We start from the raw sequence: 47,807 nt of genomic DNA on the forward strand, positions 1-47,807 counted from the left end.
TGTGTACTCTGTTAAGATCTCTCCGCGCGTATCACGCGTGCGGCGCGTCCGCGCCGCCGCCGAGAGCAGCGCCGCATGTTCCACCGCCGCCTCGTCCGCACCTGCGGCGCGCGCGGCGCCCCGATCCTGCGCCAAGATTCGCTCCGCAAGATGCTTCTCGGGAGCAAATTGCTCCGTTCCCTCTTTCCTGCGGAAGAACCTGCGAAAGAGGAACACGCCGCCCACAATCCCGACGGCGAGCAGTCCTGCCCATGCAAAGGAACTCGGCGCCGTATAGGACTGCGGCGATTCCTGCGCGGCGGTCTGTGTGCTCCCGTCGGCGCCGATGCCAAGCTGCTTTTTAAGGATCGCGTTCTCCTCCGCAGCGCTCAGCCCTGTTGTCACATCCGCGCCCGTCTGCCCCTCGACCTGCGTCCCGCGATCGACGCGCGTACTTGCCGTATTCACGCGGTCGCCGCCCGCAGCATCGCTGCGCGCGCCGGCATCAGCGCGTTCATGCTGCCCCGCATTCGTACGATCCTGCGGCGTCCCCGTCGTCGTCTTTGATAGCGCGCCGTTGCCCTGTGCCACCGAGTCACGCGCCTGCTGCTCCGCCTGTGCATCGCCCGTCGTATGCGTCTGATTCGCCTGTGCGTCACGCGCCGCATCGCCGAGCGTGATCTTCGGCGGCGAGGGGGGGGTCGGCGGCGTCGGCGGTGTAATCGCCATAGCAGCACTCCTTTCTCATCCAGTCTATGCCCTTACTATAGCAGAAAATATCGTTCGGCGAAATAGCAAAAGCGTCCCGCCGATACGGGACGCTTTCTTCATTTGCAAAAGAAAAATCTCACGCCTTGTACGCCCGAACATTGAGGCGATCCGCCTTCAAATCCTCGTCAATCTCCACACGTGCAAAGCCCGCACCCATGAGCAGCGGTTCGAGTTCCTCACCCGTATAGACAGACATATTATCAACGAGTTTCTGCCACTTTTCATGTGCACCCGTCTTGCCGCTCGTCTCGTTCGTTATCATGAATACGCCGCCGGATTTCAGTACGCGGTGCATCTCCGTAAAGCAATGGGCAATCTCTTGCCAAAAGTAGATTGTTTCAAACGCAGTCACAACATCGAACTGCCCATCACCAAATGGCAGTTCCAATACATTCCCCTGCATGACCGTGCACCGTCCCACCTCGATTGCCGCACGGTTCACCTCACGTGCCTTCTCGACGGAAACCGTCGAATAGTCCAGCCCCGTCACATCCCCTGTGGGGAGCATCTGCAAAAATTTCGCGAGGTTCGCCCCGCCGCCGCATCCGCAGTCGAGAACGTGCTCGTCCCCGCGCAGGTCCAGATGCGAGAGCCCCCATGCTGCAATCCCAACATGCCCGCGATTCATCATCGCAACAACGACCCTGCCCATCGTCCCCTGTGGTTTCTCAAAATTACCAAAAAATCGCCGAAGCAAGCCCATGCTGCTCCTCCTTTCTGCAAATGCCACAGCACCAATACAAAAGTGCCCCGTGCAAAAATGCACGAGGCACTGGATTTTACAACAAAGCCGCACGAAGCTCCTCACCGCCCTGCGCCGAGAGATAGGCGGGAGCGATGTCGAGGACGGTCTTGCAGCCCGTCTGCCCCTCAGACGCAAGGCGGTGTGCCGCACGTGCATACGCCGCGAGAACACACGCCGTGAACTCGGGGTTCGAGTCGAGCTTCAGGTTGAACTCGATGACGTGCCTATGCTCGCCATCCTTGCCCGTCGCGCCCGAGCGAACGACAAAACCCGCATGGGGCAGCCCCGCATGGTCACGCTGCAGCTCCTCCTCGCTGATGAAGTGCACCGTCGTATCGTAGTCCGCGAAGTAGTTCGGCATCGTCACGATCGCCTTCTCCACGGCAGCCGCATCCGCGCCCTCCTCAAGCACAACATAGCACTCACGCGTATGCTTCTCGCGTGTGGTGAGCTGAGGATTCGCACCGCTGCGCACGGCATCGAGCGCGGCAGGCACGGGGACGGTATACTGCTTGGCATCGCGCACACCTGGGATGCGTCGGATCGCATCCGAGTGCCCCTGACTCACGCCGCGCCCCCAGAACGTGTAGTCTGCACCGTTCGTGAGCACCGCATCGCCATAGACGCGTGCGAGCGAGAACAGTCCGGGATCCCAACCGACCGAGATCACGCCTACCGTCCCCGCCGCCTTTGCCGCCGCATCCACCGCCGCGAAATGCGCGGGAATCTTTGCGTGCGTGTCGAAGCTGTCCACGACGTTGAACAGATTTGCAAACGCGGGGGTCTGCTCGGGCAGATCGGTCGCAGAGCCGCCGCAGAGGATCAGGACATCGATCTTGTCCTTCCACTCTGCCGCCTTGTCCGCATGGACAACCGGCACGTTCGTGCGCGGCTTCACCGATGCGGGGTCGCGCCGTGTAAAGACGGCGACCAGCTCCATATCCTCATTTGCCTCGACCGCATACTCCACACCGCGGCCGAGATTGCCATAACCAAGAATACCAATACGAATCATAAAAACTCCTCCCACCATCCCCCAAGGACGGCGTCAAACGTAGGAGAAAGCGCTTTCGCGCTCCCTCAGTAATGCGGGTGCGCCTTCACATAGTCAACCGGGCGCGACCAGTCCACCTGCACGCCTGTCTCATTCCACAGGCGCGTGAGAGCCAGTTCGAAGCTGTCCCGATCCGCGAGCGGAGTGACGGACTCCTTCGTAAAGTCCATCAGCGTCTCATGCGGCACCTCGACCTCATGATCTGCTGCGAGGAAAGCCTCCGCAGCCGCGCGCCCCTTCTCATCCGCGAGATTCACCGTCGCGGTACGGGCATCTGCATCATAATCAATCCAGCCGAGAACGTCGCCATAGCTGATGGCGACACTGTACATATCACTCACTCGTATCACCTCTTATTACGGATATATGCCCTCTTTGCGGGCGTCCCTTATTATAGAATGATTCCATGACGGGCGCAACCGTCCGCGGCAAATTATTCTGTATACAGGGTTCACTTTTTCTCCCCTCGCCCGTTGCATAAGAATTTGGCATGCAGTAAAATATAAAAAAGAAATTACCTATACCAAGTCCAAATCATGGAAAAGGAGCTGGAACTCTCATGGAATTTACAAGCACCATCGCCCCCGGCATGACACACGAGGTACAGGACACCGTCACGGAGGAGAAGACCGCGCGCGTCGTCGGCAGCGGATCGCTCGACGTCTACGCGACCCCCTGCATGGCGGCGCTCATGGAACGCGCCGCAGCTGAGCTATGCCAGCGCGAATGCCCCGTCGGATGGACGACCGTCGGCACTGCACTCTCTATCAGCCACCGTGCCGCAACGCCCGTCGGACTGTCCGTCCGCGCCGTCGCCGAGGTCACGGCGGTCGACGGACGCAAGATCAACCTCAAGGTCACGGCATACGATGCCCGCGAGGAGATCGGTTCCGGCACGCATGAGCGCTTTGCCGTCGCATCGGAAAAATTCTTTGCCAAAGCCGAGAGCAAGCGCTAATCCTTCCTCGTGTAAATAAATATCCATCCGCACAGCAGATAGTTTTTCATTTTTGGGCATCCCCCTAATATCACCGGCAGCGTATAACATGTAACATAAAAAGACGCCCCTCCGAACTTTCGGAGAGACGTCTTTTGTATTACGTAAAACTTTCTATGCACAAAATATGCACAAATCGTTTTGCCAAAATGCTAAAACCGTTTATTTACCGGAACGCATGGGGCATCCTTACATCATGCCGCCCATTCCGCCCATGCCCGGTGCGCCGCCCGGCATCGGAGCCTCAGGCTCCGGCTTGTCGGTGACGAGTGTCTCGGTCGTCAGCACCATTGCGGCGATGGATGCCGCGTTCTGGAGCGCCGAGCGCGTGACCTTTGCAGGGTCGACGATGCCCGCGCCGATCATGTCGACGTAGGTGTTCTCGAGTGCGTTGAAGCCGATGCCGTCGCCCGCCTTCTTAACGCTGTCCACAACGACGGAGCCCTCGAGACCTGCGTTCTCGGCGATCTGGCGTACGGGCGCCTCGATGGCGCGGCGCACGATGTCAACGCCAACCTTAACGTCGCCCTCGGCATTGATTTTATCAAGTGCCGGCAGGATATCGATGAAGGTCGTGCCGCCGCCGGCAACGATGCCCTCTTCGACCGCGGCACGCGTTGCGTTGAGCGCGTCCTCGACGCGGTACTTTTTGTCCTTCATCTCGACTTCGGTAGCTGCGCCGATCTCAACGACCGCAACGCCGCCCGCGAGTTTTGCGAGACGCTCCTGCAGCTTCTCGCGATCGAAATCGGAGGTCGTCTCCGCGATCTGCTTCTTGAGCTGATCGACGCGCGAAGCGATCTGATTCTTGTCGCCCGCACCGTCAACGATGGTCGTCTCCTCTTTCGTAGAGCGCACCTGACGCGCACGACCGAGGTCTGTAAGCGTAACGCTGTCGAGCTTGCGCCCAAGCTCTTCGCTGATGACCGTTCCGCCCGTAAGGATTGCGATATCCTCGAGCATTGCCTTGCGGCGGTCGCCGAAACCCGGCGCCTTGACCGCGAGTGCTTTGAACGTGCCGCGGAGCTTATTGACAACGATCGTTGCGAGCGCTTCGCCGTCGAGATCTTCGGAGATGATGACGATCTGCTTGCCCTGCTTGACCACCTGCTCGAGCACTGGCAGGATGTCCGCAACGGACGAGATCTTGCGATCCGTGATGAGCACATACGGATCGTCCATAATAGCTTCCATCTTCTCGGTATCCGTCACCATGTACGGGGAGATGTAGCCGCGGTCAAACTGCATTCCTTCGACGACAGAGAGGTTCGTGTCCATGGACTTGGACTCCTCGACCGTGATAACGCCGTCCTTGCCAACCTTCTCCATCGCCTCTGCGATGAGGTCGCCGACTTCGCTGTCGCCGGAGGAGATCGCCGCAACCTGCGCGATCTTTGCCTTGGTCTCGACCTTCTGTGCCTTGCTCTTGATCTCCTCGACGAGGGTCTTGACTGCGCACTCAATGCCCTTCTTGACGATCATCGGGTTTGCGCCCGCAACGACGTTGCGCATTCCTTCCTGAATCATCGCCTGTGCGAGGAGCGTCGCGGTCGTCGTGCCGTCGCCTGCGATGTCGTTCGTCTTCGTCGCGACTTCCTTCACGAGCTGTGCGCCCATGTTTTCGAACGGATCCTCGAGCTCGATGTCGCGCGCAATCGTTACGCCGTCGTTCGTGATGGTCGGTGCGCCGTACTTCTTATCGAGAACGACGTTGCGGCCTTTGGGACCGAGCGTTACCTTAACCGCATTTGCCAGTGCGTCAACGCCGCGCCCAAGTGCGCGGCGCGCCTCTTCGTCAAACAAAATCTGTTTTGCCATTACTATATGCCTCCTAAAAGCTGCGTAATCTTACAGAATCGCCAAAATGTCGCTCTCGCGGACGATGAGATAGTCCTTGTCGTCGACCTTGATCTCAGAGCCCGAGTACTTCGAGAATACGACACCGTCGCCCACCTTCACCTCAGGTGTGGCGCGCTGTCCGTTATCCAGCAGCTTGCCCGTGCCAACGGCAACGACTTTGCCCTTCTGCGGCTTTTCCTTCGCCGTGTCGGGGAGCACAATGCCGCTCGCCGTCGTGACATCGCTCTCCGCAACCTCAATGACAACACGTTCGCCCAATGGCTTAATCATGGTATCTGCCTCCTAGTTTCATAACAATGATATTCTACGCTGTTAGCACTCTCATTTACTGAGTGCTAACTCACGATTCATATAGTAATCCATTTAAGTCAAAAAGTCAATAGTCTTTTTATAAAAAAGTCAAACTGCTTTTTGAGGCGGCAAAATCAGCCCTCTTTGAATGCTGCAACAAGGTTCTTGAGGCGCGCCGTACCTTCTTTGAAGGTTTGAATCTTTGCCAAAATATCCTCATACTGCTCCGCCATACCGACGACTTTCTCCGCGATCTTCGTATTGCCGACGGCTCCCTCATGGGTTGCATTGCGGATCTCGTCCATCGCCTGGTTCATTTCATTGACAGCGGAGAGCAGTTGCTGCGAATTTGTCGTCGTATCCTCTGCACTCTTGCGGAAATACGCCGTATCCTTCTCATAGGAGAGCGTGGTTTCATCCATCCGCCCATAGTCGGCATGGACGTCCTCGTCGATGAATTGCAGCAGGCTGTATGCTCCGTCTGAGAGCGCTTGTACGGATGCCGTGACCTGCCCCGTGAGGCCTCTGATCTTCTCGGTGGTCTCGCGCGACTGCTCGGCGAGTTTGCCGACCTCACCCGCAACGACGGCAAAGCCGCGCCCCTGTTCACCGGCGCGCGCCGCCTCAATGCTCGCATTGAGCGCGAGCAGGTTGGTCTGCTCCGCAATTTCAGCAATATCTCGTGTGAGCTGTCCAATCTGGTCGACAACCTTTGCGGATTCGATCGCTTCCTCGACAGAGGCCTTCGTCGCCCCGTAGATGCGATCGGCGCTTGCCCGCGATTGCTCCATCGCCGTCTTGAGCTGTGCGACGCGTCCCACAATCTCGCGCGCATACTCCTCGCTGCGCGCGGCGGCATCCGCCGCCCCCTTAATGCCGTCACTGAGATCGCTGCTGAGATGCTGAACGTTGGAGGTGGACGCCGCCGTCTCCTCCATGCCCGCCGACATCTCCTGCGTTACGGCTGACATGTCCTGTGTGTCGCCGCTGAGACTATTCAGCATCTGCTCAAGCTCGCCGACCATGGCGTCCGTCGTCTCAGCTTCCTCATGCACCTGCTTCATAAAGCCCTGCATTTTGCCGAGTGCCTGCACCACGACGCCGATCTCATCGCGGCGCGCCGAGAGTTCCGCCGGGATCTCGCGGCTCAGATCGCCCGCCGCCACGGCGTTGAGGTGTCCGATCGATGCGGCAAGCGGTCCCGAGATATTATCCGCGATGAGACGCGAAACGAACAGCCCGAATCCGAGCGCGATCAGCAGGATCACCGCAAAGGTGTAGACCGTCTCGTCATAGCGGACATTGTTCGCCTCAAAGACCTGTTTTCCCTGAAACACGTTATCCGGAGTGAGCACATCCATATTGCTCGAAATCACCGTGAGCGACGCAAGATTATTAAAGGCCGCAATGCGATCTTCCGGTGCAGTCCCCATATTGTTGATGGCGCCGACCTTATCCGCGGCGACAGTGAGGTTTTTTTCCAGCTCAGCAATGGTCGCCTGCGCGCGCTCGCTCGTGTCAATCTTTTTGAGTTCCTCCATATCGTGCCGGATTCCGTCAAGATTGCCGAGCACATCGTCCACAAGCACCTTGCGGCTGTCCACGGGCATATCCGTCTGCAACAGATACGGCGTGTTCACACTGATTTTGCGCAGCCGATTGTTCGCATCGTTGAGGTACTGCGTCGTCATGAGGTTGTGGTTATACATATCGTCGAGCGACTCTTTCGCACGGTAGTTCGAGTAGATTCCAACTGACGCAACAATGAGAAGAACGACGAGCAGCGTCACGGAGAGGATAAAAATCTTCGTCCGCACGCTGTAATCTTTGAGTGCATCCGCACCAATCATTGGAATATTCATGCCGCCGCCCTCCTCAGTTGCCAACCTGTCCGATATTTTCCTGCGTGATGGATGTAAAAGGAATCGATGTGTCGCTTGACGGCGGATTTCCCTTGATGAATCCCTCCGCGAGCGTCAGCGCGGCTTCGCCCTGTCCCTTTGCATCCTGCTTGACGGTCTGCACCATCTCCCCGGCCGTCACGGCGGCAAGCCCTGCCGGTGTCGCATCAACCCCTGAGATCAGGCAGCCCTCGAGGCGGTTTGCCCCCTTGAGTGCCTGCACTGCGCCGAGCGCCATCTCATCGTTGCCCGCAACGACACCGTTGATCTCCGGAAACATGCTCATCCAAAGAGTCATTGTCTTGAGCGCCTCTGCTTTGCTCCATCCGGCATCGACAAAAGAGAGCAGCTGTATGTCCGGGCGCTTGTCAAGGCAGGCTTCTTTGAACCCTTCCCAACGTCCCACGGCACTGCTCTGCGTACCGTCGCCCTGCAAATAGACGATCTTTGCGCCCTCCGGCAGATGCGTCGCCATGTATTCGCCCTGCATACGACCGGCTTCCTTATCGTCGGAAAACGCGCGCAGCACCTTTCCACCCGCAACGCTGCGGTTGACGATGATCACAGGGATGCCCGCATCGTTTGCCTTTTCGATGCTTTTGACAATGCTCGTCCCGTCCGCCGCGAGCAGAACGATCGCGCCTGCACCGCTGCTGATGGCATCGTTCATCTGGTCGATCTGCATATTGCCGCTGCCCTTGGCGTCCAAATACGTGACCTCGATGCCGTCCGCCTTTGCCTTTTGATCAAATGCCGCTCTGATCTGCGAACAGAACCCGTCCGCATCGTCAAAATTTGCATAGACGACGCGGTTCGAACTCGCCCCCGGCATTCCACAGCCCGCAAGTCCCAAGCAAGCGGCAGGAAGAAGAAACATTGCCCATTTTCTCAGATTCATACCGATCCCTCCATTTTTCTGCATGTGTTTCCTTTTACATATGTTTCACGGGTACGGGACCGCGCGAGAGTGCGATTGCTCCCGTCCGCGCGATCTCGATGATGCCGTAGTCCGACAGCAGCTCGGAAAGCGCGTCGATCTTCTTCGCGTCGCCCGTCAACTCCACAACGACATTCTCCACCCCGACATCCACGATGCGCGCGCGGAAGATGTTCACGACGTCGATGATCTGCGCACGCGATTCCTTCGTCGCGCGCACCTTGATGAGCACAAGTTCACGCGTGATAGAGTCAAATTGCGTAAGATTGACAATTTTCACAACGTCGATCAGCTTCGAAAGCTGCGTCACCACTTGGTTCAGCTCGTTCTCCGAGGCAACGGAGACAACGATGTTGATGCGCGTGACCGCCTTCTCCTCCGTATAGCCGGCAGAGATGCTTTCGATATTGAACGCGCGCCGGCTGATGAGTCCGGCGATGTGGGTGAGGACGCCCGGTTTGTTGTCGACCAGCACCGCGAGTAAATATTTGTCCATATTACCTGCCTCCCAGCACCATCTGATCGAGCCGCTTGCCGCCCGGCACCATCGGCACAACGTCCGCTTCCTCGGGAACGATGACGTCGATGAGCCGCGTCCCGTCCGCCGCGAGGAGCTGCCGCAGTTCCTCTGCAAGCTGCGCCTTCGTCTCAATGCGCGCACCCGCAACCCCCATCGCCGCGGCGAGCTTCACATAGTCGGTCTTGCCCTTCAGCTCCGACGCGGAATAATGCCGGCTGTAGAAAAGCCGCTGCCACTGCCCCACCATGCCGAGGATGGAGTTGTGCACGATGACGACCTTGATGTCGATGTCGTTGTCCGCAATGGTCGCAAACTCTTGACAGTTCATCATGATGCTGCCGTCGCCCGTGATGAGCACGACTTTCTTCTCTGGGCAGGCGAGTTTCGCCCCGAGCGCCGCCGGCAAACCGTACCCCATCGTGCCGAGCCCGCCCGACGTGAGGAATGTCCGCGGCGCATGTGCATGGAAAAACTGCGCCGCCCACATCTGGTGCTGTCCCACATCCGTCACACAGATCGTATCCTCACCCATCAGTTCACGCACCTTGCTGACGAGCGCCTCGGGGCGAATCTCCTCCGCTTCCTTCCATGTCAAGGGATGCGCACGCTCCATCGACAGCACCTCGCCGAGCCACGGGCGGAATCGCGTCGTTAAGTCTCCTTCCAGGGCGCGCACCGCCGCGACGAACGCGGGCAATGTCCCCCGCAGATCGCCGAGCACGGGGAGATCGGCGCGCACATTTTTGTTCAGCTCCGCAGGATCGATGTCAAAATGCACGATGCGTGCCTTTGGCGCAAACGCCGCCGTGTTCCCCGTCACGCGGTCGCTGAACCGCGTGCCGACCGCGAGGAGGAGGTCGCACTCCTGTATTGCCATGTTCGACGCGTAGGAGCCGTGCATCCCCGCCATCCCGGTGAATCCCTCGGTCTCTGCGGCGATGCCGCCGATGCCCATGAGCGTTGCGACCGACGGCATCCCCGTCAGTCTGAGGAGTTCACGAATCTCCTCCGCAGTATCCGAGAGCACAACACCGCCGCCGACGAAGAGCAGCGGCTGCTCCGCCGCGGCAAGAGCCTCCGCTGCCGCCCGCACCGCTGCGGGATCAAAGGAGGCCTCGTCCGTATAGCCGTGCAGCTTTACAGCACTCGGATAGCGATAGTCGATCTGCGCATCGAACACATCCTTTGCCACGTCGATGACGACGACGCCCGGGCGCCCCGTCCGCGCGATATAAAACGCCTCTTTGACGATGCGCGGCAGATCTGCCGCATCCTTCACAAGATAATTATGCTTCGTAATCGGCGTCGTAATACCCACGATGTCCGCCTCTTGAAACGAATCTTTGCCGATATAGGGATTTGCCACCTGCCCCGTAATGCAGACCATCGGCACGGAGTCCATATGCGCCGTCGCAATCCCCGTCACGAGATTCGTCGCGCCGGGTCCCGACGTCGCGAATACGACGCCGACCTTCCCCGACGCGCGAGCGTAGCCGTCCGCCGCATGTGCCGCGCCCTGCTCATGACGCGTCAGCACATGCCGGAAGCCCATTTTATAAACTTCGTCGTACAGTGTCAGCACCGCGCCGCCCGGATATCCAAAGACGACCTCGACGCCCTCCTGTTTCAAACTCTCTAAAAGCGCACGTGCGCCGTTCATCATCAAATCGGATTCCCTCCTAAAATATAGCCATCCCCATTATAATACTCTTCTATTATAGGGGTTTCTCCTTTTTTTTACAAGCATCTCCGACATCTTGAATAATTTTCCGGACATCTTTAATGATATGTGTGAAAGCAGCTGCATGGACTCCATAACAACAAACGGATCCGATATACAATACATATCGAATCCGTTTCAATACAATTTTGTGAATACGCACGCGTAAATTTGGAAGCATCCACACTTTTGTCCCGAACAAAGCAAGACTGCCGGCATGATCCACAAGGCGAATATAGCTTTGCTTTCGTTCTCTCACAGCGCAATCGGTGATCACGACTCAACTCATGATCTATGATCCCTTGATTTCCGATCCACTACACTGTAGAGCATCGTAACGAACCCTTCCTCACCGAGATACCGCGGATCAAACGAGACGCACCCTATCGTCTCCCGGATACGAGTGATTGCCGCATTGACGCTCTTCTTATTTGAGCCAAATACGCGGTACAGTTCTTCTATATGTGTCAGGTCGATGCTGTTGATGTCGGCAAAAAGGAAAATAACCGCCGTCAGGACTTCCGGTTTTTCTGCATGCCTCCCGACAATATGCGCATAGTCACGGAACAGATTCCCCATCAGCTCCTGTGCGTAACGACTGAACCCAAGTTTTTCCGACACGGCACGAAGCACGGTGAGCTCCTCGCTCCAGCGATCCCGTTCAGCGGCAGGACGGTCGATCTGTGGAGGCAATGCACGCTGCGGAAGCACATCGAGCTGTGCCCTTGAAGAGAGTACGTGGATGGTATGCCGCACGAGTGCAGCCTCTCGCAGGAGAAATTCATCTATATCGGCAGACTTTTTCTGCATACAAAAGAGCTCAAATTCGCGTTGAATCGTCTCGCTGATACGCCGCTGAAGCCGCTTGCTCGCAGGAATCGACGTGATGTAGTTGAGCATCATCACCCCCTCGTCACAAATATGCCCGAACAAAATCGTTCGACTGAGCGCCCCCGGGATCCCCGGATGCGGCAGGATGATCTCCTCATTACGAAGCATGTCACGGCAGACAATGTATTCATCGTACTCTTCCGTTACGGCAAGTACTGCAAAGCGCGCGGCAAGAAGATCCTGTATAATCTCACGCTCGTCGTAATCGAGCTTATCCCATTCCTGCTCGCTGTAATGCTCAATAGGCGTCTCATCGGTAGCGATCAAATGGTAGTCGAAGAAGAAAAAATCCCAAAACCGCAGCCAGAAAGTTTCCTTTTCCTCCTCGGAAGCGTGTTCATAAGCGCTCATATCGTAGAGATCGCCCGTATAGATCATGGCGGCGCGTCCGATATCAAGCTGATACGGAGGACGCCTAAAATACTCGCCGATCTTGTGCAGGAGGTCATTGAGCTGGAGATTCAGCTCGTCCATCTCCATACGCTCATCCTCTTCGATATCATCGAGCGTCAGCCCTTCGATCTCCTCCCATTCGACACGCGGCGGCAGGCGAAATCGCCCTGTGATATAGAACTCCTCAAGATCCGCATCCGGCTCCGCCATATCGATCTCATAGTCCCCGTTTTCCTCAAGGTAAGTGAGGAATGCACGCATACGCGCAAAATAATCCTCCACATGGCACTTTAAGGGACGCCGGTCAATATGTTTTTCAGCATAGCGAAAAAAAAGCGCAAGATAGTCAATGCGGATAAACAGACGCGCAAGTTCGTCGCTGCGCCGTGCAATGCATATCAGGAAATCCTCGATGCAGTACCAGTCAATGCACAGCTCTTCGCTGCTCCTCCCTTTCCACGCCGACGCACGCAAATAGCGCTCGACCAGCGGTCTCGGCACAAAGATGTTCACACGCCCATGTTCGCCGTAGAAACGCTTGACCAAAGCGTAGACATTTTCCATGCAGCCCTCCCGCGTCACGCGTTTCCCCAAATACACAAATCCAAATAGAATACGGTTTATCCTAACAAATGTGTGAACACTTGTCAATCATACTCACACAATGGAAACAGATTTGTCGCTCTTGCTTTTTTCTAAAAAAATCTGTAAAATGACAAAATGGAGAGAAAAGCGCGCATGCGCAGAAGATAAACGAAAGCATAGGTGATTCCGAATGAGCATATTCTCACGCTTCCTCCCGAAGCGCAAACCGCCCGAAATTAAGAACAACATCCCGAAGGAAAAGGAAAACATCCGCAAAACCTTCGGCATTTACTGCGGCAAGCATCACGAGAAGAACGGCAGCAAGCTCTGCCCGCGCTGCACGGCGCTGCTCGCAACCGTCTTTACGAAGATCGACCGTTGCCCCTACGGCATTACAAAGCCGATCTGCGACCGCTGCGACCGCCCATGTTTCGGCGCGAAGGCGACGCAGGAATTCCTGACCATCATGCAGGGCACGCAGCGCGGAATGCTCCTGCGCCATCCCATCATGACCATCAAGCACAAGCTCGCGGGCATGGGCGTCGACTATGCCAAGCATCAGCAGCAGAAAAAACTTGACGACAAGGTAAAGGCACGCGAAAAGGCAGCAAAAGAACGCGTCAAAGAGCGCAAGAAAAAATAAGACGAAAAATAATATGCGCAAAAAACCTCCCGTGCGGTACGTCCGCATCGGGAGGTTTTTATATGCACTTTACGCCAGCGTCTTAATGTATGCCTTGAGCTCGTCCGCGGCTTTCGTCACTTGTGAGAGATTTGCCGTAATCTCCTGCGTGGATGCCGCCTGCTCTTCGCTGATGGAGCCGGTCGTCTCGATGGATTTCGAAATGTCCTCAACGGCACGGTTCATCTCGTTCAGCGTAACCTGGATACGCTCGGTCGCTTCGCGCGACTGCTCCGCGAGCTTGCGCACCTCTTCGGCGACGACGGCGAACCCGCGTCCCTGCTCGCCCGCACGCGCTGCCTCAATCGCGGCATTCAGACCGAGGAGGTTCGTTTGTCCGGCGATGTTCGTGATGAAATCAATGACCTTGATCGTATCGGCATTGCGCTCCTGCAGGAACTTTGCCTGCTTCACCGACTCCTGCCCTGCCGTCGCGAGCTCCGTCGCGCTCTTTGCAACCTGCTCGATCGCCTCATAGACGGTCTGTGTCGACGTCGCAATCTGTTCGATCGCCGTCAGCAGCCGCTCATGGTCAATCTTCGTCTCTTCTGCCATATTTTACTTCCTCCCTGATCACCCGGTATGAATGATTCCCTACGGCATTGTTTGCTATGGTTTTAATTCAACGCAAAGTGAAAAAAACCTTCCTGCCTGCGAAATTTTCTCCGCCTATTTTTCCGGCATTAAGATAATGTTGACGGGCAGATTTGACGCGCCCGGCGGCGAGTATTCGAACTGCACGGGGCGGTCGCTCTCGTACGAACCGAGATCGGCAAGCTCCGTGTGCTGCGTCAGAAAGAGCAGCCCCTCCTCGCGGGCGCGCGCCACATTCTCCGGCTCGGGAACGGTTTGATCGCCAAAATACGCACGGTGCGCGGGCGTCTCGATGAGGCGCATTCGCCTGCCGCTCTGTGCGCGCATCGCGCCCGCGTAAACACCGCCGAGCGGGCTGAGGAAATACCGCGTACGTTCCCTGCCCATCGTCGGGATATTGATTTGATAGAGCAGACCATAGTTGCCGTAGTTCACGACAGGCGCGCCGTCCGTCGCGTCGACCCCGGCAAGGTACGTATCGTGCAGATTGTCCCCGATGGGGAAATACACTGCGCCGTCACGTCCGGGGTGATAGATCCGCTGCGAGGTGACGATGCGGTTCATTCCTTGGAACGTTCCGCGCAGCGCCACCTCGTCACGCGGCAGCACACGCGCCGTACGCAGAAAGGCAAAGGGATCGATGTCCGCACCGTACATGATGACAGAGACCCGCACGGGGGCACTCGCGTCGAAATCATATACCCCGTAAACCAATTCTCCGGGATTCAAAATCGTTTCATCCATCGCAGGTGCAAGGAGACGCGGGCGTTCCTTCGTCACATGGATACGCTCGCTCATCTCGTGCGTATCAAAATAGCCGATCTGTGTCGCCTTACCCACGCGCAGATAGTCGATGCTCGGCGCACTCGCTGCACCGCGTGTCACCGAAACGACAGCGAGATCCGCCTCCGTCTCGAGCACGACCGCCACTTTCTTCGGCGTTGCAGTATCGTTCAGATGATAGTAAAGAACGCGCGCCGCTCCCGTCACGGTATCACGGTAGAGAATCCCCGTCTCTTTGACATACTCGGGACTGTCCGAAAAGAGCAGCGTCCCGCCCGTATCGTGCGACTCCACTTCCCACCGGTGCATCATGCGCGACGCCTGCTGCGCAATCCGCTGCGCAGGGATCCCGTTATCGCCGAGGATTGCGGCAACACGGCTGCGAATGCCCCCTTCCGCCGCGCCGCGCTCCCGCACAACCGTTGTCCCTCCGGTTGGATGCGCCTGTGCGCTTCGCGCCGCCGGGAAGAGCAGCGCGGCACAAAGCGCCGAGATCCCTAAGATTCCCTTCCACACAATTCCCTTATTCATACTCTCTTGATTTCCTTCCTCCAATGATTCCGTTTTATGATCTCCTCAGCAAATAGATCGCGTCCTGCACATTCTGCCGAACGCCCTCCGGCAGCTCTGCCATGCGCGTCTCCAATCGTGCCGCGAGCTCCCCCTTAAAGAGCCGCAGGCGGAATTCCCACAGCCCAAAATGCGGCGGTGGAATATTGATGCGGCGCAGACGGTACGGATTCGTCTCCATCGTATTCAGCCCCGCCTCGCCCGTGACCGCCGTCAGATAGTTTTCCTCGGCGAGCATATCGACGATCACATCGTCATACGATCCGTTCGGATAGGAAAAGCTATAGATTGTCTTCATGCCGTTCCACTCGAGCAGGAGCTTTGAGAGGCGTATCTCATCGAGTTGCTGCTCGCGCGTCAGCGTCGTCAGCGGGATATGGTTCGCCGTGTGGCTGCCGATCTCCATGCCGTGCGACTCGAGTGCGCGCAGATTGTCCCACGTCATATAGCCGGGCTGCCCGATGTCGTTCGTCACGATGTAGAACACGCCCTTCATACCGCGCTCGTCGAGCATCGGCAGGATCACGCGGTGATTGTCCTCATAGCCGTCGTCAAAAGAGAGGATGACGGGCTTTTCCGGCAGTACCTGCTTGCCCTTGCGCGCGCGCGCATAGTCCTGCGGGGTGATTGTCGTATATCCCTCGCGGCGGAGATAGTCGAGCTGTGCGGCAAACTCCGCGGGCGGCACGACATACGGCTCTGCGCCGGGACGCACCTCCTCGGTCACCATATGGTACTCGAGGATGGGAAATCCTGCGGGCGGCGGCGCCGTGATGAGCCACGCAAAGAGTCCGAGCAGCGCCCACAGCGGCAGCGTCAGCAGCCGCCGAATTGTCTTTCCCAAATTTTATACCTCCTCTGCCATCGCGCGCAGTTTGCGCAGGCGATGGTTCATCCCCGGTTTACTGATGTGGCAGAGCGCCGCCAGCTCCGCCATGCTGATCTCCGGATGCGCGCGTCGCATCTCGGCGGTCTCGCGCAGCTCCTCGGGCAGTGTTTCGATGCGCCCCGCCGCCGCAAGACGCTCAATCGCCGCGCGCTGTTCGGCAGCGGCGTCCACGGCACGTCGGACATTCGCCATCTCGACGTTGACGAGGCGATTGACCTGCGCGCGCACCTCTTTCACGTTGCGCGCGACCTCGATCTCCTCCGCCGCCTCCTCCGCTCCGATGAGCGAGAGGAAGTCCATCACGGCGTCACCCTCTTTGAGATAGACGACGTAAAGTCCGCGCCGATCCGTCATTCTAACAGGAAAGCCCATGCGGCGCAGCAGCGTATGAAGCGCACGCCCCATTGTCTCGCTCCGCGCCTTGAGTTCGAGATTGCAGCTCGCCTCGGGGCGGTTCACGCTCCCGCCGCCGAGAAACGCACCGCGCAGATAGGCGGCACGGCAACATTTTTTCCGCAAGAGCGCCATGTCCGTCCCCGCACGCAATTCTCCCTCCTCGAGGAAGCCGAGCTGCGTGAGCAGCGGCGTCACGGATGCGCCTGCGGCGATGTTGACGATATAGGTGCGGCGGCGGAGCTGCGGCGTGCGCTCCTGTGCGACCGATGTCTCGATCGCGGCGTCCATATTGTGCAGGAGCCGGATCACGCGTCGCGCTACGGCGGCACTCGCCGCCTCGAACCGCAGACCGCGCCCCTGCCCTCCTCCCTCCGTCCGGGCGGACGCTCCCATACGGAGAAGAGCGGCTATTTCCGCCGTCCGACAGCAGCTGCGCTGCTCATCCGTGCGTGCGAGCGCATTTTTGACATCCGATGCAAACGACGGCATGTCACTGCACCCGGAAGTCGTAGATCATGCGCATGATGTTCCGGCTGAGCTTATCCGGATCGTGCCGCACGGCATCCGACTGGTTCACAATGTCCGCCCCGACAAAACCGATGCCGAGGGCATTGATCGCATCCTCGTCCACACGGACGGGATAGATGCCCTGCGCCGCGTATTTTTCCCGGAGCGCGGGCGAAATGGGCGCATTGTTGACCAGCATAAAGTCGATGGATCCGCGCCCCGCGTGCTTTAATATCGCCTCCGCGTGCATGGACGCGGTATATCCGTCCGTTTCGCCGGGCTGCGTCATAACGTTGCAGATGTAGATTTTGAGCGCGCGACTTTTTCGCAGCTCCTCCGCCACGCCGCGGATGAGCAAATTCGGCATGATGCTCGTGTAGAGACTGCCGGGACCAAGCACGATGGCGTCCGCCGTGCGGATCGCCTCGAGCGCGGATGCCACAGGCGCGGCATCCGCCGGAAAAAGCCGCACGCTGCGAATGCGCCCCGGTACCTCGGGGATGTGCGATTCGCCCTCGACGACCGTCCCGTCCTCGAGGATCGCGTCGAGACGCACGGACTCCTTGGATGCGGGGAGCACACGCCCCTTGACCGCGAGAACCTTCGACGACTCCTTGAGCGCCGTCTCCATGTCGCCCGTAACCTCGGCCATCGCCGCGAGGAAGAGATTGCCGAAACTATGTCCCGCGAGGTCGCTGCGTCCCTCAAAGCGGTGCTGAAAGAGTTTTTCCATCAGCGGCTCGGTGTCCGCGAGCGCGACGAGACAGTTCCTGAGATCGCCGGGCGGGATGATGCCGAGCTCCTCGCGCAGACGCCCCGAGGAACCGCCGTCGTCGGCGACCGTGACAATGGCAGTCACATTGCTCGTCAGCTCCTTGATGCCGCGCAGGAGCACGGAGAGTCCGTGCCCGCCGCCGATGACAGCAACAGTGGGGCCGCGGCTCAGGCGCGTCTTTTCATAGACGAGATCCACGAGCCGTGCGGACGCCCCCTCGGGCATGAGCGCAGTGATGATGGCGCGGATGACGCGCCGCATCGCGACGAGCATGAGGATGCTGCCGACGACAAAAAGCCCGGCACCCGCAATCGCCGTGAACATATAGTCGTAGCTGCCCTGCCATGTGTAGACGAATCGGAAAATCGCCTCTTCAATCGCGTCGAGATACTGATAGTTAAAGACGAGGGCGACGCCGAGACTGACGCAGATCGTGCCGAGCGCGAATGCGAACAGCCAGCGTTTGAACCCGATGCCGGGGTACAGCCATTTCATGAGATGCATGACTTACCCCTCGCTCACGTGTTCCTGCACCTCGTTTTTCATGAGATCGCGGTGCTCCAGACGCACGTCGTACCGGCTCTTGATGCGGTCGTAGAGATGCTTTGCGATAAAGACGCTGCGGTGCATCCCGCCCGTGCAGCCGACAGCAATGACGAGCTGACTTTTGCCCTCCTTCTCATACTGAGGAAGAAGGAAGTCAATCATATCGTCGAGGTGCCGCTCGAATTTCTGCGTCACGTCCCATGACTCGATGTAGGATGCGACCTGCGGCACGGTGCCGCTCTTGCTCCGCAGATTGTCCACATAGAACGGGTTCGGCAGGAAGCGCACGTCAAAGACGAGATCCGCATCGAGCGGCACGCCGTATTTGAACCCGAACGAGAGCACCGTCACCGTCAGCTCCGTATCGCCGCCCGGCGTATCGTAATGCTCTCTGATGATCTCGCGCAGTTCGGTCTTGCGCAGCTTCGACGTATTGACTATCTGTGTGGCACGTTCGCGCACGGGGGCGAGCTGCTGCCGCTCACGCGTGACCCCCTCGGAGATGCGTGCCTCGGGTGCCAAGGGATGCGGGCGGCGCGTCTCCTTATAGCGGCGAATGATCACGTCGTCCGACGCCTCAATGAAGAGGAGCTCATAGGAAATATCCCCTGCGTCGAGTTCGTCGAGGATCTGCACGAACGCATCAAAAAACTCGCGGCTGCGCGTATCCACAACGATAGCGGCACGACTGATCTGCCCGTGCGTTTCGCGGCAGAGATCGATGAATTTCGGAATAAAGACCGGCGGCAGATTATCTACGCAAAAATAGCCGAGATCCTCCATATAGCGCGCTGCGAGCGTTTTCCCCCCGCCCGACATGCCCGTAATGATCACGGGGCGGAACTTCTCTGCGGACTTTGCCTTCTTCTCACGCATCTCGTATCACCTCACATATCAAATTGAACTGCGTTCTTCAAATCGTTCGTACGCCGTTATATATCCCTCTTTGGCAGCGGTATGGGCGCATCCGCCCCCATGCCGAGCACATAGGCGTAGATCGCGGCGGCAAGCCCGTTCTCCGCACAGGTCAGTGTCTCGTAGTCTGTGGCTTCCTTCACCTCGGGGAACGCGTTGCCCATCGCAATGCTCTTGCCCGCCGCCTCGAGCATCGGCAGATCGTTGTATGCGTCGCCGATCGCCATGGTCTCCTCGGCGGGGATACCGAGCTTTGCCGCGAGTGTGCGGAGCGCCGTCGCCTTGGAGATGCCCTTCGGCACGATCTCGATGAGCGTATCCGCCGAGCGCGTCACGTCGACCTGCGCGCCGAACGCCTCCGCGATCTCCTCCGCGCGTGCGATCGTAATCTCGCGCCCCTGCGTTGCAAGAAGCAGCTTGCAGTTGCCCGCCGCGTGCTCGAGCATCCCAGCGCGCCCCACGGCAATTCCCGGCACGCCCTGCGATGCCTCATAGGCACGCGACTCATCGCACGCCTTTTCATAGCGGAGCCGGCCGCCGCTGTACTCTTGGATATACCAGTCGCGCGCATGGCAGAACGAGATGATGTCGCGCGCGAGCTGCGCGTCGAGCGTGTGCTCCTCATAGACGCGTCCGCTCGGGCTTTTAATCAGCGCGCCGTTGTAGGAGATGATGGGCACATCGAGACCAAGCGCCTCGGCAACGGGCAGCGCCGCCTCGAACATGCGCCCCGTCGCGATGGTTACGACAACACCTGCCTCAGCCGCACGGCGCACCGCCGCAATATTTTCCGGTGATACTGCGCTCCTGCTCGGCAGCATCGTCCCGTCAAGATCCGATACAAATAATTTGACCGCCACACTGTATCCCTCTTTCTTTCTCCGCGCTCTGCTGACAAAGCGCCGCCCCCTGTGTTATAATACGCTGAACTCATTTTCAAAAGGAGGCGCCGATGCAGACCGTATTCTTTCGTCTCGTGACTCTCGTCGCACTGCTCGCCATCCTCATCGGCATCTTTGGACTTTCCTACACGTACCGCGTCGACCACCGCACGGCGCGCAGCCTCTCGGCCTATGCCCGCATTGACTTTCAAGCCTCCTACACCGGCGAGGGACGGCTTGAGGGTGCGACGCTCGCACTATGGGATTACCGTTACGACACAGCGCAGCTGCTGCCGGACGTCGTGCTCTACACCGACGGCAGCGCATGGGAGATGAAAGCCGCAACGAAATACACGCCGCGCCCCACCCCGGGCGCGGACAGCCCCTATAAAAATGAGAACAAGCTCTTCGCCGAGCTGCCGCGCGCTGCGCTCCCCGCCATACGCAGCGCCGCGGGCGTGCGCCTGCGCTTTTACTACGACAACGGGCAGACGATCGATCTGCCGCTCAGTGAACCCGATCTCGCCTATTGGCAGCGGGAGCTGAGCAAAGGCATTTAACCTGATAGAATATCACTCTATTGTACTGTGATTGAAAACATTCGTCAAGGCAAGGCAATTTTATGCAGAAAAGAGACTTCATCCTCATCGCCGCACTTCTCCTCGTCTGCGCCGGCGCCGCAGCTCTGCTTACGCCGCGTGAGAGTAGTGCGCCGCTTCATGCTGTCGTCACGCAGGACGGAAAACAGCTCTACGACATCCCGCTGACAGGACACCGCGGCACGGAGGAAATCGTCGTCGCGGACGAACACGGCACGAATACGATCCGCATTGAGGACGAAACAATCGCCGTCGTGGACGCGGACTGCCCCGACCTCGTCTGTGTCAAGACCGGCAAAGCTGAAAAAAAGGGCGACGTCATCGCCTGCCTCCCGCACAAACTCCTCATCGAAGTGAAATAATATGATGGATCTCCGCATCGCCGCACGCATTGCCCTTCTCACCGCGCTCTCCCTCATCCTATTTCTCCTTGAGGGATTGATTTCCCTGCCGCTGCCCGTCCCGGGCGCAAAGCTCGGGCTCGCCGCCCTCGTCACGCTCGTCGCGCTCTATACCCTGCCGCACATGCGCGACGCATTCCTCGTCCTCCTCCTGCGCATCCTGCTCGCCTCCTTCTTCGGCGGCGGTATCGCACCGATGCTTTACAGTCTCGCGGGAGGAGTCCTGAGTTTTGCCGCAATGGCACTGCTGAAGGCGCGCACGCAGCTCTCCATCGTCGGCATCAGCGCAGTGGGCGGCTTCCTGCACAACATGGGACAGCTCGCCGTCGCCGCCGCCGTAATGCAAACGGACGCTCTCTTCATCTACGCCCCCGTGCTCGGCATCGCAGGCATCCTCACCGGACTCGCCGTCGGTCTCCTCACAAAACAGATCCTCCAAAAAATTTCAACAGGATAAATATTCTCATTTTCTGCCGATTGTGTTATAATTTTCACAGTACAGTTTTCTCTCACGTTCTGATAAGGAGGACAATCCAAATGGAGTACCGTATCGAACACGATTCCCTCGGAGAAGTCAAGGTCCCTGCCGACAAATATTGGGCGGCGCAGACTGAGCGAAGTTTTGAAAATTTCCCCATCGGCATTGAAAAGATGCCTGCCGAAATCATCCACGCGTTCGGCATCCTGAAAAAATCCGCCGCCATCGCGAACAACAAGCTCGGCAAACTCGACGACAAGCGTCTGGGCGCCATCAAAGCGGCGTGCGACGAGATCATCGCCGGCAAACTCGCGGAGCACTTCCCCCTCGCCGTGTGGCAGACGGGCAGCGGCACGCAGTCGAACATGAACGTCAACGAGGTCATCGCGAACCGCGGCAACGAAATCGCGGGCGAGAAAATCCTTCACCCGAACGACCACTCCAACATGTCGCAGAGCTCGAACGACACATTCCCGACCGCCATGCACATCGCCGCGGTCATTGCCATCGAGGATCACCTCTTCCCGAGCATCGACCTCCTCGCCGAAACCTTCCGCCGCCTGATGAAGGAGAACGAAGGCATCGTCAAGACGGGGCGCACCCATTTGCAGGACGCCGTGCCCATCTCTTTCTCGCAGGAGATCAGCGGCTGGCTCGCCATGCTCGAAGAGTCGAAGAAACAGCTCAAAGCGTCGCTCCCCTTCCTCCACGAACTCGCCCTCGGCGGCACCGCCGTCGGCACGGGACTCAACGCGCCAAAGGGATTTGACACCGCCGTCGCACAGGCGGCAAGCGAGCTGACGGGCAAGAAATTCGTCACCGCACCGAACAAATACCACGCCCTCACGAGCAAGGATGCCGTCGTCTTTGCCCACGGCGCACTCAAAGGGCTTGCCGCCAACATGATGAAGATCGCGAACGACATCCGCTGGCTCGCGGCAGGCCCGCGCTGCGGACTCGGCGAGATCACGATCCCCGCAAACGAACCGGGCAGTTCCATCATGCCGGGCAAGGTCAACCCAACACAGTGCGAATCCGTCACCATGGTCGCCGTGCAGGTCATGGGCAACGACGCCGCGATCGGTTTTGCCGCATCGCAGGGCAATTTCGAACTCAATGTGTTCATGCCCGTCATCATCTACAACTTCCTGCAGTCGACGCGCCTCCTTACCGACTCCGTGAAGTCGTTTAACGACCGCTGTGCCGTCGGCATCAAGGCGAACCGTGAGAAGATGCACGAAAACCTTCATCGCTCTCTCATGCTCGTCACCGCCCTCAACCCGTACATCGGCTATGAGAACGCCGCCAAGACCGCGCACAAGGCATTCGACGAGAACATCAGCCTCAAAGAAGCCTGCGTCGCCCTCGGTTTCCTCACCGCCGAAAAATTCGACGAGGTATTCCATCCCGAAGAGATGGTGTAAAATAATTTAAGAATCAGATAGAAAATCCCGACGGCAGAATCTCCGTCGGGATTTTTTTATAGCCGAATGGTCTCAATATGCTCGAAGTCCAACGTCACTAGTGCTTCGTCAAATTTCACTTCATAGACGATAAGTGAATCTCCGGCATATTCTATCGTCGATGCATAATCAGGAATCTTTTCTATAAAACGCTCGGCAACATCAAAAATACTGCGTGCACTTATCTTTGCAAGTCCCTTTGCCTTTACATGCTCGTTCCCTTCATGCGGTACGGTTGTGAATGCAACATGCGGATTCTCAGACATTTCTCGTACTTTGTCATTGTCCTTAAATGTTGAAAAATATAGGATGCCCACAGCGTCGTCAAAATAAAAATTCACGATCCGTACGTTCGGCTGCCCCTCAACACTTGTTGCAATCGCCATATCAGTCTGCGCACGCATAATACGCAGAAATTCAGCTTTCATATCCATAGAACTATTTGGTCTCTTTCTCACAACGCTAAAAAGTCTTCATCCCGCACCCACACCGTCTTTCGATCGTAATCAATGGCTCCCTCCTCGCGCAGATGGCTCATCTCACGGCTGAGTGCACTCCGCTCCACGCCGAGGTAACGTGCGAGCTGCGTCTGATTCATATCGCGCTGCACCGCGCCGTCCGCATCGCGCGGCGCTTCCTGCAAATAGACGCTGAGTTTTGCGCGGATGCTCTTTTGCCCCATGATTCGAATTTTATGCTGATAGAAGATCCCCTTTGCCGAGATGCGCCGCAGCATATTAAGTGTGAACCGCCAGAGATGCGGATCCTCGCAGGCAGGCTTTTCATAGAGGCGGCGGAACTGCAGGCGCAGAATGACTGCATCTTGAATCGCCTTGACGAACATGCGGCTCTCGGAGAGGTCGGCGCCCTCCATCGTCTCGCCGAAACTTTTACCCGCCTCGAATATATTCATATCGATCTGATCTGCATTTTCGTTGAGGAAGGACACCTCAATCGCCCCCGCGAGGATGATGCCCGTCACGATCGGCGCACGCCCCATCCGCATGATGTTCTGCCCCGCGGCATATCGCTTGATCTCCGCACCAAGCGCATTCAGCAAATTGGGAAGTGCCTCTGCGGGAATCCCCTCAAACAGATCGTGCTTCATCAAAATTTCCGTATACGGCTCCAATATATCACGCGTCAGCATAGACCGCTCCTTTCCAATTCATCGGGATTAAGAAAAGCTACACCCAAAAGAGAATAATTATCTCCATTATAGTTGGAAAATCGGTCTTTGTAAAGCAAAGCGGAGCTGCTGCACACATATGGGCAGAAGCTCCGCTGTTCCATGTAAATTTAATTTTATCCAAAAACCTGATCCATCAGCGCAAACACGGCATCATCCGTTGCATAGATGTCCGGCGTACGGACATTTTTGCCGTCCTGCATCGAGTTGAGCGCAGGATCGGTATACTCCACCGCTGCCTCGGCGCGTCTGCCGAAATTGCTGCGGCGGTCGAGGGAGGCGTTCTCATACGCGTATTCGTCGGGGATCATCTTATTCTGCGCCATGATGTTGTAATAGTTGGCATCGGGAATATACGGTCCGACATGCAGCGCGGTGGCGTTCCCCGGGGCTTGGCGGAAGCGATAGTTCCGATAAACGGTGTCGCCGACCGCCGGCGTATACGTCCCGTTGATGGCATAGTCGCCCCAGCGCAGACGCGCATTCGGCGAATCATAGGAGATCGTGCCGGGGAGCGCTTCGCCGCCCACGCCCGTCTCATAGCCGCGTCCCATCGGCGTTCCCTTGTAATCCTCGGGCTTTGGCAGACCGTCGTTGATCCAGATGGTCTTTTCCTCCGCCTTCAGCGTGATGTCCACGGGGTTGATGCGCCCTTCGCCGCGCGTCTCGTGCGTCAGCTCCGTCCCCACGAGATTGCGCGTGCCGATGGCGTTACCGCCCTCATCGACGAGCTCATAGTTATCGAGACGCTCGCGCTCGCCCGAGAGGATGAATTTATAATCCACCGCCTTATTCTGAACCTTGCCCGCCGCATAGTCCTCCCACGCGACGTTCTTATCGACATACGCCGCCTCCGTGCGGTTCATGATATGCTCGCCGTTCTTGTCGCGGTCGACGATGCCGGCGTCCCCGGTACCGTATTGCTTAAAGTGAACCAATCCGTCCGTATTCCGGATGAGATTGCCCTCCGCGTCGCGTGCCGCACCGACGATACGGTTGTTCCCGTCATAGGTCTTGGTCGGCGCGAGCTTCGACGTATCGGCGACGATGCGGCGGCGATTGATGAGACCCTCGCCGACCGTCCCAGCGTCACGGTAGCGTCCGACACCGTCGCTGAAGCTGTAGTTGTTGACGTTGAGATCGATGCCGTACTGCACAGGATTGTTCGCCGTCGACGCATCCACACCGCCGGTATAGACGCCTGTCATGGACTCGACGTCCGCCTCCGGCAGCGCGTATTCGCGCACAACGCCGTCCGCCCCCTTCAGGCGCACAGTGCTGTGGTTCGGCTGCGTGCCGTCCGTCCGCAGATACTTCTTCGCATCCTTGACGTCCGCCGTGCCGTCGTATTCCTTCACCGCACGGTCAAATCGGAAGTTGAAATCGCCGTGCGAGACCATTGCCTTCTCGATCGTCCCCGTGCCGTAGCCGACATCGGCGATCTCGTAGTTGTCCTGCGCGCCCGCGCTCAGCTTGCTGCGTACGGTGCGGTTGATGTCCGCGTAGCGTACGTCCTTCTCGCCCGCGTTCGGGTTCGGGGTAAAGGTATCCTTTGCCCGATCGCGCTTGCCGTAGAGGCTGCGGATGTTCGACCCGTCGAGCTGTGTGAGCCGCCCGTCCGCAACGGTCATGCCGTCGCGCGCGAGCACCTTCGCATCGTCCGCATCCACGAACGCGCGCACGTCCTTGTTGTCCGCCGTCGTATCGTAGGTCTTGCCGACCTTTCCAAAGGAAATATTGAGCGTGCGCCGCGTGATTTCGTTGTTATCCGTAGAGATCTCATTCCGCGCGAGCGCATTTCCGTTCTCATCGACGAACTCGTAGTTGTCCGCATGGGCGGCGTCGAGTCCGAGACGGTACGTCACGCGGCGATCCGTACCGACGTACTTCGAATCGTACTCCGCCGTCGTCTCGTTCACCGCGTCGTCCACGAGTCCCTTCAGCGTGACGAGGGAGTCGCCCTTCGTTACGGGGCTGCGGCGGTTCGTGTCGGATTTCAGATACGTCTTGATGCTCGTATCGCCCGCGTCATAGACGCCCGTCGTCGCGTCGTACACCTTCGTCAGCGCACCGTTTGCCTGCGCCGTGATGCCCTTGCGCGTAATGTAACCCGCGCCCTTGCCGGTCAGCGCCGCCCCCTCCTTTACGGTGAAGTTGCCGCCGCCCGTATACGTCATCGCATAGGTCACGTCGTGCTTTGCGCCGCCCTGTACGTTCTTGTTGTCGTAGTGCGTCCCCGCCGCGTCGATGTTGAAATAGCGGTTGTCGATGGTCACATCGTTCCCGCCGATTTTGATCTTCGCGCTGTCGAGGTACTTCTTCACATCGGCGGGCGCGGCGCTCTCGCCATGCTTGACCGCCGTCGTACCGTCATAAATCTTTGTTGCGTCCTTGAACGTGAACTTCATATTGTCCGCATTGATGCCGAGCGGGTTGATCCGCCCCTTGTGCTCGTCTGCGCTATACGTCCGACGGTCGTCCGCGACGACATAGTTCTTCGCATAGGGATTGCGCAGCGCGAGATCCTTGAACGCATTGTTAAAGCCGCGGTAGGAGATCCCCTTGTCCACGACGTTCCCCGCCGCATCGCGCGAGACGTTCGCGTCCGCATTGCCGTTCGTATCGAGGTACTCGCCGTGGATTTGGTTCACCGCACCCTGATCGAGCGTGAAACTCTCGCCCGCGACGAATCCGCCCGTGATCGTCACGTCGCCCGCCGAGAGGCCCAGCGTCGCGGCGGTGCCGTCGTAGTCCTTGTCCTTGCGCGCGGTAACGTCGACCGTCAGCGTCTTGCGGTAAATATCCGCCGTCCCCGTCGCCGTCCCCTTCGTCGGATGCCCGCCGATGGTATAGTTCGCGAGACGATCGGCATCGTCGCCCGTCAGCGTCAGCTCGTAGTCGACGCCGATGCCGCCCGCCGTCCGTGCCTCTGCCTCCGCACGCGTATCGACGGTCGCGTCCTTGCTGCGGTACTTGCCCTTCACATCGAGGCTGATTTTGCCTTTGTCGCGCTCCACGATGGTCGTCAGGTTATCCCGCGCAACGCCCTCCACATACTCGTGGCTCTCATGCGTCAACGTGTCCTTGCCGTCGTACTCCTTGACGATGTGCTGCGGGAGCTTCGTCGTGAGGTCGCGCGGCGTGATCCTGCCGCTCGTCCGGCGCTTGAGCACACTGCCGCCCACGATGTCAAAATTCCTATCGTTGAGCGTGAACTCATAGTCCACATTCCGCGCCTTGGCGGCGTTCAGATCGTCATACTCCGCCTTGTTCAGCTTAATATCGTCCGGATTGACAGGCGTATCCACGCCGTTCAGCTTGAATGTACTCGAACGGAAATATTTCTCCGCACCGTACGTTTTCTTTGTCACGGGATCCGTCCAAACGACATTCTTCGTGCCGTCGTATTCCTTCACCGCGGGATCGATGTTGAACGTAAAGTCGCTCTGATTGATGCGGATGCGCGTAATGTCGCCCGCACCGAAGCCGGGATCGGTGAACTCATAGTTCCCCGCATCGCCCGCGAGCAGACTGTTCATCGCGGCGGCAGTCCCTTGGTAGCGGACGGTCTTGCGCCCCGCGTTCGGGTCGGCGACGAACGCGTCGCCCGTGCCCGTACCGTACTCGCTCGTGATGCCCGTCAGTCCTGTGAGTTTGTTGTTGCCGGCCGCGAAGCCCGGGCGATCGCGGTTCAGCACCGCCGCGTCGGCAGCGGAAACAGACGCCGTCACGGATGTGTTCGTCGCTGTGGTATCGTATTTTTTCTGCACATCGGCAAAGGTGAGATCGACCTTGCGCTTCGTAATCGTATTGCCGCCCGTCGTAACCGGGGCTGTGATCTCGTTCTTTGCCGCATCGACGACGCGGTAGTTCGCCGCGTGCGCCCCATCGATGCCGATGTTGTAGGTCACATTCTTGCCTGTGCCGGCGTTCTTGTTATCGTAAACTGCCGTCGTATTGTTCTGCGCACCGTCGTTCACGAGCCCCTCGAGCCGGACGAGATCGTCGCCGGATGCGACGGTCTTGCGGTTCGCATCCTTCGCCACATTCAGCACGTCCTTCGTCGCGTCGTAGGTCTTCGTGAGCGCGCCGCGTACCGTCGCCGTGACATCCTTGCGCTTGATCTCGCCGTCGCCAAGCTTTTCGAGTGTTTGCGCGCCGCCGAGGGAGAAGTTCCCGCTCGTCCCTGTGAAGCTGAAGTTATACTTCACGCGATTTTCATACCAGCCGCCGTTCACGTCCTTCGAGTCGTACTCCGCAGACGTGAGGTTCAGATCGCCCAAGACGGATACGTCGTGCCCGTTGATCTCGACGGTCGCGCTGCGGATATAGCCTTTCACATCCGAGAGTTGATTCGATGTCCCCTTCCAAACGGACTTATTGCCGTCGTAGGTCTTTGACGCCCGGTCGATGCCGAACTTCACCGTACCGTGGTTCAGCTCGTAGGGATTGATCGTGCCAAGTCCCTTTGCGGTTTTGCTAATGGTATAGTTCCCCGCGTCCGCACCGCCGAGCGTGAGGTTCGAGTAGTTGATCCAATTGCGGCGCGGCGTGCCGTCGATGTTCGCCGTCGTGCCGTCGCCGCGGACGTTCTCGCTTTGGAACGCCTCGGTATGACTGCCGAGCCGCACGTTGTCTCTATCGACCACGGCGCCGTTTTTGAACGCGACTTTCGAGGGATCGACATTCTTCGTCCCGTCGTAAATCTTTGTGATCTCCTTGAACGATCCCGAGAGATCCTTCGGCATGATCTTGCCCGTCGCGCGGAGCGTCAGCCCGACCTCCGCGTCGACAGTCGTATTGCCGTCCGAGAGCGTGTAGTTGCCGCCCGCGATCTTAATATTATAGGTGATATTTTGGCTGACGCCGTTATCAGAGGAGTCGCGCCGGACGTTCTTATCCGCGTAGGAAGAACTAATGTCAAAGTGCGATCCATCCGTCCGAACGAGCTTGTTCTCCGCCTTTGCATCGCGCTCATACGCCACGTTGCCGCGTGCGTCGCCCTCCGTCAGCGCGTTCCAATGCCGCGACTGTGTATTGACGAGGTTCTTCGTCCCGTCGTACACCTTGTCGATATTGGTATCCTGCACGAGTCCGACGGTCAGCTTACGCCGCGTGATCGAGCCTGCGCCCGAGGCGGTCGCCTCCCCGCTCTCGAGATTCTTGCCGTTGAGGGTATAGTTTTTGAGGAGGTACTCGTCCCCCGCGTCCGTTGTGGCTTTGATATTGTAGGCGACACGCGTTGCATCGGCAACGTTCGGCGTCTCTGTCCCCGCCGTTGTTGTAAAGTGTGCGCCCTTCGTCTTATCGATGCCGAACCGTATTTTATCCGCATCTTGCGCGATGACGCCCGTACCGCCGCCCGTGGACGGCGTGAGTCGCCAGCCCTCCGGCACCGCATAGTCGCTCGTGCCGTCGTAGACCTTCGTAGCGTTCGTCACGTTCCCTTGACGGTCAACGATTTTAAAATTATCGGGAGCAATCGCCTTGCGTGTAATCGTTCCCTTGCCGAAAGCATCCTCATCAACGGTATAGTTGCCCTCAGCCGCGCTAAATTGATTGCGGAATGCCGTCCCCATATTCGTATAGCGAACGTCGTGCTTCGTGCCGTTGCTTGCATTGGCATCTCCTCGGAATGTGCCGCTTGTTATATGCCCGTAGGAGCTGCCGGCATCGCCTGCAGAGCGTATCGCTTGCCACTTGGTGTTGAGTGATTCCTTTGTAATGCTGTCGCCCGCGAGGATTTGATCGATGACGGAGCTAGACGGTTCGTCGGTGATGCGGCTAATCGTACTGCGCTCGTTCGTAACGGTTCCGTCGTATGTCTTTGTGACCTCATCCATCGTGATCTTCAGCTTGCGCGGCGTGATCGTTCCTTTGTTCGCCTGCAAGCCGAGGTTCGCCGTAACGGTCTTGCTCGCGCCCATTCCGGTCGACGTACTGATAACGGTATTGGCGTCGTTCACGATTTGATAGTCGTCGGCGTACTGCCCCTTGAGCTGTGCCGTATAGGTAACGCCCTTCTTGCTCGCGTCGCGCGAGACGTTCTTATCCGCATATTCTGCGGTCGAGGTGTTCTCCCTCTTGTCGCTGCTCGACACCCATCCGGTGAAGTCGACGATGCTGTCGCCCTTCTTCACGTTACGGTTGCCGTCCGTATGCGCCGTGAGGCCGTCGTAGACCTTTGAGATCTCCTTCGTCACTGCCTTAAGCGCAGCAGGGGTAATAGACCCCGCCGCCGTTGCGTGGGCGGGGTCGTTGTCGGTGACCGTCTCGAGATCGCGCGGCGATCCCGACGAACCGAATGTATAGTTCGTCAGCGGGTTATTCGTCGCATCCGACGTCTGCGCCACGATGTCATAGGCAATGTACTGTGCCTCTGAGACATGTGACGTTGCATTGTTCCCATCGGAATCGCTCGTAAACTTCCCCTTCGTTCCGTTCTTCAACCGGAACGTGATCTTGCCAAAGTCCCGGGATACGATTCCTTCGTTCGGTCCGGACGCCTGCGGCGTCACAAGCGACGCCCTGCCCGGCAGGCTGTAGTCCGCCGTGCCGTCATAAACCTTCGTCGCATTGGCAGTATGTCCGTGCTCGTCAAGCACCTGAAAGCCCGACGGATCGATGCGGCGACGCGTGATTGTTCCCGTTCCGTACTGTTTTCTGCCAAGCGTATAGTTCCCGCCGAGCGCATTGTTGATGCCCGCATACTCCACCGTACGACTGCCCGCGTTTTTATTCGCCCGGAAGGTCGCCTCGGTTGACCCGTCGCCAAAGCGGCTGGTCACGCCGTTGAGATTAACATTCCCGGTAGAGTAGCCGTCCGCGCCAAGCACAGCGTTGCCCGTCGTACCGTCGCTCATAGTGCTCAGGGTAGTCTGTGTGTTGGTCGCCGTCCCGTCATAGATTTTCGTCGCAGGTCCGAACGTGAGCGTCACGGGGCGCGGCGTGATTGTGCCGAGGCCCGTCAGCGTCGTCGTCCGCGTCACGGTCGTCGTATTGGGCGTTGTATCGAACGTATAGTTGTCCGCCTCATCCGCATTCGCAGTCGAAAAGGCAACGTTATAGGTCACGTTCTGCGTCGCTGGAACCCCGCCCGAATAGACGACGTTCTTTGAGGCATACGTCGCCGTTGTCGTATTCGTTATCGTATCGCCCGAGACGACACCGCTCAGCGTGACGAGTGTGTCACCCGTGATCGGGTTCCGATTGCCGTCCGTATGCTGTTCCAGTGCGTCATATACTTTTGTAATCGGATCATTCTTCTTCGTTGCCGAGATGGTCTTCGGCGTGATTTTGCCCGCCCCCAGCGCATTAAAGGTATTAGAAATCGGCGTATCTACCGAGTTCATCTTGACATAGTAATCGCCGAGTTGATATTCCGTCGGATTGTCCGACTGTCCGGTCACGTTATAGGCGATCTTCGCCGCACTTTGGACGTTCTTCGTGGATGTCGTCCCGTCGGATTTGCGGAACTGACCCTTCCCGCCCGTCAGTGCAAAGGTAATATGCCCCTTATCACGGCTAACGATGCCCGTTGTGTCCGTCGTTGCCCCGGCATTCGCAGAGAGATAGAGATTGGTTGTATCAAGCGTATATTCATTGTTGCCGTCGTAGACCTTTTGCGCCGAGGCTTCCGTGTTGTCGCTCTTTTTATAGACCTTGAAGCCGTCCGTCTTAATCTCGCGCGGAACGATTTTTCCATCGAGATAGACGTTGCCGCCTGTGACTTTCTTCTCTGTCGACTGCGCATCCCGGTAGAAAAGTTCATAGTTCCCCGCATCATTCGCATATGCGCCGTCCGTGCGAAGTCCGACGTTCTTATAGCGGAGCTTATGCGTACCCGCATGGATTTGTTGATTGCCCGCGTCATCCGTATAGGTCGGATCATCCGTTGCGGCAAGGTCGACGGTATCCTGCGTACCGCCGTCATCCTTCATAATCTCGCCCGTAGTTCCGGCAGCGATGGTTTTATTCAGCTCAATATTCGGTTTGCTTTGCCGCATATCGGCATCTTTGACCTCATCAGTACCGTCATAGATTTTATTTGCTGCCGTTTTCTTGTGGATTGTAAGATAGAGCGGTGCGGGCGTGATTGTAATCTTTCCCGTAAGAGTCGCCAACGATGAATTGTCAAACGTATAGTTTCCCTCATCAGTGCCGTCAAAAGTAATGGAGCCGCCAAATGTGACATTCTTCGCCGCAGGATTTCCATTCGTGTCATAGAGAACATTTTTATCCACCATTCTTGCAGTGAAGCTGTTCATATTAAGCGTAACAGAACCTTCGTTTACATCATCTGCAGTAAATCCGGATTTCCCGCCCCTTCGAACTGCCTCCGCAAAGGTATCCTTAACATCCGTCTTGCCGTTATATACGCGCGTAAGAACACCCATATCGTTGGGATCAAGGCTGACTTTACGCTTGCCGATGGTCACATTCACGCCGCGCAGATTCGGTCCATGCTGATCCGACCAAACGATCGCCTTTGTCCCTGCGTTGCGGATGCCCTGTGTTTTATCCGCCGATGTGCCGGTGTATGTATATTCCTCCACCTTATTGAGATTGACAGACGGCTCGTACTGTATCTTGGATTTATCCCCCGGCGTATTGGGTGCGTCCGCATCCACGATGCGCAGGTATTTGCTGTTGTAGGTCAGCCCTGTGAGATCTTTCCCGTTGTTGGACTTCACCGTATTATTTACGCCGTCAATCTTATCCGGAGCCGTGCTGTTGTTGTTAAAGTACCGATAGCTATACGTCGCCGTCGCAGTCCCGCTCATAAATGCAGTCAGCAAAGGAGCGGTGCGTCCCTCATAGATACGCCACTTCGCCCCCGGATCGCCGTTGTTGTTGATGCTCCAGTTGTTGTAAGTAGAGGACGAATAAGCATCCGCATCTATCGCAGGAGGATTTACGCCCGGCATAACAACTTTTGCTTTCCTTGTGTTGAAGTCAATAAAATAATTACCTGATACATTTGTCGAAGTAAACGATGTTGTTGTAGAAAACTTAGTCGACGTCGTGAAGGAATTTTTTACCGTCGTTCCGTTTGCAGGATCAATGAATCGAATAAAATAGGACGCCCCCGTCACTTGTGAAGAGGGGCGATTATAGGTATTCGTAACTTCTGTTCCCACATCCGAGGAGCCAATGATTCCGCCGCCGCCAGTCTCAATCGGAGATGTGTTATAGGACCCGTCTATCTTCGTATTTGTGGTATAACCTACAATCCCGCCAAAGCGGCTATGCTCTCCGGTAACACTCCCACCTTCCACGTAGACATTCCTTAATTTCGTGTTGCCGGATGCGTGCCCCACGATACCGCCCGCGGTGTTGATCCCCGCTCCGGTATCATTTCCCGTAATTGAGGGGTTGACAACCCCCAAATTCTCAATTCGCGCCCCACTCATCTTGCCAAAGAGGCCCGCATGGTCGACGCCTGTGACGGTAAAATTCTTTACTTGATAGAAATTTCCGTCAACCTTCCCAGAAAATGCCGCAAGCGCCCCATTCCCGCCGATCGGCGTAAGTGCCCCGCCATTAAAATCAATATTATCCTCAAGCATATAGTTGCCCGAGAGATTGTTATTGATGTTCTGCAATTCCGTTGCATTAGCAACAAGCTGATAGTAGTTATCCCCTGCTGTTGCCAGCCCACCGTTGACCTGATACTTTGTCGTCGCAGGGGCAGTGCCGCGGTAGCCAATATGCGCTGTGCCGTCGTTTGCCGTATCCGTGCGGAGCACAACGGGGCTGCTCGTCACCGTAACATTCGCATCATTAAGAAAGCGGATACTCCTGCCAACAACCTCAACACTCGTCGCGTTGATTGCGCCCATATTAACGACGTCCGCCTTGCCTGCGGCGGATGCGCTGAAGGGCGATACGTCGCCCGCCATATCGGCATTCTGATTGACGGTGCTGATCTCCTGTGTCGAGACGTGAAGACTCCCCACATGAACAGTTGCACCTTTGCCGATGATCACGCCGTTCGGATTGACGAGGTAGATATTGCCCCCGCCCGAGAGCGTCCCGTTAATGGCAGACGTATTTCCACCGCGCACGAGGTTGAGATAGTTCTGCGCATCATAATTTACCGTCTCACCGGTGCCAATCGAATAGTCCGCCCAACTGATGACGTTGTTCGCAGTCGACGATCCGATATTCGTCGTCGCTCCTGCACGAGAAACGGCAGCGCTCCCTACGAGATTCTGCTCCCCCGTCGGCGCGGCAAAAGAGACCTGCGGGATCAAAAACGCGCCCGCAAGCCCTGCCAGCAACGTATACTGCACACGCCGCCTGAGTCCAAACATCCGATATTCACCCATTGTCCCGCTCCCCTTATCTTTCAATTCACGCATATATACTTACTCAGTATATCGAATATTATATGTCCTTTCATAATAGCATAAGAACTGTATAAAAAGCAAGAAATCGCCCTAATGGTCCTAAGTCCATTAGGGCGATCGTTTTATCTTTTACTTGAGAAGGCTGAGCACTGCGCTTGAGTTCTGATTTGCCTGTGCAAGCATCGCCTGTGCCGACTGCGTGAGCACGTTGTGCTTCGTATATGCCGTCATTTCCTTTGCCATGTCCGAGTCGCGAATCGTGGATTCGGACGACTGCACGTTCTCAGACGCAACGATCAGGTTACTGCTCGTATAGCCGAGCCGTGTCTGTACCGCGCCGATTGCAACTGCCTGATCGGTCGCCTTAATGAGCGCATTCTCAAAGACGTTGATCGCAGCATTCGCAGCTTCCCGTGTCGTTACTTGGATTTTGGGTCCTGCACCGACAACATCCACACCTGCCGGAGGTGTCCCATGCCATCCTGCACCGTTATCAGACTGAAGCCCAAGAGCAACTGAGCGCATATCGGTGAATCCGACCTTACTTGCTTGATTCGCCCGTGTTCCGGTTTGGATCGTCAACGAATTATCCGGCGATGGATTTTGAGCACGTACCGTCTCCTTAAACGCATCAAGCACAGCGTTGACCTCGTTGCGCATATGACCTTTGCTGTCCTTCACCGCAAAGGTGACACCTGCAATCTGCCCATTAACGCCCGGATTAGATGCACGAATCGTGAGCGCCGGTTGGTTATCCGGTGTATAAACCTCCCGACCATATTCGTCTACGCCAACCAAAGCAGTACGGCTATAATAACTAGCATCTGTATTGGTAATAATATTGATTGCCGCTGCAATATCATTTGTTCCAATTGGATTTAATGTCCCCGTATAAGTCACACCGTTCCTCGTCCACGATGCCGTAAGGCTATCCGTCGAGTGAATGCCGACAGGATTTCCATCTCTGCGAACCAAGTTCGTTAAACGGGTAATACCCGTCGTATTTGTTGCCAAGCTCATATTCGTAAAACTCGAATATGTCCCTTGCCCCGCATCACCGGCTACACTGCCGTTATGCGAACCGTCGATCAGATACTTACCGTTGTACGTCGTCAGCGCGTTCTCGTCAATCTGGTCGATGAGATGGTCGACTTCCTTCTGAATGACCCTGCGATCCTCGTCGGTGTTCGTGTCGTTCGCGGCGTTGATCGCCTTTTCCTTCAGCGTCTTTAGGATCTCGATCGTGGACTGCACAGCGCCCTGCGCCGTGCGCATCAGCGCGTTGCCGTTGTTCGTATTGGCGTTGTCCTGATCGAGCGCACGCACCTGCACGCGCATCCGCTCGGAGATCGCCATCCCCGACGCGTCGTCGCCCGCACTGTTGATCTTCATCCCGGAGGAGACTTTTTCGAGGCTTTTCGACAATCCGCTCTGATTCTTATTGAGCGTGTTCAGCGTGTTCACCGCCGACATATTGTTTTTTACCACCATCGCCATAAAGACAGCCTCCCTGAACGAACCTTTTCCTTTTTATCTTATCCCTCAACCAATGCCGAGAGATATTATACGTCTTCTGTGTGTTATATCGAAAAAAAAGCGCGATGACTTAACCGCACGGTGTGAATTTTTTCCTGGATATATGGTATAATATGCACGTTGGAAATATGATGATAGGGGGTATCCGTCATGGAATGTGCAGCATTATTCGAAACCGGAAGAAGTCAAGCAGTCCGACTCCCGAAAAATTTTCGTTTTCATGGGAAGGAAGTATTCATACAGAGGCTAGGAAAAGCTGTGATCCTTGTTCCAAAAGAAGATGCTTGGGAAACTTTTTTATCCGGTTTGGAAGAGTTCACAGATGATTTTTTTGCCGACGGACGGGGGCAAGATGTTCCTTCTAAGAGAGATGCGCTATGACTTATATGTTAGACACCAATATTTGCATCTACGCGATAAAAAATAAGCCCCGTCATGTGTTGCACGACTAAAGCAAAATCTTTCAAGAGGAATCTGTATTTCATCAATTACGCTTGCTGAGCTGGAACTAGGTGTCTCAAAAAGTGCATATCCTGAAAAGAATAGAATCGCCCTCATGCATTTTCTAGCGATGCCTGATGTTTTCCCATTCGATGATACCGCCGCTGTAGAATATGGCGATATATGTGCCCAGCTTCAAAAGCGGGGAACTCCTATTGGCACAATGGATACATTAATTGCCGATCACGCGCGTGCGGCGGGGCTCATTTTGATTACGAATAACGTCAGAGAGTTTGAGCGTGTCCCCGGTCTCCGAATCGAGAATTGGGCGCAAGACGACGTGTCTTGAGATAATCAGAAAAGGATCTTTAATGCCTCTAAAAAAACTTTTCTTCGGTGCGCTCGGTATCCTCAGTTTTGCGCTGGGTGTCATCGGTGCATTCCTCCCGGTGCTCCCGACAGTGCCGTTCATTCTCCTCTCGGCATACTGTTTTACGCGCAGTTCACGCCGTCTCGACGCGTGGCTGCGCGGAACACGTATCTACAAAGAGACAATGGCTATCGCACGGGACAGCCGCAACGGGATGACGGTACGGCAAAAGCTTCGCATCATGATTCCCGTGACCATCCTCATGGGGATCTCTTTTACGTTCACGGATCATCCGCATGCGCGCGCGATAATTAGTTTGGTATGGATCGCGCACTTGATTGTGTTTGTGTTCCGAATTCCGACAAGGGGATAACCCCGATGCCATCATCGGTAAGAGAACGGCATAATAATAACCAGCTGCAAAACGAGACTGCCCCGGCTGCATTTACCATGCAGACGGGGCAGTCTCGTTTCTATACGAATCCCGTACAGGTTTACTTATCTTGGAAAAGATCTGTGGAGAGATAGCGGTCGCCGCCGTCCGGAAGAAGAGCAACGATGGTCTTCCCCTCGAACTCGGGACGCTTTGCGAGCGCGACGGATGCCGCGAGTGCCGCCCCTGACGAAATGCCGATGAGGACGCCCTCGCGCCGCGCGAACTCTTTGCCGTAGGCAAATGCATCGTCATTCGTTACGCGGAGGACTTCGTTATATACGCTCGTATCCAGTGTCTTTGGGATAAAGCCCGCGCCAATCCCCTGAATCTTGTGAGGTCCCGGCTTGCCGCCCGTGAGAACAGGAGAATCGACAGGCTCGACGGCAACGATATGGACGGAGGGCTTTTGACTTTTCAGATAGTGCCCGACCCCGGAAACGGTACCGCCCGTACCGACACCTGAGACGAACGCATCAACTGTGCCGTCGGTATCCGCCCAAATTTCGGGTCCCGTTGTGCGCTCGTGTACGGCGGGGTTCGCGCTGTTCTCAAACTGTGACGGGATAAAGGAGTTCGGGGTCGCGGCGTGTAGTTCCTCCGCCTTTGCGATCGCACCCTTCATGCCCTGCGATCCGTCCGTGAGAACGATCTCTGCGCCATATGCCTTGAGGAGGTTGCGGCGCTCAACGCTCATCGTCTCCGGCATGGTGAGGATGGCACGATAGCCGCGCGCCGCCGCAACGGAAGCGATGCCGATGCCCGTGTTGCCGCTGGTCGGCTCGATGAGGGTTGCGCCCGGGGCAATCTTGCCGTCCTTCTCCGCCTGCTCGATCATGGCGATGGCGATGCGATCCTTAACGGAACCGGCAGGGTTGAAATACTCCAGTTTGACGAGGAGGTTTGCCTTCAGTCCGTGCGCCGCCGCAAACGACTTTGCTGCGAGCAGCGGTGTCCGCCCGATGAGTTCCGTAACGCTCCCGTAGATTTTTGCCATGATTCATTCTCCTTTATTTTTGATTTCATAAAGTAAACATATCTAAAAAGTATGTTTATAATATATACCGATTCAAGCATGATGTCAATAGGGCACGGAAATAATTTTACAGTACAAAAAGCCGCACATGGCATCTCATACCATGTACGGCAATCATAATGAAGTCCTGCCGCTGAATCTCGCCATTAAACAACAGGACATCCTCTAATATTTAGGTAGGTTCAAAATACACTTTGACGCGTTCCCCTTGGTCGACGATGTCGTTCACGCTGAGCGACTGCCTGACCGCCGCGCCCGTGCCCTCGCTCTCAAAGGAGAGTCCGCGCTGCTGTGCCAGACGTGCCGCCTCGCGGATCGAAAGCCCCGTAAAGTCGGGGACAATCGCCTTTCCTTCGGGCGGCGCGGCGGCGGATTCGAGCCGCTGTTCCTCCGCGGCGCTGCGCGCGTTTTTTTGCTCCTGTGCCGGCTCGGTGAAGGGATTGCTCGACGGCTCCACATGCGCGTAGCGCAGGAGCTGTGTAAAGATGCGCGAGGCGACGGGCGCCGCGATCTGTCCGCCGTAGAAGTTGCCGCCGTGCGGGTCGTCGATCATGACGAGCACCGTAAAGATGGGATCCTCGACGGGGGCAAAGCCGCAGAAGGACGCGATGTAGTGCCCTTCCATATAACCGCCGGCATCGAGACGGATCTTCTGCGCCGTGCCGGTCTTGCCCGCGATGCGGTAGCCCTTCACCGCCGCCTTGGCGCCGCCGCCCGTGGCGACAACCTGTTCAAGGAGACCGATGAGAGTGCGGTCAACCGTGTGCTGGAGTGTGGTGCGAATCTCCTGCGGCTGGCGTTCTTCGTAAATAGAGCCGTCCGGGTTGCGGATCTCACGTACGATGTACGGGCGCATGAGTGTGCCGCCATTCGCGATGGCGGACATGGCGGTCACGAGCTGGAGCGGCGTCACGGCAATGCTCTGCCCGATGGCGGTCGTCGCGATGTCAGAGTCGAGCATCGATTCGGGCTTGAAGAGGATTCCTTCCTCCTCACCGGGGAGGTCGATGCCCGTCGCCTCGCCAAATCCGAAGAGACGCGTGTAATGCATGAGCCGCTGCGCGCCGAGCGAGAGTCCGACCTGCGCGAATCCCGTATTGAGCGAATTCTTCACGATGTCGGTGAAGGTCACCGCGCCGTAGCTCTCGTTGTTCCAGTTCTGGATACGCTTCCCTGAAACCATGACGTAGCCGGGATCCATGAACACCTGATAGGGCGTCACGATGCCCTCTTCGAGCGCGGCGCCCGCAACGATCGCCTTAAACGTCGAGCCCGGCTCGTAGATGAAAGAAACGGCGCGGTTCTTCCAGCTCTTGGGCGGATAGTCCCAAAATTTATTGGGGTTGTACGAGGGGCGCGACGCCATCGCGAGCACCTCGCCCGTCTTTGGATTCATGACGACGGCGGTGATGGATGCAGGATTGTTCTCCGCCATGGCGCGGTCGAGTTCCTGTTCGACCATGAACTGAATCGTACTGTCGAGCGTCAGCACCGCAGTCTTGCAGTAGTCGCCGCGGTAGGTGCGGCGGCTGAAAAAGATGGAGTCAAAGATGGGACGCCGCTGTCCGTCGACGGTGAGACGTTCCTCGCGCACCTCCCCCTTGAGCAGGGGATCAAGCGCCTGCTCAACGCCGTCAAGCCCCTTGTCGTCGATGCCGACGAAGCCAAGCACGTTCGCGGCGAGTGCGTCGTTCGGATAGTATCGCTTTGCTTCATTCTGAAAGCCGAGACAGTCGCTGTATCCTTTGGCGCGGATGACGGCGCGCACCGCTTCATACTCGTCGTGTTCAAGGCGTCGCTTGACCCACACGAAGCCGCCGCCGACGGCGATGTCGTCGAGGATGTCCTGCTCCGTGAGCCCGATGAGCGGCGCGATGTCGGCGGCAATGTCCTCCGGTTTGTGCTCGTCGTAGACGTGGTTGGGATCGATAAAGAGCGATTTTGTCATGCTGCTGACGGCGAGTTCTTTTCCGTTCCGGTCGAGGATCGCGCCGCGCAGAGACTGGATACGGAACTCATAGCCGCTCTGGTCGCGCATCCGCTGTGCGAGCTCATCCCCCTGCGCGATTTGCAGGTAGGCGTATCGCCCCGTCAGGATGACGAGGATCACAAACATCAATATCGCCACACATCCAATGCGGCGCTGCACAAGCCCCCGAAGATTTTTCATACGCTCTTTGCCGCCCCCATACACAGTATTCCTTCGCTATCATAGCATAAAAAGAGAGAAAAAGAAAACTGCCGCAGCACACTGCGTGCACTGCGGCAGTTTTTCCTGTAAAAGCACCGAAGTCAGTGATGTTCCTTTTCCGCCTGTGCGATCTCCTCGCGCGTGACGACGCCCTCGGCGATGAGTTCTTCGACCCATGCGCCGTGATGATGCGCGGCGTACGACGCCTTGATGGTGCCGCTCGTCATGCCGTGCAGGGAGTCGGGATTGACGCCTGCGGCGAGATAGATGTGCCCGAGCGCGGCGGCAAAACAGACGGCCGCGGCGATGCTGTGCACGGGAATCGCATACGCGGTGATCGTCGCCGGCAGGATGCTGTCGCCCATCCAAAGAATGACGCCCGTCACGGCGATGACGACGGAGAGCGCGAGCTGGAGGGCGATGTTCATCTTCTCGCCGCCGTTGTAGAAGCCCTGCGCCGGCATGTGGGGATCCTTTCCCATCAGCTCGATTGGGAACTTCTGCATGAACTCCATGTCCTTCTTGCCAAAGCGGAACACTTCTTTGATCATGGTCATGTAGCCCTCGCGCGCCATGAAGAACCCGATGATCGGGGTCATGATGAACACGACGCCGAACACACGGTGCGCGTACATGAGTGTCTTATCGCCGAAGATGTGATACATGAAGCGGAAGCTGTCCGAGTAGAGCGGCAATGCCGTCAGGAACAGCATGAAGAATGCAAACGCGTTCATCCAGTGACAGACGGCGAATGCCATCTTATGGCGCGGCACATATTCCTTGTTGATCAACATGCTGCTCACCCCTTCTCCTGCTCTTTTGCCTGCGCTTTTGCACGCGACTTGACGATCTTGCTGAGCACGATGGCGCCCGCGATGCCGGCGGCGGCGCCGCCGATGGCGAGCTTCGTGAACGCGCGTCCCGCTTTCCAAAGATCGATGGAAAGCGGCGTGACGGGGTTCTCCGGCAGACCGAATACGGCAGGCTTCTCGGGCAGCACATAGATCATATGCGTTCCGCCGACGCCCTCGGGGCTGTAGATGTTCGCGTCGGGATGCTTCTCTTGAATCATCGCAAGGCGTTCCACCGCGAGCTGTTTCATCTCCTCGATGGTACCGAATTCGAGCGCGTGCGACGTGCAGGTCTTCGCGCACGAGGGCTTAAGGATCTCACCTGTCGTCTCATAGCCGTGCGCGATGCGGTCGTAGCAAAGATCGCATTTCGTCGATTTATGCCGCACTTCGTCGATTTTTGGAATATGCCACGGACAGTTGTGTTCGCAGTAATGGCACCCGATGCATTTGTCCTCGTTGATGACGACGGTGCCGTTCGGATTGCGGTCGATGGCGTTCGCGGGGCAGCCCGCGGCGCAGGCGGGATTGCCGCAATGGAAGCAATTTTTCTTGAAGAAATCCCAGTGGAATTTCCCCTTGTCGTCCACGCGCTCTTTCATCTGGATGAGCGTGTAGACGCGCGAGCTGAGATCTTTATGCGATTGGTACTGCCCCTCGAACGGGGTGTCCATATCCGGCGGCAGGTCGTGCCATTGTTTACACGCGACCATGCAGCCGCGACACGCGGTACAACGCGACATGTCATGCAGCATTGCGATTTCCTGTGTCATGATGTTCGCTCCTCTCCTTCTCTATATGGAATCGAATTCTCTATTCTAATATTGGGTTCCCCTTTTTATGAAGGCCCTTTTCCTCGGCGAGGAGGTCGAGATGTACGCTCGCCCAGTCCTGCCGATAGATATAGTCGTCGTCGCTGCCCTCAGCGGGGCCGCGGTGCGTCTTGATGTAGCTGTCGCACGCGTCGCAGATGTCGAGCCGTATGCGGTCGTCGTTCTCGGGCTCAAGCGTGCGCATCTTCTCGAGATTCGCGTTGCCGCAGTAAACGCAGCCGACGCGTGCGTAGAGCCATTGAGTTCCGCAGCCACCGCAAATGAGGTGGCGCGCCCTGCCGTCACGGAATTTATGCAGATCTGCGAGTACCGGCCGACGGCCACATACGGGGCAGTAGTTCTGCCGGAACTGCGGCCTGTCCGGATCCGCATCCCATGCCTCCGGCTCTTTGAGCGCAGGCGGTACAAGTGCGGCGATGATGCGCCACGTCGTACTGCGGACGACCCCCTCGTTGAGGTTGTGCCGTGCGCACAGTGCCGCGAATGCGGGGGCGTCCTGCAATAGAACTGCGGTGATGAATTCTTCCTTTGCCGTCTTTCGCAGCGGTTTCAGCACGGCGAGGTATGCGCGCGCCGATTCCCGCATGAGGGGCGGCACGTCCGCCCGCGCGATGCGGTCGTATACTTCCTCCTGGATCATATAGACCGCGCGCACCATACGGCGGCGATAGGTCTCCTGCTGGAGAATCGGCAGCTTCTCCGCGAGGGTCTTAGCCGCCGCGCGCGCGGGGAGCTGTATCGGCTCCGGCGCGCCGACTGCGGCATCGACCGTGCGGTAAACACGTTCTGTTTCCTTGAGGAAGGGATATTTTTTTAGGAAGCGTTTCATCGGATCTGTTTTCTTAGCTTTCATACAAAGGGTCTCCTCGTCCTGTCGGACGTTTGTTCTCCATCCTTTGACCGTTGCCGCGGTCGGAAAGCTATATCCTTTCGACGTTGGCGAGGCAGGCCTTAAACTCCTGCTCCTGCACGTTCGGATCGAGCGCATCGATCGTCAGATAGTTGCCGGAGGGGCCTGTCGACAGCCCCTTGAACCCCCAGTTGTAGGGGAGCCAAATCATATGCGTCTCTTTGCCGTTGACCATGAGCGGTCGGGCGCGCTTGGTGACCATTGCCTTGACCTCGATGCTCGCGCGTGTCGTGCTGACACGGACGCGGTCACCGCCGCGAACGCCGAGCTTCGCGGCGAGTTTATCTGAGATCTCGACGAACGGCTCTTTGACCAGCTCGTTGAGATAGGGGATATTGCGCGTGATCGTGCCGGAACACCAGTGCTCGGTGAGACTCGATGTGCAGAGCACGTACGGATACTCGTCGGGCGTTCCGATCTTTTGCAGTTCGGGCACGCGCGGATAGATGACGCAGGGGTTGAATTGTGTGCGCTGTCCTTCGTTCATCATGTTCTTCGTCGGGCTCTCAACCGGCTCGTAAAACTCAGGCAGAGGACCGTCAACGGGAACGTAGGAGTGATCGCGCGTCTCGCCGTTCTCAACGTCGCTGTACTCAGCGGCAAAGAGGCGGGCGATGCCCTCGCCGTTCATGCGGAACGGCTTCTGTCCGCCCGGGGTGTTCGGTCCCTGCGTGCGGTCGCCGACATCGGGGACATCGTAGCCGTCCCACATGCCCTTTTTCTCGTCCCACCAGACGAGTTTCTGCCCCGGCCGCACCGGTTTGCCGTTCTCGTCACAGGAGGCTCGGTTATACAGCATGTGAATGTTGTCCGGCCAGACCCAGGCGAAGTTCGGATAGATGCCCATGCCGCCCTCGTCCTCCTGCCCGCGGCGCCGCGCCATATGGACGCCGTCGCCGTAGACACCGGTGAAGATCCACATGCCCGCCATCGTCGTGCCGTCGTCGCGGATCTCGCGAATGCCGCGCAGGAGATGGCCGTCCTTTAGATCGTAGCCGTTGCATTCCTTCATGACGTTTTCGACGTAGGTCTGTCCGTCCTCGGGGTCGCCGTAGTTCCACGTCATCATTTTGATCACGTTGTCTTTCGGATCGGTCGAATCCTTGTAGAGTTCGACGATGCGTTTCCACAGTTTGTCGCAGATCCAGTAATCGGGACGCGAATCGTTCGCGAGGTCGGGACCTTTCATGCGCCATTGGATCATGCGCATGGAGTTCGTCATCGTGCCGCAGCGCTCGAGATAGGAGCCCGCCGGCAGGAAGATGACCTCGGTGTTGATGTCCGCAGGATTATCGCCCGGACGCTCCCAGAACGCCGCCGTCTCGTTGACGAAGACGTCCTGCACGATGAGCGTGTCGATGCCCTTGAGCCCCTTGTTGACGATGGTGAGGTTCGCATTCGTCATCTGCGGGTTCTGGCCGCAGACGTAGATCGTCTTGACCTTTCCCTCCATCGCCTTCTCGAACATGACGTACATGGAATCGTTATGCGTGCCGTTGCGGATCGGGAGCGCGTTGAACATATAGTCGTTCGCCGCCGTCGCCGCGTCGCCGAACCACGCTTTGAGGAGGTTCTTGAGAAATTTCGCGCGGAACGTGCCATTGTGGTGCGTCCACTTCGCGAGCGTATCGTCCGTGTGCGTCGGGTACGAAAGGTACGCGGGATAATACTGGAACATGATGCCGTAATCGGTCGAGGATTGTACGTTCGGCTGCCCGCGCATCGCGTCGATGCCGCCGCCCGAGACGCCGATGTTGCCCATGAGGAGCTGGATGATGGTGAAGCAGCGCAGATTCTCCACACCGACCGTGTGCTGCGTCATGCCAAGCGCATACATCATAACCGTCGGCGTAATGGTGGAGAACAGCTCCGCGGCTTTCTTAATATCCGCCTCGGGCATCCCCGTGATCGCCGCCGCCTTTTCGAACGTATAGCGTTGGAAATGTTCTGCGAGACGATCCATGACGGTGTTCTTTGCCGCCATGCTGCTCGCCTTCATCGGTTTGCCGTTCGCATCGACTTGATAGCCCCATGTCTCTTTGTTATAAGTCCGTGTTTTTTCGTCGTAGCCGGAGAAAATACCGGCGTCAAATTCGTAATCGTCGCGCAGGAGACAGAAGGCGTTCGTGTTCCGCCGCAGATAATCGGCATCGTATTTTTTATTCTGGATGATGTAGTTGATGATAGCGCCGAGGAAGACGATATCCGTCCCCGGACGGAGCTGGAAGAAGTGATCCGCAACGCGGGATGTGCGTGTATAGCGGACGTCGACATGGACGACGATGGCGCCGTTGTCGCGCGCCTCCATGACATTCTTCATCGCCATTGGATGGCACTCCGCCATATTCGATCCTTCGATCCAAATCATCTTGGCGTGCTTTAAGTTATACCACGAGCCGGTCATCGCGCCGCGGCCAAACGCGGCGTTCAGCGCCGGCGGCGTGGTCGCGTGGCAAACGCGCGTCTGATTGTCGATATAGACGACGCCGAGTGCGCGCGCCATCTTGATGAGCTGATAGCACTCCTCGTTGTTGACCTGCGAGCCGCCGATGAAGGCGATGGCGTCCGTGCGGTTGCTCATGAACTTATAGCCGTTCGCTTCGTCTTGACCGACCCAGTGCTTGTCACGCGCCTTCTTCAGCGCACGTGCCGCGCGGTCGATGGCCTCCTCCCAGCTGATCTCCACCCACCGGTCGCTGCCGGGCGCGCGGTACATCGGACTCTTCGGCCGCTCCGCCGAGTTTGGGATGTGTCCGTAACCAAGCCCCTTCGGGCATAGTCCCCCGCGGTTTACCGGATGATCCGGCGCCCCTTCGAGATTGATGAGTTTCCCCTCTTTGACGTAGCCGAGCGTACCGCAGCCGCAGCCGCAGAAGTGACAGACGGAGGTAAATTCGCGTCCCCCCGACAGCTTATACGTCTGTGCAGCCGCTTTCACAGGGGCAACGTCGAGTCCGAGACTCGCCAGAGCCAGCCCGACGCCGCTTAGCCCGGTGGCTTTTAAAAAGTCACGTCTGCTAAGGTTCATCGTGATTCTCCTTTCTCATCGGCGGATGTGCCGCCGATAGGCTCCCCTAAACCTGAATGAATCTATCTATGAAATCGGGGCTTGCCCGTTTTCACCAATGTTAGGCAAGCGCAACGCGCTCCGGGTTCGCATATACACAGAACGAACCGGGCGCCATGCGCGCCGCAAGCGTGATGCCGAGTTTCTTTGCAATCGAGAGCGAGAGCGTCGTCGGCACGGATTTTGCCGCGACCGTCGAGATGCCCATGCGTCCGAGTTTTAACATCATTTCGGACGAGCAGCGCCCGCTGAAGATGATGATTTTATCGGAAATTTCCACATGATTACGTAAAGCCCAGCCGTAGAGTTTGTCAAAGACGTTGTGCCTGCCGATGTCCTCACGGAAGACAAGTATTTTCTCGTTCTTTTGATCATAGATGACGCCGCTGTGGACGCCGTTCGTCGTGTCGTGAGTTGTAGACAGCTCCGAGAGGAGCGTGTCCGCCGTCTTTAGGATGTCGCGCGCGCGAAAATGCACATCACGCGGACGCTCGAAGATTTCCTCCGGGCGCAGTTTTAATATCTTTCGCGCGGAGAAGTAGCGCGGATGCTTGACCGCCTCCGCCGCCCATGCCTGCGCGTCCGCTGTCGTCTCTACGGAGGCGTGCAGCCCCTCTGCGTCGACGGTGAGCGCGGTCACGTCGTCCGCCGTGCGGATGCGCCCCGTCTGCGCGAGCATCCCAACGACGAGATCCTCGTAGTCGACGGGCGAACAGAACGCCGTCGTAAAGGGCGCGCGGTTGAGCTCGATATCGAAGAATACTTCCTCCGAGGTGTATTTATGATCGGGAACAAATTCATTTCCTTCCGATATATAACGGATCACGGGTACGTCGATATATTCGCTGCGCTGCAGTTCCATGTTCATCTCTCCCCACTCTTATGTCGTTACATCGTCAGAAACATCGCGCCGTCCGCACCGTAGAGCGCGCGTCCCATGAGGAACAGTGCGAGCCGCTCCGCCGTCTCTAGGTCGTCGAGATCCGCGCGCAGCACCTCCTGCTCCGGCGGAAGCGCCACACCGGAAAAGTATGTACCGTCCGCCGCATTTTTCACAAAAAGCACCGCCGTCTGCGCGTCGACGAGCGGTTCTCCCTTCCCACGATAGAGACTGACTATCGGAAGAACCCCGCGCGACCTGCTCTCTGTGATATATAGGTCTACGCTATGGATTTTGGCGGCAATATCCCCTAAACTCTGCCGCTCCGGCGTCTTCTGTAAAATGAAATATCCGTCCGGCGCGCTGACGGCGACCGCCGCTGCCCCCGCCGCCGTAAAACGGTCGGTGTCCTTTCCCTCTGTGTCGAGGGTAAATCCGTGTGCGTCGCTCTTGATGACGGCGATGCGGACGTCGTGCGCGGAGAGACGCGGGATGAGCCGCTCGATGAAGGTCGTCTTTCCCGTCCCCGAGGCGGGCGCCGCGACCGAGAGCATCGGCACGGCGCGCCGCTCGTTCGCAATCCGCCCGAACGCGA

Annotated in this window: 39 protein-coding genes; 9 read left to right on the plus strand and 30 right to left on the minus strand. The window is 57.4% G+C overall.

The genetic code is table 11. The features are described 5' to 3' along the window. From HMPREF1147_RS04120 to HMPREF1147_RS04135, 4 genes are all read right to left on the minus strand, one after another. Nucleotides 1-708 (minus strand): hypothetical protein (locus tag HMPREF1147_RS04120; RefSeq protein ID WP_009657823.1); only part of this gene is annotated, 708 nt, incomplete at its 3' end. A gap of 118 nt (nucleotides 709-826) precedes the next feature. After that, nucleotides 827-1,453 carry a class I SAM-dependent methyltransferase gene (locus tag HMPREF1147_RS04125; RefSeq protein ID WP_009657840.1) on the minus strand — a complete coding sequence of 209 codons (627 nt, stop codon included), beginning with the start codon at nucleotides 1,451-1,453 and terminating at the stop codon, nucleotides 827-829. A 76-nt stretch (nucleotides 1,454-1,529) separates the two neighbouring features. Beyond that, nucleotides 1,530-2,510, minus strand: a complete 981-nt coding sequence (locus HMPREF1147_RS04130) for a diaminopimelate dehydrogenase (RefSeq protein ID WP_009657826.1) — start codon at nucleotides 2,508-2,510, stop codon at nucleotides 1,530-1,532. Nucleotides 2,511-2,575: 65 nt separating this feature from the next. Beyond that, complete coding sequence (locus tag HMPREF1147_RS04135) at nucleotides 2,576-2,890, minus strand: hypothetical protein (protein WP_037351122.1); 315 nt, start codon at nucleotides 2,888-2,890, stop codon at nucleotides 2,576-2,578. 218 nt (nucleotides 2,891-3,108) lie between these two features. Between HMPREF1147_RS04135 and HMPREF1147_RS04140 the strand changes: the two genes are divergently transcribed. Next, nucleotides 3,109-3,507 (plus strand): thioesterase family protein, encoded by a 399-nt coding sequence (locus tag HMPREF1147_RS04140; protein WP_009657838.1) that lies wholly within the window; start codon nucleotides 3,109-3,111, stop codon nucleotides 3,505-3,507. A 228-nt stretch (nucleotides 3,508-3,735) separates the two neighbouring features. On the opposite strand, the gene groL is transcribed toward HMPREF1147_RS04140, so the two are convergent. The 7 genes from groL to HMPREF1147_RS04175 all read right to left on the minus strand — a co-directional run bounded on the left by groL (nucleotide 3,736) and on the right by HMPREF1147_RS04175 (nucleotide 12,623). Continuing rightward, nucleotides 3,736-5,364 (minus strand): chaperonin GroEL, encoded by a 1,629-nt coding sequence (gene groL, locus HMPREF1147_RS04145; protein WP_009657829.1) that lies wholly within the window; start codon nucleotides 5,362-5,364, stop codon nucleotides 3,736-3,738. A gap of 30 nt (nucleotides 5,365-5,394) precedes the next feature. Further along, a complete protein-coding gene (gene groES, locus HMPREF1147_RS04150) occupies nucleotides 5,395-5,676 on the minus strand; it encodes a co-chaperone GroES (RefSeq protein WP_009349865.1) in 282 nt (93 codons plus the stop codon). A gap of 155 nt (nucleotides 5,677-5,831) precedes the next feature. After that, complete coding sequence (locus HMPREF1147_RS04155; protein WP_009657839.1) at nucleotides 5,832-7,559, minus strand: methyl-accepting chemotaxis protein; 1,728 nt, start codon at nucleotides 7,557-7,559, stop codon at nucleotides 5,832-5,834. 13 nt (nucleotides 7,560-7,572) lie between these two features. Further along, complete coding sequence (locus tag HMPREF1147_RS04160; protein ID WP_175282271.1) at nucleotides 7,573-8,496, minus strand: sugar ABC transporter substrate-binding protein; 924 nt, start codon at nucleotides 8,494-8,496, stop codon at nucleotides 7,573-7,575. Nucleotides 8,497-8,530: 34 nt separating this feature from the next. Next, nucleotides 8,531-9,031 (minus strand): acetolactate synthase small subunit, encoded by a 501-nt coding sequence (ilvN, locus tag HMPREF1147_RS04165; protein WP_009657835.1) that lies wholly within the window; start codon nucleotides 9,029-9,031, stop codon nucleotides 8,531-8,533. A 1-nt stretch (nucleotide 9,032) separates the two neighbouring features. Next, entirely contained in the window at nucleotides 9,033-10,718 is a 1,686-nt protein-coding gene (ilvB, locus tag HMPREF1147_RS04170; protein WP_198002974.1) for a biosynthetic-type acetolactate synthase large subunit, read from the minus strand. A gap of 342 nt (nucleotides 10,719-11,060) precedes the next feature. After that, nucleotides 11,061-12,623: a hypothetical protein gene (locus HMPREF1147_RS04175; RefSeq protein WP_009439191.1), complete on the minus strand. Its 1,563-nt coding sequence runs from the start codon at nucleotides 12,621-12,623 to the stop codon at nucleotides 11,061-11,063. Between the two features lie 211 nt (nucleotides 12,624-12,834). Here HMPREF1147_RS04175 and HMPREF1147_RS04180 point away from each other — a divergent pair, with 211 nt between their 5' ends. Further along, entirely contained in the window at nucleotides 12,835-13,287 is a 453-nt protein-coding gene (locus tag HMPREF1147_RS04180) for a nitrous oxide-stimulated promoter family protein (protein WP_009657825.1), read from the plus strand. 69 nt (nucleotides 13,288-13,356) lie between these two features. Here HMPREF1147_RS04180 and HMPREF1147_RS04185 read toward each other — a convergent pair whose 3' ends face one another. The 7 genes from HMPREF1147_RS04185 to HMPREF1147_RS04215 form a co-directional block, all read right to left on the minus strand. Further along, nucleotides 13,357-13,881: a methyl-accepting chemotaxis protein gene (locus HMPREF1147_RS04185; protein WP_009349856.1), complete on the minus strand. Its 525-nt coding sequence runs from the start codon at nucleotides 13,879-13,881 to the stop codon at nucleotides 13,357-13,359. Between the two features lie 114 nt (nucleotides 13,882-13,995). Beyond that, a complete protein-coding gene (locus HMPREF1147_RS04190) occupies nucleotides 13,996-15,234 on the minus strand; it encodes a hypothetical protein (RefSeq protein WP_037351123.1) in 1,239 nt (412 codons plus the stop codon). Between the two features lie 34 nt (nucleotides 15,235-15,268). Then, entirely contained in the window at nucleotides 15,269-16,117 is an 849-nt protein-coding gene (locus tag HMPREF1147_RS04195; protein ID WP_009657836.1) for a polysaccharide deacetylase family protein, read from the minus strand. A gap of 3 nt (nucleotides 16,118-16,120) precedes the next feature. Then, nucleotides 16,121-17,047 carry a DNA-binding protein WhiA gene (whiA, locus tag HMPREF1147_RS04200; protein WP_009657811.1) on the minus strand — a complete coding sequence of 309 codons (927 nt, stop codon included), beginning with the start codon at nucleotides 17,045-17,047 and terminating at the stop codon, nucleotides 16,121-16,123. Between the two features lies 1 nt (nucleotide 17,048). Beyond that, nucleotides 17,049-18,344 carry a YvcK family protein gene (gene yvcK / locus HMPREF1147_RS04205; protein WP_009349852.1) on the minus strand — a complete coding sequence of 432 codons (1,296 nt, stop codon included), beginning with the start codon at nucleotides 18,342-18,344 and terminating at the stop codon, nucleotides 17,049-17,051. A 3-nt stretch (nucleotides 18,345-18,347) separates the two neighbouring features. After that, a complete protein-coding gene (gene rapZ, locus HMPREF1147_RS04210; RefSeq protein ID WP_009657822.1) occupies nucleotides 18,348-19,262 on the minus strand; it encodes an RNase adapter RapZ in 915 nt (304 codons plus the stop codon). Between the two features lie 56 nt (nucleotides 19,263-19,318). After that, nucleotides 19,319-20,161 (minus strand): Cof-type HAD-IIB family hydrolase, encoded by an 843-nt coding sequence (locus tag HMPREF1147_RS04215; RefSeq protein ID WP_009657815.1) that lies wholly within the window; start codon nucleotides 20,159-20,161, stop codon nucleotides 19,319-19,321. A gap of 92 nt (nucleotides 20,162-20,253) precedes the next feature. On the opposite strand from HMPREF1147_RS04215, the gene HMPREF1147_RS04220 reads away from it, so the two are divergent. From HMPREF1147_RS04220 to fumC, 4 genes are all read left to right on the plus strand, one after another. After that, on the plus strand, nucleotides 20,254-20,742 hold the full coding sequence (locus tag HMPREF1147_RS04220) for a hypothetical protein (protein ID WP_009657813.1): 489 nt from the start codon (nucleotides 20,254-20,256) through the stop codon (nucleotides 20,740-20,742). Nucleotides 20,743-20,804: 62 nt separating this feature from the next. Then, nucleotides 20,805-21,143, plus strand: coding sequence for a NusG domain II-containing protein (locus HMPREF1147_RS04225; RefSeq protein WP_009657828.1), 339 nt, complete (start codon nucleotides 20,805-20,807; stop codon nucleotides 21,141-21,143). Between the two features lies 1 nt (nucleotide 21,144). Then, nucleotides 21,145-21,639, plus strand: coding sequence for a Gx transporter family protein (locus HMPREF1147_RS04230; protein ID WP_009657831.1), 495 nt, complete (start codon nucleotides 21,145-21,147; stop codon nucleotides 21,637-21,639). Between the two features lie 80 nt (nucleotides 21,640-21,719). Beyond that, entirely contained in the window at nucleotides 21,720-23,084 is a 1,365-nt protein-coding gene (fumC, locus tag HMPREF1147_RS04235) for a class II fumarate hydratase (RefSeq protein ID WP_009439272.1), read from the plus strand. A 56-nt stretch (nucleotides 23,085-23,140) separates the two neighbouring features. On the opposite strand, the gene HMPREF1147_RS04240 is transcribed toward fumC, so the two are convergent. The 4 genes from HMPREF1147_RS04240 to HMPREF1147_RS04255 form a co-directional block, all read right to left on the minus strand. After that, the gene (locus HMPREF1147_RS04240) at nucleotides 23,141-23,557 is read right to left on the minus strand and encodes a pyridoxamine 5'-phosphate oxidase family protein (RefSeq protein ID WP_009657817.1); all 417 of its coding nucleotides are present in this window, start codon (nucleotides 23,555-23,557) and stop codon (nucleotides 23,141-23,143) included. A gap of 20 nt (nucleotides 23,558-23,577) precedes the next feature. Next, complete coding sequence (locus HMPREF1147_RS04245) at nucleotides 23,578-24,273, minus strand: Crp/Fnr family transcriptional regulator (RefSeq protein WP_009657809.1); 696 nt, start codon at nucleotides 24,271-24,273, stop codon at nucleotides 23,578-23,580. Nucleotides 24,274-24,428: 155 nt separating this feature from the next. After that, nucleotides 24,429-34,643: a YDG domain-containing protein gene (locus HMPREF1147_RS04250; protein WP_009657837.1), complete on the minus strand. Its 10,215-nt coding sequence runs from the start codon at nucleotides 34,641-34,643 to the stop codon at nucleotides 24,429-24,431. A 150-nt stretch (nucleotides 34,644-34,793) separates the two neighbouring features. Beyond that, entirely contained in the window at nucleotides 34,794-36,161 is a 1,368-nt protein-coding gene (locus HMPREF1147_RS04255; RefSeq protein ID WP_009657827.1) for a flagellin, read from the minus strand. Nucleotides 36,162-36,350: 189 nt separating this feature from the next. Between HMPREF1147_RS04255 and HMPREF1147_RS11585 the strand changes: the two genes are divergently transcribed. The 3 genes from HMPREF1147_RS11585 (at nucleotide 36,351) to HMPREF1147_RS04265 (ending at nucleotide 37,384) form a co-directional block, all read left to right on the plus strand. Further along, the gene (locus tag HMPREF1147_RS11585; RefSeq protein WP_009349838.1) at nucleotides 36,351-36,581 is read left to right on the plus strand and encodes an antitoxin; all 231 of its coding nucleotides are present in this window, start codon (nucleotides 36,351-36,353) and stop codon (nucleotides 36,579-36,581) included. 121 nt (nucleotides 36,582-36,702) lie between these two features. Then, on the plus strand, nucleotides 36,703-36,990 hold the full coding sequence (locus HMPREF1147_RS04260) for a PIN domain-containing protein (RefSeq protein ID WP_304412058.1): 288 nt from the start codon (nucleotides 36,703-36,705) through the stop codon (nucleotides 36,988-36,990). Nucleotides 36,991-37,012: 22 nt separating this feature from the next. Beyond that, complete coding sequence (locus tag HMPREF1147_RS04265) at nucleotides 37,013-37,384, plus strand: YbaN family protein (protein WP_009657816.1); 372 nt, start codon at nucleotides 37,013-37,015, stop codon at nucleotides 37,382-37,384. A 121-nt stretch (nucleotides 37,385-37,505) separates the two neighbouring features. On the opposite strand, the gene cysK is transcribed toward HMPREF1147_RS04265, so the two are convergent. The 8 genes from cysK to mobB form a co-directional block, all read right to left on the minus strand. Then, nucleotides 37,506-38,441 carry a cysteine synthase A gene (cysK, locus tag HMPREF1147_RS04270; RefSeq protein ID WP_009657818.1) on the minus strand — a complete coding sequence of 312 codons (936 nt, stop codon included), beginning with the start codon at nucleotides 38,439-38,441 and terminating at the stop codon, nucleotides 37,506-37,508. A 211-nt stretch (nucleotides 38,442-38,652) separates the two neighbouring features. Then, on the minus strand, nucleotides 38,653-40,650 hold the full coding sequence (locus HMPREF1147_RS04275) for a penicillin-binding protein (RefSeq protein WP_037351129.1): 1,998 nt from the start codon (nucleotides 40,648-40,650) through the stop codon (nucleotides 38,653-38,655). A 122-nt stretch (nucleotides 40,651-40,772) separates the two neighbouring features. After that, the gene (locus tag HMPREF1147_RS04280; protein ID WP_037351131.1) at nucleotides 40,773-41,465 is read right to left on the minus strand and encodes a formate dehydrogenase subunit gamma; all 693 of its coding nucleotides are present in this window, start codon (nucleotides 41,463-41,465) and stop codon (nucleotides 40,773-40,775) included. A 5-nt stretch (nucleotides 41,466-41,470) separates the two neighbouring features. Next, entirely contained in the window at nucleotides 41,471-42,295 is an 825-nt protein-coding gene (locus tag HMPREF1147_RS04285; RefSeq protein ID WP_009439259.1) for a 4Fe-4S dicluster domain-containing protein, read from the minus strand. 40 nt (nucleotides 42,296-42,335) lie between these two features. Further along, a complete protein-coding gene (locus tag HMPREF1147_RS04290; protein WP_009657833.1) occupies nucleotides 42,336-43,208 on the minus strand; it encodes a formate dehydrogenase accessory protein FdhE in 873 nt (290 codons plus the stop codon). A gap of 67 nt (nucleotides 43,209-43,275) precedes the next feature. After that, nucleotides 43,276-46,293, minus strand: a complete 3,018-nt coding sequence (gene fdnG, locus HMPREF1147_RS04295; RefSeq protein ID WP_037351125.1) for a formate dehydrogenase-N subunit alpha — start codon at nucleotides 46,291-46,293, stop codon at nucleotides 43,276-43,278. A 100-nt stretch (nucleotides 46,294-46,393) separates the two neighbouring features. Beyond that, nucleotides 46,394-47,194: a formate dehydrogenase accessory sulfurtransferase FdhD gene (locus tag HMPREF1147_RS04300; RefSeq protein ID WP_009657820.1), complete on the minus strand. Its 801-nt coding sequence runs from the start codon at nucleotides 47,192-47,194 to the stop codon at nucleotides 46,394-46,396. 26 nt (nucleotides 47,195-47,220) lie between these two features. Beyond that, on the minus strand, nucleotides 47,221-47,807 hold a 587-nt coding region (mobB, locus tag HMPREF1147_RS04305), incomplete at its 5' end, for a molybdopterin-guanine dinucleotide biosynthesis protein B (RefSeq protein WP_009657834.1).

The organism is Selenomonas sp. FOBRC9 (genome assembly GCF_000287655.1).
In the GTDB taxonomy this organism is placed as follows: Bacteria; Bacillota; Negativicutes; order Selenomonadales; family Selenomonadaceae; genus Centipeda; species Centipeda artemidis.

Bases quoted from the DNA above. Each gene is read 5' to 3' on its own strand.
- HMPREF1147_RS04125 (WP_009657840.1), bottom strand. From the start codon at position 1,453: ATGGGCTTGCTTCGGCGATTTTTTGGTAATTTTGAGAAACCACAGGGG.
- HMPREF1147_RS04130 (WP_009657826.1), bottom strand. From the start codon at position 2,510: ATGATTCGTATTGGTATTCTTGGTTATGGCAATCTCGGCCGCGGTGTG.
- HMPREF1147_RS04140 (WP_009657838.1), top strand. From the start codon at position 3,109: ATGGAATTTACAAGCACCATCGCCCCCGGCATGACACACGAGGTACAG.
- groL (WP_009657829.1), bottom strand. From the start codon at position 5,364: ATGGCAAAACAGATTTTGTTTGACGAAGAGGCGCGCCGCGCACTTGGG.
- groES (WP_009349865.1), bottom strand. From the start codon at position 5,676: ATGATTAAGCCATTGGGCGAACGTGTTGTCATTGAGGTTGCGGAGAGC.
- HMPREF1147_RS04155 (WP_009657839.1), bottom strand. From the start codon at position 7,559: ATGAATATTCCAATGATTGGTGCGGATGCACTCAAAGATTACAGCGTG.
- HMPREF1147_RS04160 (WP_175282271.1), bottom strand. From the start codon at position 8,496: ATGAATCTGAGAAAATGGGCAATGTTTCTTCTTCCTGCCGCTTGCTTG.
- ilvN (WP_009657835.1), bottom strand. From the start codon at position 9,031: ATGGACAAATATTTACTCGCGGTGCTGGTCGACAACAAACCGGGCGTC.
- ilvB (WP_198002974.1), bottom strand. From the start codon at position 10,718: ATGATGAACGGCGCACGTGCGCTTTTAGAGAGTTTGAAACAGGAGGGC.
- HMPREF1147_RS04175 (WP_009439191.1), bottom strand. From the start codon at position 12,623: ATGGAAAATGTCTACGCTTTGGTCAAGCGTTTCTACGGCGAACATGGG.
- HMPREF1147_RS04180 (WP_009657825.1), top strand. From the start codon at position 12,835: ATGAGCATATTCTCACGCTTCCTCCCGAAGCGCAAACCGCCCGAAATT.
- HMPREF1147_RS04185 (WP_009349856.1), bottom strand. From the start codon at position 13,881: ATGGCAGAAGAGACGAAGATTGACCATGAGCGGCTGCTGACGGCGATC.
- HMPREF1147_RS04190 (WP_037351123.1), bottom strand. From the start codon at position 15,234: ATGAATAAGGGAATTGTGTGGAAGGGAATCTTAGGGATCTCGGCGCTT.
- whiA (WP_009657811.1), bottom strand. From the start codon at position 17,047: ATGCCGTCGTTTGCATCGGATGTCAAAAATGCGCTCGCACGCACGGAT.
- yvcK (WP_009349852.1), bottom strand. From the start codon at position 18,344: ATGCATCTCATGAAATGGCTGTACCCCGGCATCGGGTTCAAACGCTGG.
- rapZ (WP_009657822.1), bottom strand. From the start codon at position 19,262: ATGCGTGAGAAGAAGGCAAAGTCCGCAGAGAAGTTCCGCCCCGTGATC.
- HMPREF1147_RS04220 (WP_009657813.1), top strand. From the start codon at position 20,254: ATGCAGACCGTATTCTTTCGTCTCGTGACTCTCGTCGCACTGCTCGCC.
- HMPREF1147_RS04225 (WP_009657828.1), top strand. From the start codon at position 20,805: ATGCAGAAAAGAGACTTCATCCTCATCGCCGCACTTCTCCTCGTCTGC.
- HMPREF1147_RS04230 (WP_009657831.1), top strand. From the start codon at position 21,145: ATGATGGATCTCCGCATCGCCGCACGCATTGCCCTTCTCACCGCGCTC.
- fumC (WP_009439272.1), top strand. From the start codon at position 21,720: ATGGAGTACCGTATCGAACACGATTCCCTCGGAGAAGTCAAGGTCCCT.
- HMPREF1147_RS04240 (WP_009657817.1), bottom strand. From the start codon at position 23,557: ATGGATATGAAAGCTGAATTTCTGCGTATTATGCGTGCGCAGACTGAT.
- HMPREF1147_RS04245 (WP_009657809.1), bottom strand. From the start codon at position 24,273: ATGCTGACGCGTGATATATTGGAGCCGTATACGGAAATTTTGATGAAG.
- HMPREF1147_RS04250 (WP_009657837.1), bottom strand. From the start codon at position 34,643: ATGGGTGAATATCGGATGTTTGGACTCAGGCGGCGTGTGCAGTATACG.
- HMPREF1147_RS04255 (WP_009657827.1), bottom strand. From the start codon at position 36,161: ATGGCGATGGTGGTAAAAAACAATATGTCGGCGGTGAACACGCTGAAC.
- HMPREF1147_RS11585 (WP_009349838.1), top strand. From the start codon at position 36,351: ATGGAATGTGCAGCATTATTCGAAACCGGAAGAAGTCAAGCAGTCCGA.
- HMPREF1147_RS04265 (WP_009657816.1), top strand. From the start codon at position 37,013: ATGCCTCTAAAAAAACTTTTCTTCGGTGCGCTCGGTATCCTCAGTTTT.
- cysK (WP_009657818.1), bottom strand. From the start codon at position 38,441: ATGGCAAAAATCTACGGGAGCGTTACGGAACTCATCGGGCGGACACCG.
- HMPREF1147_RS04275 (WP_037351129.1), bottom strand. From the start codon at position 40,650: ATGAAAAATCTTCGGGGGCTTGTGCAGCGCCGCATTGGATGTGTGGCG.
- HMPREF1147_RS04280 (WP_037351131.1), bottom strand. From the start codon at position 41,465: ATGTTGATCAACAAGGAATATGTGCCGCGCCATAAGATGGCATTCGCC.
- HMPREF1147_RS04285 (WP_009439259.1), bottom strand. From the start codon at position 42,295: ATGACACAGGAAATCGCAATGCTGCATGACATGTCGCGTTGTACCGCG.
- HMPREF1147_RS04290 (WP_009657833.1), bottom strand. From the start codon at position 43,208: ATGAAAGCTAAGAAAACAGATCCGATGAAACGCTTCCTAAAAAAATAT.
- fdnG (WP_037351125.1), bottom strand. From the start codon at position 46,293: ATGAACCTTAGCAGACGTGACTTTTTAAAAGCCACCGGGCTAAGCGGC.
- HMPREF1147_RS04300 (WP_009657820.1), bottom strand. From the start codon at position 47,194: ATGGAACTGCAGCGCAGCGAATATATCGACGTACCCGTGATCCGTTAT.